Genomic DNA, 56751 nt, shown 5'->3' with positions numbered 1-56751 from the left:
TCGGCGGAGAGCGGCGCCCCGGGTGCGCCCATCGTCGAGACCGCCACGACACGGGTGATCTGCTGGGGGCGCGCGGCCGCCAACGCCAGCGCCACGGCACCGCCCATGGAGTGACCCACCACGGCGTAGTGCTCGATACCGAGGGCAACCATCAGGCTTGCGGCCTGCTCCGTCCACAGCCGGAGCCCACCCCTGGTGCCTGCCGGGAGGGGTGTGCGGCCGAACCCCGCCTGGTCAGGAGCTATCACGTGCCAGGACGTGCCCAGCGCCTGCGCCGTCGCTGCCCAGGCGCCGGACCCGGTCGTGCCGGGTCCGGAGCCGTGCAGCATCAGCACCGCGGGCCCCGTGCCGCTGTCCAGGACGTGGACGGGGGAACCGTCGACTGTGACGGTCCGACGTGCGGTCACCAGGGCAGGTCGAATGTGCTCATGCCGACGCGGGGTCGACGGACTTCGAGAAGAGCTCCATCATCGCCCTGCCGAACTGCGGCATGTCGGGCCAACCCCGGCAGGAGACGAGGTTGCCGTCCACGACGTCGGGAGCATCGATGACCGTCGCGCCCGCGTTCTCCATGTCGCCGGTGATGGGGGGAAAACACGCGGTCTTTCGACCCTTCAGCAGCCCGTACACCGCCGGCACCTGCGCGCCGTGGCAGACCAGCGCGATGGGGAGGTTGCGCGCGAAGAAGTGCTCGGTGATGCGCCTGACGTCGGCGTCGACCCGGATCCACTCGGGGGCTCGTCCCCCGGGGATGATGAGGGCGTCATAGCGCTCGACGTCGACGTCGGCCCAGGGTACGTCGACCGGCAGCTTGCGGCCGTTCTTCTCCACATAGGCGTCGGAGTTCGGGTCGAACTCGTGGATGACCAGTTGCACGTCGCGCATCGTCCGTGACGAGACGTCGACGTCCCAGCCGCCCTCCTGCACGCGGTAGTAGGGGTACATGGTGTCGAGCTCCTCGGCGGCGTCGCCGGTCAGAAGCAGCGCTCTGGGCACCTACTTCTCCTCGCATTTAGGGACGGGTGAGGTGGATCCAATCCGATCCGATCTGGATTGAGTCAGCATTCCTGGGCCCAGCGCGCCCGTCAAGCCTCCACCGTCATTCCGTCCGCGTGCTCGATCTCGTTGAACAATCGTCGGAAACGCTCACCGGATCGAAGGATGTGCCGACGCATCGCGTAGGCGGCGGCGTCGGGGTCACGCGCGGCGATCGCGGCCACGACGTCCTCGTGCTCGGCCATGGCCAGGTGCGTGACCTGGGTGTCGTGGTGAAGCCGGAAAAGGTGCACGTGGCTGTGCAGGCGACCGAGCGTCTCACGGATGACCAGGTTCTCCGCGCTCAGGGCGACGAGGTCGTGGAAGGCCGCGTCGCGTAGCCCGAAGGCGCCGTAGGCCATGGGTCCACTGCCCCCCTCCAGCTCCGCCATCTCCTCCAGCATTCGTCGCAGACCCGCCACCTGCTCCGCGGAGGCGCGTTCGGCGGATCGGCGCGCTGCCGCCGGCTCGAGGAGCAGGCGGACCTCGAGCATGTCCTCGAACCGGTGACGGGTTATCTGGGGAGGAATGCGGTAGCCGGCATGGGGCACCCGCACGACCAGGCCCTCGGCCTCCATCCGGTTCAGAGCGTCTCGGATCGGCGTCTGCGAGACCCCCAGTTCCCGGGCCAGGACGTCGATCGTGACGCGGGAGCCAGGCTCGATCCGTAGCGACATCAGCTGTCCGAGCAGCGTGTCGTACACCTCGTCGGCGAGCCGGCCGCCCGATCTTCCCGCCGGCGTCCCGCCCGTCACGGCCCTGCGGCCCCGCGCGATCATCGCTTCGTCGTCCATAGTGACGTGAGGTCCCTTCCTGCGCCTTCGCGAAACTATTGACATCAGTCACAACGCTGCGGCATGCTGACGCCCCCACGCGATCGTATAGGAAAAGCGGCGCACATCCGCCATCCCGCACATCGCGGCACCACCGCCACCGCTTCACTTCGATCACCTGAAACTCCCACGAGCATGCTCGACGTCCCGCTCGGGTCGTCACCGGGTCGCAGCTGAACCGAAGGACCTCTCGACGGCAGGCAGACCCGGCACATGCGGCGTACTCGTGACGCCGGTCCGCGGGTCGGTCCCCGCGGCAGCCCGGCAACGCGCCTGAACAACCCAGCAACTGCTCGGCGAAGCACATAGCGAGGCCTTAGAAGTTCCCACCCAGAAAGCAGGCAATAAGATGCGGTATCTGAAGCGAACAGGACGATTGTCCGATCCCGGCCGAAAGGTGCAGCTGGCAACCCTGGCCATGCTGCTGGTGGCCACGACCGCGACGGCGTGCGGCGATGGCAAGGACGACGGCGAGAAGGCGAGCGCCCCCAAGGCGCCGGCGACCATCCCGGAGCTCACCAAGGATCCGCTGACGCTCAGCTTCATCTGGTTCGACTGGCCGCCCGCCAAGGCACTGGAAGCCTTCGCGAACGCGGAGTACAAGAAGGAACGGCCGAACGCGACCATCAAGGTCAACACCGTGCCGAACGCGAACTGGCACGACGCCATGTTCACCCAGTTCGCGGCGCGAAAGACCGACTTCGACATCGCGATCCTGGACTCGCAACACATCGGCGAGGCCGTGACGAACGGCAACATCCTCGACATCACCGACTTCGTCAAGAAGAACATCGACGTCACCGCCTACGACCCGTACCTCCTGGCGGCCTACGGCCAGTACCCCCAGGCGGAGACCGGCAAGCGCGACGAGAACGCCAGCCTGTACGGACTACCGCTGCTCGGCGACACCTGGACGATGATCTACCGCAAGGACCTGATCGGTGACAAGCCACCGCAGACCTGGGACGAGATGATCGCAGCCGCCGCGAAATGCCAGGCGGACAACCCTGGCGTCAGCGGGCTGGCCTTCCACCAGGCCAACGGCTCCGACGCCGCGGCCGTCACCTACAACACGGTGAACGGCGTCTACGGCGGCAACCTCTGGGACTCCAAGGCGCGCAAGATCGAGGGTGTCCTCAACGACACCGCGGGCCAGGAGGCGATGGACGTCCTGGTCAACAAGATGAAGCCGCTGACCGCCAAGGGTTCCGGCAACTGGTTCATCGACGAGGTGAACGCGGCGGTCGCCCAGGGTAAGGCCTGCATCGCGTTCAACTGGATCGCCGCGAGCGGTGGCCTGCTCGATCCGAAGCAGTCGACGCTTGGTACCAGCAGGGAGAAGATTCTCGACAAGCTGGGTTTTGCCACCCTGCCGAGCCAGAAGACGAACCTGGTCCCCCTCGGCGGCATGGGGATGCACGTGTCGGCCTACTCCGCCAAGGACAACCAGGCCGAGGCCCTGAACTTCATGGAGTGGTTCGAACGGGCTGACATCCAGAAGAAGTGGGCCGCGGCTGGTGGCGTGCCATCGCGTACGGACGCAATCCAGTCACCCGAGTTCCTCAACGCCGGGCCGTTCAACAAGGTGTACGCCGACTCGGTGCCGCGGATGCGGGACATGTGGAACGTGCCCGAGTACGCGCGCCTCGTCGACATCGAGAACACCAACGTGAACGCGGCACTCAACGGCGCCAAGAAGCCCAAGGATGCGCTCGACGACATCGCCAAGGAGCAGCAGGGCGTGCTCGACTCCGGCAACCGCAAGGGTGGCGGCGGACTGTGAGTGACCCCGCCCCTCTGACTACCGACGATCCCGGGCAGGTGGCGTCCGCAAGGCCGCCTGCCCGGGGTCGGGCCCCTCGGCTGAGCGACCGCGGGCTCGCCGTTGCCTTCATCTCCCCCGCGATGCTGCTGCTGCTCGCCATGTCGGTGTTCCCGTTGCTGTGGGCGTTGTACCTGTCGTTCACCGACTACTCCGCCACCCGCGGAGGGCCCGCCGATTTCATCGGATTCGGGAACTACACCGCCATCCTGACGTCGGCGCAGGTTCACACGAGGGCCCTGACAACGTTGATCTACGTGGTCGGCGCGGTCGGCCTGCAGACCGTGCTCGGATTCGGCATCGCCTACCTGATCTCACGGCGCACTCATGGGCGAGGAGTGCTCACCACCCTGTTCCTGGTGCCGATGATGCTGTCGCCGGTCGTGGTCGGGCTGTTCTGGCGATTCATGCTGGACGCGCAGTTCGGCGTGGTCAACAGCATGCTCGGCTCGCTCGGTCTGGGGCAGGTGGAGTGGCTCACCCGCCAGCGAACGGCACTGCTGTCCCTGATCGTGGTCGACACCTGGCAATGGACGCCGTTCATCATGCTCATCGCACTCGCGGGCCTCACCGCGGTTCCCAAGTACCTCTATGAGGCCGCCTCGATCGACCGGGCATCCGAATGGTTCCGGTTCCGCACCATCACGCTTCCGCTGGTGTGGCCGCTGCTCCTCATCGCCGTGATGTTCAGGGCCATCGAGGCATTCCGGCTGTTCGACCTCGTCTACATCCTCACCAACGGAGGACCGGGCGTCTCTACCGAGACCTTGTCGTTCCACATCTACAAGGTCGCGTTCCTGGGCTTCAACACCGGAACCGCTTCGGCGTACGGAATCCTCATGGTCCTCGTCGTCATCGTCCTCACGCAGTTCTACCTGCGCTATTTGAACAAGCTCAAGGAGGGCTGATGGCCGTCTCCGTCGACGAGGCAGTGGCCACGGGTCCTGCCCGGGATCACACGCCCCCCGCGCGCCGCCTCGGCAGCCGAGGCCGCTCCGTGCTGGAGGTCGCGCTGCTGACCGCGCTGGCCGTCGTGATGCTCTTTCCGGTGCTGTGGATGATCGAGACGTCCATCAAGGAGAACCGAGACGTCTACGCCATCCCGGCCAAGTTCTTCGACTTCAAGATCACTCTGAGTCACTACAAAGACGTGTTCGTCTCCCCCGGCGGCGGTCGCTCGGCCCTGTCCGTCTCGTTCCTCAACTCTGTCGTGGTGGCCGGAGCTTCCACGGTGCTGGCCACCGTGCTGGGGGTCCCGGCGGCCTGGGCGTACTCACGCTTCGCCGTGAAGGCCAAGAAGGACCAACTGTTCTTCATCCTGTCCACGCGCTTCATGCCGCCCGTGGTGGTCGTGATCCCGATCTTCCTCATGTACCGACAGGTCGGACTCATCGACAACAAGCTCGGCCTGATCCTCATCTACACCGCGTTCAACGTCCCGTTCACGATCTGGATGATGAAGGGGTTCGTCGACGAGGTGCCCGCGGAGTACGAGGATGCCGCCATGCTCGACGGCTACACCCGTCTGCAGGCGTTCCGGCGCTTCACCCTTCCCCTGCTCGTGCCCGGCATCGCCGCGACGGCGGTCTTCGCGCTCATCTTCTCGTGGAACGAGTTCGTGTTCGCCACCTTCCTCACCTCCAGCGACGACGTCCGGACGGCCCCACCCGCCATCGCCGGCCTGATCGGCGGCACCACTACGGACTGGGGCCTCGTGGCCGCCGCCTCCGTGGTGTTCGCCCTACCGGTGCTGGTCTTCGCGTACCTGGTGCGCAAGCACCTCATCGCCGGCGTGACGCTCGGGGCGGTGCGACGCTGATGGCGGGCATCGAGGTGACAGCGCTGCACAAGCGCTACCCGGACGGGACGGTCGCGGTCGAACACGTGGACCTGTCCATCGGCCACGGCGAGCTGTTCGTGATGCTCGGCCCTTCGGGTTGCGGCAAGACGACCACGCTGCGGGCCATAGCCGGCCTGGAGAGGCAGACGACGGGTGACATCCGCATCGGCGACACGCTGGTCAACGACCTGCCGCCCGCCGAGCGCGACATCGCCATGGTGTTCCAGTTCTACGCCCTCTACCCGCACCTGAAGACCCGCGACAACCTGGCGTTCCCGCTGCGGGCCGAGGGACTGCCCAAGCAGGAGGTGCACGAGCGGGTCAACGAGGCCGCCCGGCTGATGCAGCTCGGTCCGCTCCTGGACCGGCGACCCCGCCAGCTGTCCGGCGGCGAGCAGCAGCGCGTCGCGCTCGCTCGCGCCCTGGTACGGCGGCCGCGCGCGTTCCTCATGGACGAACCTCTCACCAACCTGGACGCGGAGCTGAGGGCGGACATGCGCACGGAGATCAAGCACCTGCAGGGCGAGCTGGGCGCCACGATGGTCTACGTCACCCACGACCAGGTCGAGGCGATGTCGCTCGGTCACCGGATCGCCATCCTCAACAAGGGCCGCGTCGAGCAGATCGGCACGCCACTGGAGGTCTACGACCGTCCGGCGAGTCTCTTCTGTGCCTCATTCATCGGCTCCCCGCCGATGAACCTCATCGAGGTGGAGGTTGCCGACGGGAAGCTGCGCGGTGAGGGCGGTCTGGTCCTCACGCCACCGCCGGGCCTGCCGCGCGACCGTCGCCTGATCGCTGGCGTCCGGCCGGAAGCGCTGGAAGTCACCGAAGCAGGGGCGGAACGGTCGGTCCCGGCCCGCGTGGTCTCGGCGGAGTGGCTGGGCGACGAAATCATCTACGTGGTCGACCACGGCGGCCAGCGCGACGTACGGGTTCGGATGCCACCGACCGTCCGTTTCGCCGCTGACGCAACCGTCGGGTTGCGGCACACCGGCGGCACCCCGGCGGTCTACGACGTGAGCACGGAAGAGTTGGTGGCCTGATGGGAACCGTGGCAGCGCACGGGCTGCGCAAGTCCTTCGGAAAAGTCCAGGCCCTCGACGGGGTGACGCTGGACGTGCCGGACGGCTCGTTCTTCGTCGTGCTGGGACCCTCCGGGGCAGGCAAGACGACGACCCTGCGAGCGATCGCCGGCCTTGACAAGCTTGACGCCGGGTCGGTGCATCTGGACGGCAGGGACGCGACCGGTGACACCCCTGCCGCACGCGACCTGGCCATGGTCTTCCAGAGTTACGCCCTCTACCCGCGACACACTGTGTACGAGAACATCGCTTCGCCGCTGAGGGCACGTCGCTGTTCGTCGAGCGAGATCGCCGCTGCCGTCGAGCAGATGTCGAACCTGCTGCACATCGAGCGGTTGCTGCAGCGTCGTCCGGCGCAGTTGTCGGGTGGTGAGATGCAGCGCGTCGCCCTGGCCCGGGCGCTGGTCCGTAGTCCGCGCGCGTTCCTCATGGACGAGCCGCTGACGAATCTCGACCTCAAGCTCCGCGTCGAGATGCGCACCGAGCTCACCCGCATCCACCGCAGCCTCGGAGCGACCTTCGTCTATGTGACCAACGACCAGGTCGAGGCTCTGTCCATGGCCGACCAGGTCGCGGTCCTGAAGGAGGGGACTGTGCAACAGGTCGGATCACCGACCGAGGTGTACGAGCGCCCAGCCAACCAGTGGGTCGCGGGATTCGTCGGGAGCCCGCCGATCAGCCTGCTCGCCTGCCGTGCCGAGGGGGATCGTCTGGTCGGTGCCGAAGGCTGGACGCTGCCGCGGCCCCGCTGGACCACGGCTGAGGACGGTCGTGAGCTGATGCTGGGCCTGCGGTCGGAGGACCTGTCGGTCGAGCAGCGGGGGGACGCGTCGTTGTCGGGCGAGCTCTACGGACTTGAGCCGCTCGGTGACCGGACGGTGGTCGACGTCCGGGTCGGGACGGAGATCCTCAAGGTCAAGGCCCGACCCACAGTCACGGGTACGCCGGGCGAGCGGGTGGTTGTCACCGTCGACCTGGACCGTGCGCACCTGTTCGACGCGGGCACCGGGGTGTCGCTGTCCGAGGCTGGGCGGTAACGGCGCCGGGCGGCGACGGCGACATGCGCCCGTACGTGGCAGTCGAGCCCCGCCTCGCCCGCGACGAGGGCGTGTGAACCCGTCCGTCTACGCGCACAGCGCGATCGCTGCGGCACGCCGGACATCACGAGGAAGATCACAGGAGGCGACGCGATGAGTGACCCGATGAACGTGCTGGCCCCCGAGCACCGGCGGCTCCGAATCGGCGACGAGTGGCGCGACGCCGCAAGCGGAGCCACCTTTGCCGTCGAGGACCCGGCCACCGGCAAGACCATCGCCGAGGTGGCGGACGCTGACGTCGCCGACGGGCTCGCCGCCCTGGACGCGGCGAGCGGTGCAATGGCGGAGTGGGCGGCCACCCCGCCACGGAGACGGTCAGAGTTTTTGACCGCGACGTACCGGGCACTGACCGAGCGATCCGAGGAGGTCGCCCGGCTGATCACGCTGGAGATGGGAAAGCCGCTCGCCGAGGCTCGGGGAGAGGTGGCCTACGGTGCCGAGTTCTTCCGTTGGTTCGCCGAGGAGGCGGTGCGCGTCGAAGGGCGCTACAGCATCGCTCCCGCAGGTGGTTACCGCATCCTCACCGTGCCGAAGCCGGTCGGACCGTGCGTCTTCGTGACGCCCTGGAACTTTCCGTTGGCCATGGGAGCCCGCAAGATCGCTCCTGCGCTGGCTGCCGGCTGCACGACGATCACCAAGCCAGCCGGTCAGACGCCGCTCACCATGCTGCTCCTGGCCCGCATCATGGAGGAGGTCGGCGTTCCCCCGGGCGTCGTCAACGTGGTGACCACCAAGCGTTCCGGCGCGGTGGTCTCCGCACTGCTGGCCGACAGTCGGACCCGCAAGCTGTCCTTCACCGGGTCGACCGAGGTCGGGCGCGTCCTGCTACGACAGGCCTCGGACAATGTGCTGCGCACCTCCATGGAACTGGGCGGCAACGCCGCCCTGATCGTGTGCGCCGACGCTGACCTGGACGTCGCGATCGACGGTGCCATGGTGGCCAAGATGCGCAACATCGGGGAATCCTGCATCGCGGCCAACCGGATCTACGTCGAGGAGCCGGTGCGCGAGGAGTTCACGGCGCGCTTCGCCGAGCGGATGGGCGCTCTCTCGGTGGGCCATGGTCTCGACGACGGCGTGAACGTCGGGGCGTTGATCGACGAGGCCTCCGTCACCACGATCGACGGGCTCGTCGCCGATGCGGTCGATCGCGGCGCCCGGGTCCTGGTGGGCGGCGAGCGTCCCGATGGGCCGGGCCACTTCTACCCGCCCACGGTCCTCGTCGACGTGCCCGAGGATGCGCGGATGCTACAGGAGGAGATCTTCGGCCCGGTGGCGCCGATCATCTCGTTCACGTCCGACGACGAGGTGATGGCGAAGGCCAACGACACCGAGCACGGCCTGGCCGGATACGTCTTCACCCGCGACCTCCAGCGGGCGCTCCGGTTCGCCGAAGGGCTGGACACGGGGATGCTCGGCATCAACCGTGGTCTGATATCGGATCCGTCAGCTCCGTTCGGCGGCGTGAAGCAGTCCGGGATCGGCAAGGAGGGGTCGCACGAGGGCGTCCTCGAGTACCTCGACCTCACCTACGTGGCGATCGACCTACCGTGACCGGCCTGCTGCCCCGGGCGCCCGCCGCGCGCGTCTGCACCACCCGGGCGGCCAACCTCGCCGACGCCGTCCCGGTCCCGCAGGTGACCTGGACGTCCACCCAGCACATCGCCGCCGACGCTCCGGAGAGGCACTGCCATGCTTGAGACCGTCCGCGGACCACGCCAGCTGATAGTGGGCGAAGGGGTCGCACAGAACATCCCCCGAGTGGTGGCCGAGAGTGGCTCGCGAGTCCTCATCGTGACCGACCAGGTCCTCCTGCGGCAGCCAGGCGTGGCCGAGATCGTGGCCGCCGTACGGGAGAAGGTCGAGGCCGTCGAGGTGTTCTCCGACGCGACCTCGGACGTGCCTCTCTCCGATGTCGCCCTGGCCGTCTCGGCCGCAGCCGAGGTGAACGCCGACGTGATCCTCGCCATCGGCGGTGGCACGGTGATCGACCTCGCCAAGATCGTCGGCGTCATCCGGCGCCACGGTGGGACGCCGCGTGACTTCTACGGCGAGTCGAGGGTGCCGGGGCCGACGATCCCTCTCGTCGCGGTCCCCACGACGTCCGGCACCGGCTCCGAGCTCACACCCGTCTCGGTGTTGACCGACCCGGACCGCGAGCTGAAGGTGGGGGTTTCCAGCGTCCACATCGTCCCCGACTTCGCCATCGTCGACCCCGAACTCACCTACACCTGCCCGGCGACCGTCACCGCCCACTCCGGTATCGACGCGTTCTGTCACGCCGTGGAGAGCTACACCGCCCGGCCCCGGGCCCACGGACCGCGCGACCCGGTGGAGCAGGTGTTCCTCGGCCGCAACCCGATCACCGACCACTACGCGCTCCGCGCCGCGGAACGCATCGCCCGCAGCTTGCGCCGTGTCGTCAGGGACGGAAGCGACACGGCCGCGCGCGCGGACATGTCCTATGGATCCATGCTCGCCGGGATCGCCTTTTCCCACGCGGGCAACGCCGCCCCACACGCTCTCCAGTACCCCATCGGCGCAGCCACGCACACGCCGCACGGCCTGGGCGTCGGACTGCTACTGCCCTACGCGCTGGACGCGGCCAGGGATGCCATCACAGACCGGTTGGCCATCCTCGCCCGGGTGTGCGGGCTCGACGTCACCGACGCCTCCGACGCCGAAGCCGCAGATACGTTCCTCACCTGGCTCGACGGGCTCCTTGCCGACATCGGTATCCCTGCCACCTTGGCGGACATCGGCGTGGCACGCGCCGACCTCCCGCGCTTCGCGGAGATGGCCAGTGGTGTCACCCGCCTGATTCAGAACCACCCGGGCCCGAGCGACACCGCCAGCCTGACCGCGATCCTCGAAGCGGCCTGGACCGGGGACCGGACCCGACACGCCCTGACTCCGAGCAGAGAGTGACAGGCCTTTCCCGAGACGACGACCACCCTGCTCCACCCAGGGTGTCGGAATGCTCGGCTACGCCATCGCGCCCGACGGCGTAGCCGTCCTCCGGTAGGGGCGTATCCGGCAGGAGCCGGGGTGTCCGCCTGACAACCACCAGGTCACGGCTGTTTGTCTGGCCGGCCATCAACGACGTTGGGCAGGCCGCCGACCTCTGCGGGCATGCCGGCACGACCGTGACCGACGTCGTGCCGCGCACCATCGCGCGGGCCGTGTGGTCCCCACCTCTTGGCATTGGGTGGACGGCAACCGTCCCCGAGGATCATGTCCATCGGGAGACCAGTTGGATGACGTGCGAAGCAGGTTCTGGGTCTTCTCGACCGCCCGAACCTACACAGTCGAGCCATTTGTCCGCGTGCAGACTGCTGGAGTCACTTCCAATCTCGCCCTTGCCTCATGACGATTGGTCGCCATGATGAGACGGTGAGTATTGGGGGAGGCCGCGAGCTCCAACACCGTCCTCGGATCGGTATTCGAGGTCAACTGACCGGCATACTCATCGGTGCGGCCGGAGGGCTGAGCGTCAATATTCTCAGCAGCGACTACCGCTATCGGGCCGTCCTCGCGGCTCTTGCCCTGGCCGCGATCCTGTCCGGCACGGGCTGGATACGACGGCTGCCGCCCCGAGCGCCACTCGCCCGCCACAGCACCTCAGTCCTGCTCGGCCTGGCCTTGGCCGCCGTGATCGCTACTCTGGTCGCCCCCCGCTCGTGGACCGGCCCCGCAGCCTTTACCGTCGTCGGGCTGGTTACGGCTGCTGTCCTGATCGCCACTGACCTGATAACCGTCGTCCTTCTCCTGTCCGGGACAGGGTGCGTCGGCCTCGGGGTGCAATGTATGGGCCTCGGGATCGCCGGACTCGCGGACGGTCTCATTGTGCAGGGCGCGCTGGTCTTCGGCACTGGGGCTGCAGTGACCACATGGGGACTGGCCGCACTACGTCGCAGCTTGCCCCTTGCCCTCTTGGGGTTGACAGGAGGCGGATTATTGACGGCCGCCTTCGGGATCGACGTGATGATCCACTTCAGTCACGTTGAGGGCCTGGTGTTGATCGCCCTCGGCATAGGGCTGATCGCCGCGGAGGTGGCCGTGCTGAAGGGTGCCCGCAGGGCGGTTGGCCTTGTGGGGGCCAGCCTCGCAATAGCGCAACTCGTCGCCGGGGTTGCAGGCTTGCACCGTGGTGATGTCGCACTTGGCGCGTTGGATATCGCACTAGGGACGGCGCTCATGGTCGCGGGGGTGGGTGTGTTTTTCAACAGTCGGGCCACGGCCGGCGCGGCGGTGGTCGGAACCGGCTTGGGGATGGGCGGCCTCGGTCTGATCAGCCTCCTCCACAACCAGATCCTGAGCGCCGCGACATATACCATTGTCGCGGCGGCCGGCGTCAGCGCCGGGGTGATGCTGCTGCATCGCAGCGAGTTGATCGAGCGGATGAGGCGAGGGGCGGCGGCGTTGACAAGGGAGCCAAACCCACCCCGCCGTGGACGACGGGCGTCGCGGGTCACTCTTAGCGACATGGACGAGAGCGACGAGACTGGACAGTAGGGCATCGCGCAGGCAACGGCGTCACAGTCCCGGCGGTGGTCCACTCTCTGATGTTGAAGGCCTGGCAATGGCCTGACCGCCGATGTACCGCCGGAACGACGGATTCCATGCCTCCTCAATCCCCCTCCCACATGCCAAGGACTGCCACGCCCGGCCGGGTCAGGGACGGGCCGTAGGCCATCACCGTGCCGACATGCGGCGCCCTTGACACACTCCGTACCGCTGCTTATGGGTTCTCGGTCACCTGGTCCGTTCGATGACGCCGGCGATGCCGAGGCCGTTGCGCGAAGCGGCGCCGCTACCCCAGAAGGACGAGCTGCCCGGGACGTTCGCCAGGGCATCAAGGTGCGGGTCACCGCCGCCGACCTTCGGCCCGTACTCCACACTCCACCGGCCGCCGGTGAAGCGCAGCAACAGCGTGCCCGGGTACTCGATGTACGGAGGGATGGGATTCGTGCCACTGATCCAAACATTGCCGTTCGCATCACCGGCAACGGCGTACGCCCGGCCAGCAGACGCCGGTCCGGCCAACCGCTGCCACGTTCGACCATCCCAGTGCAGGATGACGGGCTTGGGAGCGGTGTCGTAGTCCTGCGTGCCGACGGCCCAGGCGTCGGTCGACGAGCGGGCCCACACACCCGTCAGTTGGGTGCTGGGAGTCGACGGCAGTGCCGCCACCTGCCACGCACCGCCGATGCGCTGCACAATCATGGGCTGCGGGTAGGGGGCGTCGGCGAGGTAGCGATCGCCGGCGGCGAACAGGCTGCCGTCCTGAGTGCTGGAAACCGCCCGCAGGACACCGTTGTGCTGCTCCGTCCCCGGCACCGCCACCCGGTTGAACTGACGGGTGTCGCCTTCGAGGACGAGCGGCCCGGAGCCGTCGTGGCCGACGAACACCGCCCGCCCACCGCCGGTGGCCGCCACGTCCAGCAGCGTGGAAGGCCCCGTAGAGGCGCCCAACGGCGTGTGTCCCGTCCAGGTCTGGCCGTTGAAATGTCCGGCGTACGGCTCGCCGTGGACTCCGAGGCCCACCGTCCAGACGTCCCCCTCGCTCGCCGCAGCCGCCCTGTACAGCAGGAACGCCTCGTGCACCCAGATCGCCGCCCGTAACGAAGCCGTAAGAACAACCGTTCCGCGTACTGGGCGATGACCAGCCGTCCTCGACGAGATCCCACCCGCTGGCATCAGGATGGATCACCACCACCGGACCAGCGCGACGCCGTAGCCGCACCCTGGCGGTCCCCGGCGCCGCCGCCGGCGGCTGCCGGTTGACCTCCGCGCGCTACCTGGCGACGATCATTCGTACCACCATCTCGTACGCCGGCAGACCGCACCGCATCCCGACACCGAGAGGGCTACCCGTCAGCCCGGCATGCGAGGCTCAAGCTCCACGACCAACGAGCCACGCCGATGTGGCCCCCGGACACCGCCATCGCCGCACAAGTCCTGGCAGGACAGCCCCCAATCCCACACCCCTTGTGCCCGGAGGAACGCAGACCATGGACCACGCTTCTCAGCTCATTCAGGAGCGGAGTGCCCCGCCGGCCACGCTGGTGATCTTCGGTGCCTCCGGTGACCTGACCCGGCGTAAGCTGCTGCCCGCAATCGAGAGCCTGGCTCGGCATGAGCGGCTCCCGGACCAGTTCGCGCTGGTCGGCGTCGCGCGTACGTCGATGACCGACGAGCAGTTCGCCGAGAGCGCCCTCGGTGCACGCACCCTCGCCAGCAAGCGCCAGCTCCAGAGCGGCGTGCGGTACGTGGCCGGCGGCTACGACGACCCGGAGACCTACAAGCGGCTCGTGGAGACCCTCGACGAGCTGGACGCACAGCGGGGCACGTCCGGCAACCGGCTCTTCTACCTGTCCACCCCCGCCGGGGCCTTCGAGCCGGTGATCAACGGACTGGCCGGTGTCGGGCTCAACCAGCCACGCGAAGGCTCCTTCTCCCGCCTGGTCATCGAGAAGCCGTACGGACGCGACCTGGCCACCGCCCGCGAGCTCGACGGCGTCGTGCACAGCGCGTTCGACGAGCACCAGGTCTTTCGTATCGATCACTATCTGGGCAAGGACACCGTCCAGAACGTGCTGGCGCTGCGCTTCGCGAACTCGATCTTTCAGCCCATCTGGGATCGCTCCTGGGTCGACCACGTGCAGATCACCGTCGCCGAGACCCTCGGCGTCGGCAGCCGCGGCGGCTTCTACGAGGACGCCGGCGCGATGCGGGACATCGTCCAGAACCACGTGCTCCAGGTCCTCGCGCTGGCGCTGATGGAGCCGCCGGCCTCATTCGAGGCTGAGGGCCTGCGCAACGAGAAGGTGAAGCTGCTGCAGGCGATCCGGCTCCCCACCGACCGGGACATCGCCGAGGCCGCGGTCCGGGGACAGTACACCCGGGGCGGCACACGCGAGGAGCTGATGGCCGGCTACCGCGAGGAGACCGGCGTCGACCCTCTGTCGCGGACCGAGACCTACGCCGCGATGCGGCTCAACGTGGACAACTGGCGCTGGGCCGGGGTGCCGTTCTACGTACGCACCGGCAAGCGCCTGCCGGCCCGGCTCACCGAGGTGGCACTGCAGTTCCAGCGACCGCCCCACCTACCGATCCCGACCGATCAGCTCACCGGCCTCGATGCCGACGCGCTGATCCTGCGGATCCAGCCGAACGAGGGCATCTCGCTGCGCTTCGGCGCCAAAGTGCCGGGCCACTCCTTCCGGGTCCGCACCGCCACCATGGAGTTCTCCTACGACCAGACGTTCGTCGAGGAGTCCCCGGAGGCGTACGAGCGGCTGCTCCTGGACGCGCTGATCGGCGACGCGTCGCTCTTCATCCGCAGCGACGAGGTGCAGCAGTGCTGGCGGATCGTCGACCCGATCATCGACCACTGGGAAAAGGACAACTCGCCGATCCCCACCTACGAGGCCGCCTCCTGGGGGCCGACCGACGCCGACCGACTCATCGGCCGGCACGGCCGCAAGTGGCGCAACTCCGCGTGACCCTGCCACACCGAGTGTGACCGCGCTGCCGGGCCGATTGCTTGGTCTCACCATCGATGCGCAGCGCGGTCCTCTCAGTGCCCGGCCGGCATCGTGCTTCCCCAGGGCTGGAGGATCTGACCGACGAATCGCCGCCGACCGTGACCGGCTCACCGCACGGACGCACCGTCGCCGAGGCGGAGCTGACGCGAGGCATTGGCCGCCGCGGTCCGTGCTGCCTCCGGGCTGGGAGCGGCAAGGGCCGCCTCGGCGATCTGGCGGCACTCGTCCAGGGTGTGCGCGGCCAGGGACTCGCGCACCGTCGGGATGCTGCGGGGCGCCATGGACAAGCTGGTGATGCCCAGGCCAGCCAGCACCAGGGCGAACTGCGGATCCGCTGCGGACTCTCCGCACACGCCGACTGGCTTGCCCGCCTCGACGCCCGCTGCCGCGCAGGAGGCGAGGAGCGCGATCAGCGCGGGCTGCCACGGGTCGAGCAGGTCAGCGAGGTCGCCGCACATGCGGTCAGCGGCGAACGTGTACTGGCTGAGGTCGTTGGTGCCGACGCTGAGAAAGTCCGCGTGGCACAGCACCTGGTCGGCGCGTAGGGCCGCGGCCGGCACCTCGATCATCACGCCGGCGGTCGCCAGGCCGTACTCGCGGCAGGATTCGGTGAACGCTGCCGCCTCCGTCGCCGTGGCGACCATCGGCGCCATCACCCACACGTCGGCGTCCGTCGCCGCAGCCGCCGCCGCGATCGCGGCCAACTGCGCGGTGAGTACGGACGGTGCCTGCCGCGCGACCCGCAGACCACGGATGCCCAGCGCGGGGTTGGGTTCCTCGGCCAGCCGCAGGAACGGCAGCGGCTTGTCGGCGCCGGCGTCCAGGGTACGCACAACGATCTTGCGACCGGGCAGCGCGGCGAAGACGTCGCGGTACGCGGCGACCTGTTCCTCGTACGACGGCGGGTCGCTGCGGTCGAGGTAGAGCATCTCGGTGCGGAACAGGCCGACCCCTTCCACCTCGCCGGTGAGGTCGCGGACGGAGCCGATGTTGGCCAGTAGCGCGACGGGATGACCGTCCGCGGTCCGCCCGGGGCCCTGAGAGCGGGCGCGGCGTTCGATCTCGGCGAGCCGCTCCGCGTTGACGGCGGTCACCGTCTCTGCGGAGACGCCGGCCACCACGACACCGCTCGCGCCGTCGAGACTGGCCAACGCGCCGTCGGTCACGTCCAGGATGCCCGCGCAGCGGACCACGGCCGGGATACCGAGTGTCCGGGCCAGGATCGCGGTGTGGCTGGTCGGCCCGCCCTCGGCAGTGATCAGTCCCAGCACCAGGCCCGGTTCGAGGCCGGCGGTGTCGGCGGGCGCCAGGTCGCGGGCGATGAGCAGGTACGGATGGCCAAGGTCCGGCACGCCCGGCATCGGCTGCCCCAGGCACGCCGCGACGAGGCGGTCCCGCAGGTCGTCGAGATCGCTGATCCGCTCGGCGAGGTACCCGCCCGCGGCTTCGAAGGCGGCCCGGTGCCCGGCGAGCACGTCGGTGATCGCGTGCGGGGCGTCGGCGCCGTCGTCGATGGCGATGTCGGCCGCGTCGATGAGCGTCTCGTCCTGCGCCATCATGACCTGCGCGCGCAGGATCTCGGCGGCGGCCGCGTCCACGGTGGTGTCGGCGCGACGGGTCAGGTCAGCGGCGACGGCGACGACCGCGGCCCGGACGGTGATCTTCTCGGCTTCGGGATCAACGGTCTGCGCCAACGGCGGCAGGGCCGGAGGCGGGGCCAGCCGGTAGACCGGCCCCGCCGCACCACCGGGGCTGGCCCCGATCCCTCGGAGTTCACGCATCGAGGTCGCGTTCGAGGAGGTCGGCCAGGGTGTCGACAGCGGCCTGGGCGTCGTCGCCGTCCGCCTCCAGGGTGACCTCGGTGCCCTTCTTGGCGCCGAGCGACAGCACGCCGAGCATGCTGCGGGCCGGCACGGCTTTCTTGTCGCCGATGCGGATGGTGACCAGCACCGGCTGCTTCGCCGCCTCGGCGACGAACAGCGCCGCCGGGCGGGCGTGCAGCCCGCTGGCGGAGCCGACGAGGACTGTTCTGCTGGGCAACGGATCCCCCTAGGGTTCGATCGTCACCTTGATCGCTTCGCCGCGCGCCACGATGCCGAAGGCGTCGAGAGTGCGGTCGAGCGGCAGGCGGTGGGTGATGAGGTCGGCGACCGGCACGGCGCCGCCAGCGATGAGTCGGAGCGCTTCCTTGTTGTGCTCCGGGCTGGAGCCGTTGGCGCCGACGATGGTCAGCTCGCGGTAGTGCACGAGGTTGGAGTCCAGGGAGATGACGGGCTTGTCCTTCGGCAGGCCGCCGAAGAAGCTGATCCGCCCCTGGCGCGCGGACATCTGCACCGCCTGCTCCTGGGCGACGCCGGCGGCCGTGGCGGTGATGACGACGTCGGCACCCCGGCCTTCGGTGAGTTTGAGCACCGCGTCGACGACGTCGGTCTCGGCGCCGCAGATCGCCGCGTCCGGCTGGACCAGGTTGGCGGCCAGGTCGAGGCGTTCGCGGTTGAGGTCCACGAGGAACACCCGGGCCGCGCCGCGTGAACGGGCCAGTCGCACATGCAGACAGCCGATCGGCCCGGAGCCGACGACGACCACGTCGTCGCCCTCCCCCACACCCGCGAGGTCCTGGCCGTTGAGGACGCAGGCGAGGGGCTCGGCGACGGACGCCTCGGCGAAGCTGAGCCCCTCGGGGATGCGGTTGAGTCCGTCGACGGCGAGGACGTTCTGCGGCACGACCAGGTATTCGGCGAACCCGCCGTCGAAGTGGTATCCCATCGACACCTGGTTGGGGCACACGGTCATCCGGCCGCGCCGGCACTCGGCGCACGTACCGCACGGGATGGCGGCGATGACCTGAACCCGGTCCCCCGGCCGCCAGCCCGTGACGTCGCCACCGACTTCGCTGATCTCACCGGCGATCTCGTGGCCCATGACGCGCGGCGGGGCGATGTGGTGATGGCCGAAGCGGGAGATCTTCACGTCGGTGCCGCAGGTGGAGCAGGCGCGGACGCGGATCTTCACCTCGGCGGGGCCCGGCGTGGGCTCGGGCGCGTCCTCAATGCGGACGTCACCAGGCGCGTGGAATCGAACGACCTTCACGAGGGCTTCCCTTCGAGGATGGTGATGACGTCATCGACGCACGTCGACTCGCGTAGCCGCTGCGCCTGGGCGGGGTCCATCAGCACCGAGGCGAGCTGGGCGAGGATGTCCACGTGCCCGTCGCCGGCAGCGGCAATGGCGACGCAGACCCGTACGTCGAAGCCGTCCCAGTCGACGCCGTCGGGGAAGCGCAGCACCGCGAGGGCATCGCGCTGGACGGACTCCTTGCTGTTCAGCGTGCCGTGCGGGATGGCGACGCCCTCTCCGATGTACGTGGAGACGCTCTGCTCGCGGGTGAGCATCGCGTCGACGTACGCCGGGGCGACCGCGCCGATCTCGACGAGTACCGCGCCGCAGCGGCTGATCGCCTCGTCCCGCGATCCGGCCCGCTCGTCGAGCCGGATCGCGTCACGGGCCAGCAGTTCAGCCACTCAGCTCACCGCCGCGCTGTACCGCGTTCACGACCCTGCTGACGGCCGGGTCGCCGATGAACACCTGGATCGGCACGATGACCGTGTCGGGTGCGCTGACCCGGGCCCGCGCGGCGAGCCCCTGGTGGCAGACGACCACGTCCGCGTCCGCCGGGATCGAGTTGACCGGCGTGTGCTCGACGGTCACCGCGTTCTTCGCCAGTTGCCGCCGAAGTTGGCTGGCCAGCATCACGCTGCTGCCCATGCCGGCGTCGCAGGCGACGACGACCTTCTTGATCTCGGTGCCGTTGATGGTGGGCATGGATTCAGACCTCCTGCTTTGCCGACTTGTGGAGGGTCTCGTCAGGGTCGACAGCCCTCTCCTCGTCTGGACGGACAGCCGTCTCCTCGTCCGGGCCGACGGCGTCCGCGGCGGGCTCGCCGCGGCCGAAGCCGAGCAGGGCTGAGGCGACCGCGAAGGTGACGGCGGCGGCGATCACGACGCCGAGGATGACCCCGAAGTGGCCGCCCTTGGGGGTGACGGCGAGGTAGGCGAAGATACTGCCCGGCGAGGGGGTGGCGACCAGGCCGGCACCGGTGATCACGAAGGTGCCGACGCCGGCCGCACCCCCGGCGATCATGGCGAGGATCAGCTTCGGCTTCATCAACACGTACGGGAAGTAAATCTCGTGGATGCCGCCGAGGAACTGCACGATGATCGCGGCCGGGGCGCTGGGGCGCAGCGCGCGGGGGCCGAAGACCATGAAGGCGAGCAGCAGACCGAGGCCGGGGCCGGGGTTCGACTCGATCATGAACAGGATCGACTTGCCCTTGTCGGCCGCCTCGGCGATGCCCAGCGGGCCGAAGACGCCGTGGTTGATGGCGTTGTTGAGGAAGAGCACCTTGGCGGGTTCGACGAGTACCGAGGTCAGCGGCAGCAGGTCCTTGCCGACGAGCCAGTCGACGCCCGAGCCGGCTTGCTTGGTGAGCCATTCGACCACGGGGCCGATGCCGTAGACACCGCCGATGGCCATCCCGGCACCGATGATGCCGGCGCTGAAGTTGTCGACCAGCATCTCGAAGCCGGGACGGATTTTGTTTTCGATCAGACCGTCGAAGAGCCTGAGGACATACGCCGTGAGCGGCCCGATGATCATCGCGCCGAGGATCATCGGCACATCCGCGCCGACGACGAGGCCCATGGTCGCCACCGCGCCGACGACGGCGCCGCGTTGGCCGTGGACCAGCCGGCCGCCGCTGTAGCCGATGAGCACCGGTAGCAGGATGCTGATCATCGGGCCGACCAGTTCGGCCAGGGTTTTGTTGGGGATCCAGCCGGTGGGGATGAACAGTGCGGTGATCAGGCCCCAGGCGATGAACGCGCCGATGTTGGGCATGACCATCGCGGCCAGGTAGCCGCCGAGGCGTTGCACGGTGGCTTTGAGGCCCTGACCTTTCACCTCTGGTGTGTAGGAAGAGGAGGTCACGGGGGTATCTCCTTCATCGAGGGGCGGTCCAGACGGCTGCGGGGGAGAAAGCTCGTCCGGCTAGGGGTGGATGGTGACGTCGTGGCGGAGCAGGTCCGCTGGACCGGGCATCCGGCTGCCGGGCAGGCTCACCGCGGCGGCGCCCCAGGCCAGGCCTTCGGCGAGGGCCGCGGCACCCTGTGCGCCCGCGGCGAGGAACCCGGCGAGCAGCGCGTCGCCTGCACCGACGGTGCTACGGGGCCGGGCTACCGGGCAGGTGCCGGTGCGGATCCCTTCGGCGTCGACCAGGACGGCGCCGTCGGCGCCGAGGCTGGCTACGACGGTGCCGGCGCCCCATGCCCGCAGGCACTGAGCGGCATCAACCACATCGCCGAGGTCCTTCAGTGGGCTGCCGACCACCTCGGCCAGTTCGTCGCGGTTGGGCTTGAGCACTGTCGCTCCGGCAAGGGCGGCCTCGCGTAGGGCAGGACCGCTGGTGTCGACGGCGACCCTGACATCGGCGGCGCGCAGCTTCCGGCATAACTGCGCGTAGGCGTCGGCGGGCAGGCCGGGCGGGACGCTGCCGCACAGCACGACCCAGTCGGCGCCCCTGGCACGGGCGAGCACACTTTTGATCACCTCGTCGAACTCGGCGCGGCGCAGGGTCGGGCCCGGCTCATTGATCTTGGTGACCGTGCCGTCGGGCTCGGCCAGGGTGATGTTGGAACGGGTCCTTCCGGCGATGGAGACCGCGAGAACCTCCACACCCTCTGCCTTGAGGAGGCGGATGAGCTGGTTTCCCTCGTCACCGCCGGACGGCAGCACCGCCACCGACGGCACGCCGTTGGCCAGCAGGGCACGGGATACGTTGACCCCCTTGCCGCCGGGGTCGAGGTGAGCGGTGGCAGCCCGGATGACCTCGCCCCGGGTGAGTGAGCCGACCTCCACGGCTCGGTCGAGGCTGGGGTTGAGGGTGACGGTGACGATCATGCCCGGCCCGCTCTCATGCGCGGGCCACCCGAACGCCCGTGGACTCCAGGTCACCGACCAGGTCGAGGTCGGCACGGTTGTCGGTGATGAGCAGGTCGACGTCGGCCAGCTCAGCGAACCGGGCCAGATAGTCGTTGCCGAGCTTGGTGTGGTCGGCGACCACCACCGTGCGCCGGGCGGCACGGACCATCGCTCGCTTCACCGCCGCCTCGGACGGGTCCGGGGTGGTCAGCCCGCGCTCGACAGAGATGCCGTTGGTGCCGATGAACGCGACGTCAACGTAGAGGTCCGCCAACGGTGACAGCGCCCAGTCGTCGACGGTCGCCAGGGTCTTCCCGCGGACCCGTCCGCCCAACAGCAGGACGTTGAGGTTGGCATAGGTACCGAGGGTCGTGGCGATGACCGGCGAGTTGACCACGACGGTCAGCTCACGGTCGACCGGCAGCAGTTGGGCCAGCCGGGCGGTCGTGGTGCCGGCGTCGAGGATGATCGCGCCCTCCTCCGGCACCTCATTCAGGGCGAGTTTGGCGATGCGCTCCTTCTCCTCGATGAGCACCGCGTCACGCGCCGCCAGCGCGGGCTCGAACCCGAGCCGTTCGACGGGAATCGCTCCACCGTGGACTCTGCGCAGCACCCCGGCCCGCTCCAGGATGGTGAGATCGCGGCGGATGGTCTCCGACGTCACGTTTAGCCCATCGGCCAGGCCGGTCACCTCGACCCGGCCCACGTCCCGGGCGATGCGAAGGATCTCCTGCTGTCGTTCCTCGGCGTACATGTTGTTTCACCGCCGTTTCTTTTTGCTTGTGCTTTGTTTACGCCCGACTGTGAGGGAAGTCAAGAGATCGACCACAGGGACCCACACCCGGCGCGACGGTGATGAGGTTGGTGTCCCTACGACTTCGGCGTCCGGTTACGGCGGTGGTGGACGATCAGCGCGACCGCGCTGAGCATCGCCACCAGGCCGAACGCCGAGCTGACCCACTGGTTGTCCGCTGCGGTCGAGAGCACCACGTTGGCCGCCGCGCTGACGAAGAGCACCAGCCACAGCAGCGGGCGCAGCAGGCCACCCGGCCTTTTCGGTGCGGCGACCGGGGCCTCGGTGATGCGGTACGGATCGGTCATGACTGCCTCCTTCGGCGAATGTTTCCTGACGCCGTCAACGCTAGGGACGCGGCGCGGCGGAGACGATCCCGCCAGCTCGACGACAGTGGTACAGCAGGCTGTACCTTCCGCCCCGACGTCGCCGGGGGGGGCCTACGGTGGCCTATGTTGGCGGTGGAGGTGGGTCGATGGCGTACGTGCGGGGCCGGGTTCGCGCCTCGGTCGACGCCTTGGAGCACATCGTCGGAGGGCTGGGCACCGCCACGCTGGCGCTGGGCGCGCTGCTCTGGGCGGCGATCGTGGCGGTGACCTGCCTGGGCGGGGTGGGGCTGCTGGCGGCGCCGGGCGCGTTGCGGGCGGTGCGCTGGGTGAGCGACCGCGAGCGGAGCCGGCTGTCCCGCTGGGGCGAGCCGATCCCCACGCCGGGTCCGGTGCCGGCCGGGTTGCGGACGGCGACGCGCGATCCCTTCGTACGCCGGGAGCTGGGCTGGGTCGCGCTGTACTCGCTCGTCGGCCTGGTGACCGGGCTGGTCGGCATCGCGCTGCCGCTCTATGCGGTGCAGGACGGCACCTTCCCGCTGTGGTACCGGCTGGTCCCCCCCGACGCCGCGCCGGGGATCGTCTGGTGGCACATCGATGGCCTGTCCGACGCGCTCTGGGTCGGGGTGCTCGGGGTGGGCTGCCTGGCCGCCGCGATCTGGTTCAGCCCGGTCCTGGCCCGCCTCCAGGCATGGCCGGGCCGGTGGCTGCTGCCTCCACCGCCGGGTGTCGACCTGTCACTGCGGGTGGCAGAGCTGACCGCCACCCGCGCCGCGGCGCTGGACGCCCACGCGGTCGAACTGCGCCGGATCGAGCGGTCGCTGCACGACGGCACCCAGAACCGGTTGGTAGCGGTCAACGTGTTGCTCGGCGCTGCGCGGCGGGCCGTGCGCCGCAATCCGGACCGCGCCGACGAGATCCTCGGGCAGGCGCAGGACGCCGCGGAACAGGCACTCGGCGAGCTGCGTACGGTGGTGCGCGGGATCCTGCCGCCGGTGCTGGACGACAGGGGTCTCGCCGGTGCGCTGACGGGCCTGGCCAGCAGCTGCGCGGTGCCCTGCCGACTGGAGGTGGACGTGGCTGTGCGGTGCGCGGCCTCGGTCGAGGCCACCGCGTACTTCGTGGTGGCCGAGGCGCTGACGAACGTCGTCCGGCACAGCGGTGCGAGCCAGGTGGACGTGGCCGTGCGCCGCGAGCGCGGCCGGCTGCTGGTGAGCATCGAGGACGACGGGCACGGCGGCGCGAACGAGACACGTGGCTCCGGGCTCACCGGTATCCGCCGGCGGGTCGAGGCGTACGACGGCCGGATGACGCTGACGAGCCCGCCGGGAGGGCCGACGAGAATGGACGTGGAGCTGCCATGCGGATCGTGATCGCCGAGGACGACCCGCTGCTGCGTGAGGGGTTGGCGCTGCTGCTGCGGGCGGAGGATCTGGACGTCGTCGCCACCGCCGGCACTCCGGGCGAGTTCCTGGTCGCCGTCGACGAGCACGCGCCGGACGTCGCGATCGTGGACGTACGGATGCCGCCGACCCACACCGACGAGGGCATCGTCGCCGCCGTGGAGGCCCGGCGGCGCCGTCCCGGCCTCGCGGTACTGGTCCTGTCGGCGTACGTCGAGCAGGCGTTCGCCACCGACCTGTTCTCGGTCGGCGCCGTCGGGCTCGGTTACCTGCTGAAGGAGCGGGTGGGCCGGGTCGAGGAGTTCCTCACCGCGCTGCACCGCGTCGCGGACGGCGGCAGTGTGATCGACCCGGAGGTGGTGGCGCAGTTGCTCGCCCGCAACCGCCGGACGGACACGGCACTGAGCGAGCTGTCACCGCGTGAGCGTGAGGTGCTGGGGCTGATGGCCGAGGGGCTCGGCAACAGCGCTATCGCCGAGCGGCTGTTCGTCACCGACGGCGCGGTGCACAAGCACATCCGCAGCATCTTCTCGAAGCTTCAGCTTCCACCGGACGACAGTGCCGACCGCCGGGTCACCGCCGTGCTGCGCTACCTGGACGGCGATCGGCGGTAGCGCCTGCTGTACCCGGACCTGGCAGCCCGCGGGATGGTTGCCGTTCTCCCACGTCAATAGCGTTTCTGGTGCGCGCAGTTCTTGCCGATGACACGGAGAGAGGCCACCAGAATGCCGGATTATCCGGAACAGACAATCGCACCGGCGGTACGCGTCGAACACCTCACCCGCGTGTACGACGCCGGCGTTGACCAGGTGACTGCGCTTGCCGGCGTCGATGTCAGCTTCGAACGGGGCACCTTCACGGCGGTGATGGGCCCCTCGGGCTCCGGCAAGAGCACGCTGCTGCAGACCGCGGCCGGGCTCGACCGGCCCACCTCCGGTCGGGTGGTCATCGGAGGCACCGACCTGTCCGGGCTGTCCGAGACCCGCCTGACCGAGCTGCGTCGTACCCGGATCGGGTTCGTCTTCCAGGCGTTCAACCTGATCGGCGCGCTCACCGTCGAGGAGAACATCGTGCTGCCCCTGCGCCTGGCCGGCGTCCGGCCGGACCGGGCCTGGCTGACCCGGGTGGTCGAGCGGGTCGGCCTCACCGACCGACTGCACCACCGGCCGGCCGCGCTCTCCGGCGGCCAGCAGCAGCGGGTGGCGATCGCCCGGGCGCTGGCCACCCGCCCGGAGGTGATCTTCTCGGACGAGCCCACCGGCGCCCTCGACTCGCGGACCGCGGCGGAGGTGCTGACGCTGCTGCGCGCGGTCGTGGACGAACACCGGCTGACCGTGGTGATGGTGACCCACGATCCGATCGCCGCCTCGTACGCGGACCGGGTGCTCGTATTGGCCGACGGTGCGATCGTCGCCGACCTTCCGCAGCTGGGAGCCGCCCGTATCGCCGAGCACCTGGCGTCGCTGGATCGGCGGGTACTGCGATGATCGGTCTCGCCGCCCGCCTGCTGCGCCACCGCGCCGGACCCGCCGCCGCGACACTGCTGGCCCTGATCGCCGGCGTGCTGATCCTGGTGGCGATGGGCACCCTCGTCGAGTCCGGGCTGCGTTTCCGCGCGGAGCCACGGCTCTGGGCCTCGGCCGACGTGGTCGTCGCCAACCGCACGGTCAGCCACACGTTCAAGGAGTTCGGCGGCGACACCACCACGAGCACCGTCACGCTGCCAGAGGGCGGCACTGTGGACGCGGCAGTGGTGGACCGGATCCGCCAGGTGCCGGGCGTCACGGCCGTCACCGGCGACAAGAAGGTGGTCATCGGCTCACCCGCTGCCGTGGGACACGGCTGGGACACGTACGCCTTCACCGGTCGTCCCATCACCGCGGGTGCCGCGCCACGGGCCGACGACGAGGTGCTTGTCGACACCCGGTTCGGCGGGGCACCCGGCAACCGCATCGACCTGGTCGTCGGCGGGGTCAGCCGGTCGTACCGGGTGAGCGGAACCGCCGAGACCGGTTCGGCGGCGGTGTTCTTCACCGACGCGCAGGCCGCCCGGTTGTCCGCCCACCCGGGCCGGGTGGATGCGATCGGCGTGCGGATGGCGCCCGGCGCCGACCTCGGCGCCCTACGCGAGATCGCGTCGGAGGCCGGCGCCACGACATACGCCGGGAAAGACCGTGGCAACGTCGAGCAGTCGGAGAACCAGGCCGCCCAGACGTTGCTGGTCACGGCCGGATCGGCTTTCGGGGGGTACGTCGTCCTGCTGATCGTCTTCGTGGTGGCCGGCACCATCGGGCTGTCCGTCCGGCACCGTCGACGTGACCTGGCGTTACTACGCGCGGTCGCGGCCACGCCGGGCCAGGTGCGCCGCATGCTGGTCGCCGAAGCCGCGCTGCTCGCCCTGGTCGGCTCTGCGATCGGCGGCCCGGCCGGCCTGCTGGCGGCCCGCTGGGTGCACGGCGAACTGGTCGGGCGGGGGTTCGTGCCGGCCAGCTTCCCGATGGCCGGCGGCCTGTTCGCGGTGCCGGCCGCGGTCGGTACGGCGGTCCTCGTGGCCGTGCTCGCCGCGGTGGTCGCCGGACGCCGGGTCACCGCGATCAAGCCGATCGAGGCGCTCGGCGAGATCGCTGTCGAGCCTCGGCGTAGCGGCCGGGTGCGGCTGATCGCCGGCGTGCTGACGCTGGCGGCTGCCGGCACCTCGGGGGCGTTCACGCTCGGCGCCGCCGGGTCGACCGGAGCGCTGGCCGGCGCGGTCGGCATGCTGTACCTGTTCGTCATCGCGGTGGCGCTGCTCGCACCGAGGATCAACGTGTACGCGGCACGCCTGCTCACACCGTTGTTGCCGAGGGTGTGGAGGGTCAGCGGCTACCTGGCTGCGGCCAATCTGCGAGCCAACGCGCAGGGCATGGCGACCGTCCTGACCGCCCTCGTGCTGTCCGTGGGGTTCGGCGGCTCGGTCTGGTTCCTACAGACCAACCTGGAACGGCAGACCACCACGCAGAGCAGCGCGGGAACCCTCGCCGAGCGGGTAGTTGTCGCACCCGGTGGGCTGCCGGCGGACGCGGCGCGCGAGATCCGCGAGTTGGCCGGGGTTCAGGCGGCCACTGGTGTGCACGGTACGCAGGTGGTGATGCGGGTGCTCGGCGGAATCGAGCCGGTCAACGCGCAGTCGGTCGACCCGGCGGGCATCACGTCGACGATGGACCTCGACGTCCGCGAGGGCAACCTGGCCGACCTGCGCGAGGGCACTGTCGCCCTGTCTGCGACGCAGGCGTCCTCGTCCGGCTGGGACGTCGGCGATCAGGCGGAACTCTGGCTGGGCGACGGCACGCCGGTTACGTTGGACGTCATCGCGATCTACGGCCGTGGCCTCGGCTTCGGCGACGTCACGCTGGCCGCCGAGACGGTCGCCGGGCACACGGCCGGGGACACCAACGACGAGGTCCTCGTCAGCGCCGGCCCGGACGCCGACACCGCGTTGGTCACATGGTCGGCTGAGCATCCAGGTGCCGAGATTCTCGACGCCGCCACCCGTACCCGCCTGATCAGCACCGATCTGGCGCTCGGCGCCTGGCTGAACCGGCTGCTGATCGGCGTGATGGTGGGGTACGCGGCCCTGGCCGCGGCCACCACGATGGTGATGGCCGCACTGGCCCGCCGCCGCGAGTTGGCGTTGCTCCAACTGGTCGGGGTCACCCGTCATCAGATTCGGAGGATGGTCCAGGCCGAACAGGCCGGACTGCTCGGCACCGCGGTACTGATCGGCGCGACGATCGCGGCGCTGACCCTGAGCGCGATCGTCAACGGACTGACCGGCAGCCCGATCCCGTACGTCCCGCCGCTCGGATGGGTGGCGGTGCTCGGCGGCACGACGCTGCTGGCGCTGGCGACCACCGTGTGGCCGGTTCGACGGCTGCTCAGCGCCCCTCCGATCGACAACATCGGTGTGAAGGAGTAGACGTCCGGACGCGGGAGTGACGACGCGCCGTCTGACGGCTACGTCGCGTTACCTCCGTCACTCTCCTTGGCATCCGGAACGTCGTTCCGTATGTTGATTACCGGAACACCGCTCCGGTTGCCGGGCACGCTGAACCGGGCGGGCTGCCACCAAACCGTGGACGTTGAACGTGTCTGAAGGAGTAACAGTCATGCAGTACCGCACCTTGGGTCGCACTGGTGTGCAGGTCAGCACGCTCGTACTCGGCGCAATGAACTTCGGCAAGATCGGCAACACCACCCAGGAGGACGTCGCCGCCATCGTCAACGGCGCGCTCGATGCGGGGATCAACCTCATCGACACCGCCGACGCCTACAGCGGTGGCCAGTCCGAGGAGATGGTCGGCAGGGCCATCGCCGGCCGCCGCGACGACGTCATCCTGGCCACCAAGGCGACGCTGCCGATGGGCGACGAGCGCAACCAGCGGGGCGGCTCGCGCCGCTGGTTGGTCACCGCGCTGGAACACAGCCTGCGCCGCCTCGGCGTCGACCACGTCGACCTCTACCAGATGCACCGGTGGGATCCGACGACCAGCGACGACGAGACGCTGTCGGCGCTGACGGACCTGCAACGCGCGGGCAAGATCCGCTACTTCGGCTCCTCGACCTTCCCTGCCTACCGCATCGTGCAGGCGCAGTGGGCCGCCCGCGAGGGGCGTCTGAGCCGTTACGTGACCGAGCAGCCGAACTACTCGATCCTGCAGCGCGGCATCGAGACCCACGTGCTGCCCGCGACCCAGGAGTACGGCATGGGCGTGCTGGCCTGGAGTCCGCTGGCGTCGGGCTGGCTGTCCGGGGCGATCCGCGCCGACCAGGAGATCAGCACGAACCGCTCGGGCTTCATGCAGCATCGCTTCGACGTCAGCATCCCCGCCAACCGCGCCAAGCTCGACGCCGTCGAGCAGCTCGCGAAGGTTGCCGACGAGGCCGGCCTCAGCATGATCCAACTCGCGCTCGGCTTCGTCACCGCGCATCCGGGCGTCACCAGCGCGATCATCGGTCCCCGCACGATGGGCCACCTCAGCTCGCAGCTCGCCGCCGCGGACACGGTGCTCTCGGCCGACGTGCTCGACACGATCGACGCGATCGTGGCTCCCGGCGTCGACCTCGCGGCCCACGAGAAGAACGACACTCCGCCCGCTCTGCTCGAGCCGGCGCTGCGCCGCCGCTGATCACTCGGCACGCCGGCGACCAGACGGCAGGCGGACGTACGCCTACGCGTCCGCCTGCCGCTGACCCGCCGCACCGTCGCCGACGACGCCGTCAGCCGCGGCGCCCTGCTGGAACGCTACTGCGCCGCCATCGGCCGCGACCCGGCGTCGATCACCCGCTCGATCAACCTGCCCGTCTCCTACGACCAACCCCGGCTCACCCGCGTCGCCATCGGCAGGGCGATCGGCGCGGGCATCGGGCACATCGTGCTCACACTGCCGGCGCCCTACCCGGCTGACGTCGCGCGTTGGGTCGCCGACGAACTCATCATCCCGTCGACCGCCTGACCGCCTGACCGGCCGGTCCCGGTCGATCTCCGAACCGGGCGGCCTGGGTCAGATGGTGGAGTGACTGATTTCAAGGCTCCCGCTGCCGGAGTCGCACTGAGACCAGTGCCAACCCGGTCAGCGGGAGCCTCCCGATCGCGCTGCCGGGGCCGGTCGCCACCCGTGCCGGCCGTGATCCACCTCGCAGTACTTGCCTCTCACGTTAGCGTGAGGTTTTAGCGTGGTGGCATGCAGATCAACGGCTCAACAGCTCTCGTGACCGGTGCCAACCGCGGGCTCGGCAAGGCCTTCGCCGAGGCACTCCTCGCCCGCGGCGCCACCGTCTACGCGACCGCCCGTCGCGTGGAAAGCATCGACATCCCCGGTGCCGTCGCCCTCCAGATGGACATCACGGATCCAGCGTCCATCGAGGCCGCGGCAGGCAAGGTGGGCGACCTCAACATCCTCATCAACAATGCCGGCACCTCCACGCAAGCCCCGCTGCTCGGCCCCTCCCTGGAGAACATCCGCCACGACTTCGACACCAACTTCTGGGGCACCCTCAACGTCACCCGCACCTTCGCGCCGAGGCTGGCCGGTGGTGCCATTCTCAACGTCATCTCGGCGCTGAGCTGGTACAGCTTCGCCCCGAGCAGCAACGGCTACGCCGCCTCCAAGGCCGCGGAGTGGTCCCTGACGAACGGCATCCGACTCGAGTTGGCCGGCCAGAAGACTCTGGTCACCGCCCTGGCGCTGGCGATCGCCGACACGGACATGATGGCCGGCATCGACATCCCCAAGCTCGCGCCCCACGAGGTGGTCAGCCAGGCTCTCGACGGACTGGAAGCGGGCAAGATCGAAGTCATCGCCGACAAGCCCACCGCCAACGTCAAGGCCTCCCTCTCAGGCGACCCCGCCCTCTTCTACGCCGACATCACCGGCAACCTCTTCGGGTGATGTCGCCAGCACAACGCCTCCAGGCGTAATCGGCTTGGTCAGAGGGCGCACGCCCCACGCGGCGGCCGGCTTCCGGTGCAGCCCATGCGTTCAGCGCGAGTTGTCCGGCGCACATAAAGCACCGTGAGCACCATCAACACATGAGAGCGCGTTTCGCATTTTGTGGCAGTCGGGTGTGGTGACCCACCGGACCGGTGGGTCACACGCCGGTTCGCCCGTCGATGCACTCGCGCAGGAGGTCGGCGTGGCCAGCGTGCCGCGCATACTCCTCGATCACGTGGAGGAGCACGTCGCGCGTGGCGTGGCTGCCACCCTCGACCGGCACCTCGCGGCCCAGGTCGGCCTCCTCAAGGGCATCGAGCCACTTGTCGGACCTGGCGATCTCGGCCTTCCAGATCGCGAAGGCTTCCTTCACCACCGCTGGATCGGCTACCGCGCCCCCGAAGTCCCAGTCCGGGTCGTCCTCGTGCTGGTAAAGGCACGGTGCGTCGGTCCCCTGCAGTACACGCTGGAACCATTGGTGCTCCATCTGGGCCAGATGGCGGACCAGGCCGAGCAAGCTCAGGGTGCTGGGCGGCACCGAGCGTCGGCCGAGCTGCTCGGCGTCCAGTCCGTCGCACTTCATCTCTATGGTCAGACGGTAGTTGCCGAGGTACTCCCGGTAGGTCGCCTTTTCGCCGACGGGCTGGCCGAAGGTCCTGGGGTCGTCCTCAGGGGTGGTCCACAGTTTGCTCACGGCGCCACCCAAGCGCGGGCGAACCGCACCAGTCAAGCGAGTTGCGGTGCCCCGAATTCGAGGGCCGCCAAGAGGAATTGAGGGCGTCTATGCGGTGAGTCCGCGACCAGTATCGAGGAGGATCGCGATGATCACTGCGGAAATCACCTGAGCGCAGAGACCACAGAGGTCCACACCTGGGCTGGGCTCAACACCCTGGATTCAGGCCAGTCCCAGTGGAGAGTTGGTCGCCGTCCCGTCGCCCTCGACCCGCCCGGCGTGCCGAGCTCGGACGGCCGAACCAGCGTCGCCGCCCGCCTGGTGGACTCCTGTCGGATGTCGAACACTTCCCGCATGTCGGGCCACGGGTGCGCATCCGGCGCGGGGACCGGCATCCTGGCACCGGACGAATCTCCCCTGCGGCCGGGTCGTCGCCAGAGCCCGTTGCGGGCCGGCCATGGGGCTGTGACACGGATCCCGGACAGGGCACCCGCGGTCGGCCGACCAGGGACGGTGTCGCCCACCGACGGGGCATACCTGATCGGCCCCCTTCTCACAACCGGCCTTCCCGCCGATCCGACCAGCCGCCCTGACATGTACCGCGAATCGCGCCACAGTGGACGCGTGTGTCTCACGGGCGAGGCCACTGCCCTTGCCATCGCCGACCTACCGTGAGCACGCCACCGCTCACAACGATGCCGCCCGGTGGCCGGCAGAACGATCACGGACGCCAACGCGTGACGGTCCGTGGTGCGCAAATCGGGGGAAAAACAACATATGGACATAAATATCCTAGGGCCAGTGCGAGCGCGCGTCGACGACCGGTCCGGCGGCCAGACCACGACCATGCGGGAGAGCGACCTGGGGGGCACCAAGCCCCGCACTGTGCTCGCCGTCCTCCTGCTCGCCAGAGACGGCGCGGTTGGCGACGACCGGCTCAGTGAGCTGCTGTGGGGCAGCCGGCCGCCCACCACCGCCATCGGACAACTGCACACCTACGCCTCCCGGCTGCGCCGCGAGCTGGGCCGCGAGGTGCCGCTGCTGCGGGTCGGGCGGGGCTACCGGTTGATCAGTGAGCACCTGCGGGTCGACTACGCCGAATTCCTGCGCCTCACGACCGCAGGCCGGCAGGCGCTGGCCCAGGGGCATCCCGAACGGGCCGCGCCGCAACTGCGCCGCGCCCTGCTCCTCTGGCGCGGAGACGCCCTCACCGACGTCACCTCCCACTTGGCGGCAGCCGAACGGCCACGACTGGAGGAGCTGCAGCTCGAGGCCCTGGAGGGCCGCGCGGAGGCAGACCTCCTGCTCGGGGAGCACGGCCGGCTGGTCTGCGAGCTGACCGGCCTGGTCGCCCGGTATCCGCTGCGGGAGCGGCTTCGGGCCCAGCTGATGATCGCGCTGTGTCGCTCGGGTCGCCAGGCCGACTCGCTCGACGTCTACCAGGCTGGGCGGCGGATCCTCACCGAGGAACTCGGTGTCGACCCGGGCCCCCTGCTGCAGGCAGCCCAGTGCGCGGTGCTCGCTGGCGGGACGATGGCCAACGACGGCGCGGTGCTGGCCGGCGTCCGATAGGGACGCCGGTCAGGTGGCCACGCCGTGGCTTCGGAAGAGCTCGTCGATGGCGACCTTGTCGAAGGTCTGACCCTCGGCGAGTCGGCGCAGCACCAGCAGGCACGGCATGCCGAACTCACCACCGGGAAACGACCTGGACCGGGTCGCGCCGACGCAGACCGACCACGCGGGTGCCTGCCCGCGCGGCAGTTCCACCCCGGTCTCCGCGTCGAAGACCCGGGTGCTGGCCGTCAGGATGACGCCGGCACCGAGCTTGGCGCCGCGACGCACCCGGCCCCCCTCCACCACGATCGACCGGGACCCGACGAATGCCTCGTCCTCCACCACGACCGGTACCGCGGAGGCCGGCTCCAACACCCCGCCGATGCCCACCCCACCGGAGAGGTGGACGTTGCGGCCGATCTGCGCGCACGAGCCCACCGTGGCCCAGGTGTCCACCATGGTGCCGGCTCCCACCCAGGCGCCGATGTTGGTGTACGAGGGCATCAGCACCACCCCGGGCGCATGGTGGCTGCCCCACCGGGCGATAGCGCCGGGCACCACCCGCACCCCGTCGAAGGTGCGCTTGAGTGGCAGCCGGTCGTGGTAACGGAACGGCCCGGCCTCGGACGGCTCCAGCCCGAGGACCCGGAACGCCAGCAGGATGGCGCGTTTCGCCCGCTGGTCCACGACCACCTCGTCGGTGACCGGATCGACGGCGGCGACCCGGCTCACCCCGCTGTCCAGTTGGTCCACGGCGGCGGTGACGACGGCGTGGCCGGTCGGATCGTCGGTGGTCACCGTGTCCCGGCGGTCCCACAGCTCGTCGATCTCGGCTGGCAGGGGCGCCCCGGTCGGGGCGTTCGGCACGACGGTGGCGTCAGACATGCGCCGCCCTTCTCTGGTCGGATTCAAGCGGCCCCAGGGCACCCGCCCTGGGGGTGATCTCGGCGATGTCGCGGACGGCGGCGAAGCGGACATGTCCCCGACCCGCCGGCCCGTATGCGCCGCCGGGCATCACCACGATGCCGGCGCGACTGGCAAGGCTCCTCGCCCAGGTGTCGCCGTCCCCACCCGGCGCGGCGGTCCACACGAAGAAGCCACCGTCGGGACTCCGTGCTGCCGCCCCGTTGACGGTGAGCAGTCGCACCAGGTCGGCCACCCGGGTGGCGCCCCGCTCGTACTGGATCCGGGCGTGCTCGTCGTCGCCGAGCAGGTACGCGGCCGACCGCTGGGCGGCCGCGCCCGCCATCAGCCCGGCAGCGCGGCGGCACGGCACCAACCGCTCGACCACGGCGGGATCGCCGGCGTAGAAGCCGACGCGCAGCCCCGGGCTGTTCGACCGCTTCGACAGGCTGTGCACGGCGAGGACCCCGGCGGTGCCGTGCGCCAACGCGGTCCGTGGCGACCCGGACCAGGTCGACTCGGTGTACGCCTCGTCGGAGATCACGAGCACGCCGTACCGTCGGCCCCAGGCGACCAGGGTGTCCAACGGCTCGAGCGCACCGGTCGGGTTGCTCGGGCTGTTCACCCACAGGCACAGCGCGCGGTCGCGTACCGCGGCAGGCAGCAGGTCGGGCCGCATGCGGTGGTCGGCGTCGGCCGGTACCCGGTGGGTGGCGAAGCCGGCGAGACGCGCGCCGTTCTCGTACGCGGGGTAACAGAGCTGCGGGACGAGCACCGTGTCACGCCCCGGCGGGACGAGTCCGGCGTCGCGCAGGAACAGCGGCAGGGTGGAGATGAACTCCTTGGCGCCGGCGCAGGCCGCGACGGCGTCCGGCGCGAGCGCGACCCCGAACCGGCGGCGCAGGTAGCCGGCGGCCGCCAGCCGCAGCTCTTCGGTCCCGGCACTGGGTGGATAGCCGGCCGGTTCCTGCCCGGGTGGCTCGCCGGGTGTCACCGGCGGCGGATCGGCGGGTACCCCCAGCGACAGGTCGAGCAGTGCCGACCCCGACCCGCGCGCCAGGTCGAGCAGCTCCTCGCGCGACGGCGGGGCGCTCAGCACGGCACCGCAACGCCGGACATGGCCACCAGCGCGGGGGCGGGCACCACGGCGGGCGGGAATTCGAGGGTGGCGAAGTGGTCGTGTTCACCCTCGGCCCGGCGGATCATCTCGATGCTGCCGTCGCGGCGCAGAAGCAGCTCCTGCGGACGCAGGCGACCGTTGTAGGTGAAGCCCATCGAATGGCCGTGCGCACCGGTGTCGTGGATCAGCAGCAGATCACCCTCCCGCAGCGCCGGCAACGGGCGGTCCCTGCCGAACCGGTCGTTGTTCTCGCACAGCGGCCCGGTCACGTCCACCGACTCCGTGGGCCCGGCCGCCCGCGCGAAGGGCACCGTGATGTGGTGGTACGCGTCGCGGTAGAGCGCCGGACGCATCAGCGCCGTCATGCTGGCGTCCACCCCGGCGTACTCGCGCCACTTGGACATCCGGTTCACCACCCGGGTGGCGAGCACCCCGTGCGGTCCCGTGATGAAACGGCCGCTTTCGAAACACAGACGCGGCGCGGGCAGGCCGTACTCCTGCTGCCACCGGTCGAGACGCTCGCGGAGCGCCCGGCCGAGCGCGTCGATGTCGGCGGTCGGTTCGCCCGGCCGGTAAGGGATACCGATGCCGCCGCCCAGGTTCAGCGTCCGCACCGCGACGCCCGTGTCGCGGTGCAGGGCGACGACCTGCTCCAGCAGCAGTTCGAGGGTGAGCAGCACCGGCGCCGCGGTGAGCGAGTTGGAGGCCAGCATCATGTGCAGGCCCACGGTCCGAACGCCGAGCGTCACGGCGCGCGCCACCACGTCGGTGAGCCGGTCGGCGGGGACGCCGAACTTGGCGTCGGCCGGGTCGCCGAGGAAGGTGTCCGCGTGCCGGCGGGAACCCCGGTGCGCGTCGTCGCCCGGGTTGACCCGGAACGCCAGGGTGTCCGGCACGGCGCCCAGTTCGGCGATCTTCTCGAGGACCGTTGCGTCGTCGACGGTGATCAGCGCGTCCGCGCGCAGTGCCGCGGTCAGCTCCGCCCGGCTGGTGTTGTTCGAGTTGTAGCAGATCTGCCGACCCCGCGCGCCGGCCCGCAGCGCCAGTGTCAGCTCGGGACCCGAACTGACGTCGAAGCCGAAGCCGTGCCGGGCCAGGATGCGCAGGATCGCCGGATTGGGCAGCGCCTTGACCGCGAAGTACTCGGTGTAGCCCAGCGACCGGAACGCCCGGTCGAAGGCCGTGCAGGTGTCGTCGATGCCCTGCTCGTCGTAGAGGTGGAACGGTGTGCCGAAACGCTCGACGGCGCGCGGTAGGGCGTCGTCCAGACGTGCCTGGAACGCGGGACTCACGGGCATCTGTCGGGCTCGCTTTCTGCCAGGGGCGGGTGGTTCGGGGTCAGTAGCCGAACCGCGCGATGATCACTGAGCGGACACGGTCGCCAGAGAGGGGGCGTCGGTAGACGTAGCTGTCCACGCTGACGTCGTCGAAGCCGGCCAGCTGAGCCTGCTCCCGCAGGTAGTCGACGGCGAGCCAGTGGAAGCCGGTCACCCCCGGCGCCGCCTGCACCCGGCTGCCGTCGCGGGTGGCGTCGTTGGAGGCCACGAGGATGCCGCGGCCGTCCACGCCGAGCCAGCTCCGGACGTGCGCCATGATCGGCAAGGTTGCGGTACGGGCGTCGTAGAGGTGGCCGAGCAACCCGTCGAGATAGGCCACCGGCCACGGGTCGGTCGGCGTCCAGGTCGTCACGTCGGCTTCGATCGACCGGACGCCCTTGGCCGTTGACATGGTGACGGCCTCGGCCATCGCGTCCACTGCCAGCACCTCGACCCCGGCCGCGGCCAGGTGACCCTCCACCACCGCGTTGCCGCTGCCCAGGCTGACCAGCCGGCGGCTGCCGGCCCGCGTCAGCTCGCCGTTGAGCAGCTCCAGCATCCAGGTCCGATAGGCCGGCGAGTGGGTGGAGGGGGTGACAGAGTCGCCGCGCGCGCCCCCGGTCTCCCAGATGTCGAAGAGGCTGACGTCGTCGCCGGACCGCGAGCGGTAGAAGTCGGCGAGGTCGGCGAGTTGGTCGGGTCGGGTGTCGGTGGTCTCGATGGTCACAGCGGTCACCTTCGTTCGGCAGTAGCCGGCAGGGTCGGTGCGGACAGGACGTCCGCGAGCAACGGCACCAGGTCCTCCATGCCGCAGCGGTAGAAGTGGCCTCCGGGCAGGACCCGGAAGGTGAATGCGGCGGTCGTGAGGGCCGACCAGGCGGTCGTCAGCTCGTCGGTGACAAGCGGGTCGTCGGCGCCGCGAACCGCCAGGACGGGGCAGCCGACCGGCGCCGGCCCGGCCGGCCGGTAGCGGGCCGATGCCCGCACGTCGCCGACGAGGGCCCGCTCGACCAGCCGCCGGCCCAGCGGCGTCGCCCGGATCTGCGCCGGCAGACCGCCGAGGGCACCCACCCGGTCCCAGATCTCGTCGTCGGTGCCGTCGAGGAGGGCTGCCGTGCTGTGCCGCCACGGCGCCGCGGCGCCGCTGACCACCACCAGGGCGGGGCCCCTGCCCGCCTGGTGGGCGACCGCCGCCCACGACGCGGCGAGCAGGGCGCCGAAGCTGTGGCCGACGACGGCCCAGCGTTCGCCGGGGGCGGGCGCGTACCGCTGGTCCAGGTCCCGCACGTAGCCGTCGACCTCGGGCGGCGGCCGCTCGGCGATCCGCGCGCCGCGGCCCGGCAGCTCCGGTGCGACGACCGACAGGGCGTCGCCCAGCAGCTCACCGAGTCGGTCGTCCCAACCGCGGAAGACGCCGGCCGAGCCACCCGCGGGGGGCAGCAGGAACAGCCGGCCCGCCGCGACGGTCACGGTGTCGCGGTCGCCGGGACGGCGAGCTCGGCGGCGTACATCCGGTCGAAGGCGGCGACCAGGGTACGGTCGGCCACGGTCCCCCCGCTGAGCGCCGTGCGGCACAGCATTTTCAGCGCGCGCCAACTCTTCGTGGCGGCGGCGAGCCCTTCGATGAACGGCTCGCCGTCACCGACCAGCCCCGTCCACGGTTCGCCGGTTCGCCGGTACGCCTCCGCCACCGCCAGGTATGCCCGCTCGATCATCAGCGCCGAGTGGTACGTGTTGGTCAGTTGCGCGTGCCGGCGCTGGCCGGGTGCGGTGAGCGCTGGCACGAACGCGTCGCGGTACCGGGACAGCTGCTGGGGCAGCGTCCGCCGGTCGGCGAGGAGGGCGTCGACGGCGGCGCGTTCACGGCGGTGAACCGTCCCGTCGGCCAGGGCGGTCTGGGTCCGCTCGCCCAGGTGCAGCCGGTAGAGCGAGTCGTGCTTGTCGTAGACGTGGAACAGGTTGGAGCGGATCGCCTCGACGAACAGGGCCCGATCGAAGCGCAGCACCAGGGTACGGACGCCGACGTTGTCGATGCCGAGGTACGAGTTCTCGTCGAAGTCGACGACCGTCACCTTGTGCCCGTTGGTGCGGTGCTCGCGCAGGTAGTACTCGTCGAAGTGCTCGTGGTAGTAACTGTCGACGCGGGCGACGCAGTGCCCGTGGTCGCGCACGGCGCCGCGCAACGTCACCTCGATGTCACCGTCGACGGGCAGGTGGTGTTTCTCCACGCCCCACTCCCCCAGCAACAGGGCGTCGCGGGCCGCCTCGCCGTCGAGAAGATTCCGGCAGGACAGGCCACCCCACTCGGCGCGCAGCGTCGGGGCGCCGGCGACCAAAAGGAACGCCGCGAGCAGGCGAGGCGGCAGAAGCTGGGTCAGGCTGACGATGTGGCAGTCGTAGTAGACGCTCTCCACGGCGTTCCAGTGCCGGCCGGTGACCTCCGACTGGTGGGCGGTCACCCCGGGGACGTCGCGGGTCGGGTATGCGACGGCGACGGGCTCGGGCTCGGGCACGAAGGCCACTGTCACGGCGTCGCTCGTCGGGCTGCCGGTCCTGGGACCGTCGACGGTGGTGGTCACGGGCGTCTCCCGAAGGCGAGGCGGAGGGTGGCGGGTGAGCGGAAGCTGAGCCCCTGCACGGGGCTCGGCGTGACGTCGGCGAAGCGCAGGCCGGGCCGGCGTTCGAGCAGCAGGCGCAGCGCGGTGGTCACCTCTGCCAGGGCCATCCGGCGGCCCATGCACTGGTGACGCCCGGCGCCGAAGGAGAGCAGGCGCTGGTGTCCCGGCCGGCCCGGGTCGAACGTGTCCGGGTCCGGGAACACCGCCGGGTCACGGTTGGCCGAGCCGAGCAGGACGGTCAGCAACGAACCCTTCGGGATGTCCTGGCCGAGAAGCTCCCCGCCACCCCAGATCCGGATGGTGCTGTGGATCGGCGCCTCGTACCGCAGGGTCTCGTCCACCACCGCCTCGACGAGGTTGCCGTCCGCGGCGACCTGCGCCATCAGCTCCGGGCGCGAGCACAGGGTGTGCAGGACGTTCGCGATCAGCCGGTTGCTCGTGTCGATGGCGGCGGGGATGAGCAGCCCGACCTGGCGGACGATCTCGTCGTCGTCGACGTCGGCGCCCTCCGCGGCGGAGGACAGCAGCTGCCCGATGACGCTGTCGTCCGGTGCGGGTCGCAGCTCCGCGACCCGGCTGTGCAACAGGGCGCTCATGCGTGCCCACGCCGCGACGGCGGCCCGTCGGCGCACCGGATCGGCCGAGTCGATGAAGGCGATCACCGCGTCGCTGCAGGTCTGGAACTGCGGCACGTCCGCCGGTCGCAGGCCGATGATGCGCGACATCACCCGGATCGGTACGGCGTTCGCGAAGCCCGTCACGTAGTCGGCCGGGCCATCACCGGCCGCCGCGTCGAGGTCGTCGAGCACGCCGTGCACCGCCGCCGGGACGAGTTCGTCGAGGTACCCGGGGATGGCCGACGCGGAGAAGCTCCGGTTGGTCAACGCCCGCAGCCGGACGTGCTCCTCCCCCTCGACGTCGGTCACTGTGCGACCGAACAGCACCCGGGTCGCCCGGAACGGGCTCTCCACACTGGAGCGTCGGTCCCGCAGCACCGCCCCGGCGGCGGCGTGGTCGGTGGCGAACCAGGTGCGGCGCGACGTCGAGTGGACGAGCTGGCCCTGCGCCCGCAGCGCCGCGTACACGGGATAGGGGTCGAGCTGGAACGCGGGCGTCCCGAAGTCGCGGTCGGCGCCGTTGCGCGCGGGCGCGGTCACCGCATCACCGCCGCGTCCGGCGCTCCGGCCGGCTCCCACACGGCGGCGAAGCGCAGCCGGTGGTAGTCGGCGTACCAGCGGCCGTCGCGCAGCAACGTCGGCGCGGCCAGCTCGTTGATCCGCGCCAGGACGGCGTCGCGCCGCTCCGGCGGCACATGGCCGATCAGGGCCGCGCCGAACATGGCGACCCAGTCGGCGACGCCACCCGGGCAGTCGGTCAACTCGGTGGGCCGGGCGAAGTAGTCCATCCGCAGCACCTGGAAGCCGTGCGCCTCCAGCAGGGTGGCGTACTCCCCGGGGCTCGGGAAGTACCAGGGCATCCGCGCGCCCTCGGTCAGACCCTGCTCGGCCAGCGCGGCGCGGACGGCGGCGAGGATCCCGGCCACGTTGTGGGCACCGCCGAGTTCGGCGACGAAACGCCCACCCGGGCGCAGCGCGCGACGGACGGCGACGACGACCTCCGCCGGACGGGTCATCCAGTGCAGCGCGGCGTTGGAGAACACCGCGTCGACCTGCTCGTCGATCTGGAAGTCGTGGCCGTCCGCGAGCAGCACGTCCGATCCCAGCCGGGCGGTGGCCGAGGCGACCATGGCGGGGTCGCCGTCGACCGCGATCACCCGCGCCCCGCTCGCCGCGATCGTGGCGGCCAGCTCACCGGTGCCGCACCCCAGGTCCAGGACTGTCTCGCCGGGCACCGGGGCGAGCAGCTCGACGACACCGCCGGCCAGCGCGGACACGTAGCCGAACTGACGGTCGTAGCGGTCGGCGTCCCACCCGGGGTCGGGCCGGAACTGGTGGACGGAGTGCTGTGTCATCGTGTCACCCTCGATCAATCTGTTGGAGCATGAGTTCGGTGGTGCCGCCGGCGAGCGCCAGGCCGCTCGCGTCACGCAGGGCCCGTTCCGCCGGATGGCCGCGCCGGTAGCCGTCAGCACCGGAGAGTTGCAGCGCCTCGTCGGCCACCTCGGCCAGCACCGCGGCGGCCCGGTGTTTGCCGGCGGCCGCCCAGCCGCCCGGGCAGGCGCCCGCGGCGAGCAGCCGAAGGCTCTGCCCGGCCATCGCCTGCACCTCCTGGACTGCGGCGTCGAGCCGGGCGAGCGTGAATCGGACGTGCTGGTTGGTGATCAGCGGAACCCCGAAGGTGATCCGCCGGCCGGCGTCGGCGACCGCGTGGTCCAGGACCGACTCGGCCAGTTCGGCCATCCGGACGGCGAGCATCACGCGTTCGTGGATCCAGTGGCGCATCAGCACCAGCAGTCCGTGCCCGCCGACGGCGAGCACGGCGGCGACCGGGGCCGCGTCGAGCACCACCGCACCGGTCAGGCCGGTGTGTCCCAGGCCGTCCTGGGTGGTCACCCCGACGCGCGGCCCGGCGGGCACCAGCAGGAGCGCCGGTCCACGCCGACCGGTGCGCCCGTCGCGGTCGTCGGCCAGTACGAGCAGGTGGTCGGCGTACGGGGCGTTGCTGATGAACCACTTCGTTCCGGTCACGGTCAACCCACCGGCCGCTCCGGCGCCCACAGTGGTCTTCAGGGCGGTCAGGTCGCTGCCGCCGTCCGGTTCGGTGGCGGCCAGCGCACTGGTCGCCGAGCCGGCCAGGGCGTCCGTCACCAGCCCCACCGGTGTCGTCGGCAGGACGCCGAGCAGGCGTGTCGCCACCTCCAGGTGGGTGAGCAGCGCCGCGCCCGGCGCGCCGTTACCGACCCGGGCGAACGCGCGGTGCAACGCGGCGGCACGCCACAGGGCTGCGGCGCGGTCGCCGCCACGCTCGGCCCACGCGGCGCGCAGCAGGCCGGCCTCGCCGACGGCGCGCAGCAGCTCCCGTACGGGCGGGCCGGCCGACTCCCAGACGCCCGCAGCGAGCAGGCCGTCGCGGTGCCGGTCGGTGAAGGCGTCGAGCCGCGTCGCGAATTCGACGTCGGCGGCACCCTGCGGACAACGCGACCCGACCGTCGAGGCGAGCACCGACGCGGCGGTCACTGGGGCCACCCGCGCAGGCGGGCGAGGGCGGTGAGCATCATCTCGTCCGATCCGGTGGAGATGGACAACAGCCGGGTGTCGCGGAACGCGCGGTTGACCGGGTGGGTGCTGAGCTGTCCCTCGGCGCCGTGCAGGTGCAGGCAGGCGCGGGCTACCTCACGGGTGAGACGGCTGGAGCGCAGCTTGACCGCTGCGGACAGGGTGTTCACCGCACCGCCGGTCACCCACCGGTCGATGCCGGTGTACGCGAGCTGGCGCACCGCCTCCACCTCGGCGCGCAGGCGTGCCAGCTGCGCGGCGGGCTGCTGACGGTCGGCGATCGGTACGCCGAAGGTCCGCCGCTCCCGCAGCCGCTCGGCGGTCCGCAGCAGCAGGGTGTCCGCCATGGCGATCGCGCGGCAGGCGGACAGGATGCGCTCCGGTTCGAACTGGCGCAGCTGGGTGACCAGTCCGAGGCCGTGCCCGCCGAGGCGGTGCCCGTCGGGCACGAACACGCCGTCGAAGCGGAGTTGCCCGGCGACGCCGGCGGTCCGCAGCCCGAGCGTGGCGTCCGCCGGTTCCCTGCTCACGCCCGGGGCGTCGGCCGGCACCATCAGCAGGACGTGACCGAAGGTTCCACGAGCCTCGGGCAGCCGGGCCAGCACCGCGAAGGCGTCCGCGGTGAGCCCGGCCACGACCCACCGCTTGGCGCCGGTCAGCCGGTACCCGCCCGGCTCGGGGGTGGCCGTGGTGGCGACGGCGGCCACGTCGGCGCCGGCGCCGGGCTCGGAGACCGCGTGCCCGAGCAGGCAGCGCCCCGCCAGGGCCGGGCGCAGGAAACGCTCGACGGCCTCCGGCCCGCCGGCATCGGCCAGCATGGGCGCGACCATGTCGTTGTGGACCGTCACCCCCATGCCCACGCTGTCGAACAACAGCGCGCCGAGGCATTCGGCGAGGACCACGTGCTCCCAGGCGGTGCCGCCGGCGCCGCCCTGGTCGACGGCGAACCGCATGCCGAGCCAGCCTCGCGCGGCCAAGCCGGTCAGGACCTCGCGCAGGGGGACCGCGCCGTGCCGCTCCCAGGCGTCGACCATGGGTACGACGGTGGCCGCGAGGTGCTCGGTGAGGCGGGCCCGCAGCTCGTCCTCGGCGGGCGTGAACCAGCCGGTGCGGGCCGCGACGGTGAGGGCCGCGGTTTTCACGGTGCCTCGTCGAGCAGCAGCGCGGCGATGCGGGCGCGGTCCGGTTTGCCGGTGGACAGCACCGGTACGGACGGCAGCCGGTACAGCTCCCGCGGCACCATGTATCGGGGCAGGAGGTTGCCCACGTGCCTGAGCAGGGCCTCCACCGTGTCTCCGGGCAGTGGCAGCAGGGCGGCGGCCGGGCCGGGATCCGGCTGGTCGACGGTCGCGGGGGCGCGCAGTACCACGGCGCACGCCAGCGACAGCCCGTCGCGCGGATCCGGGACGGCCGCCACGAACGCGCTGCCGACGGCCGGGTGCGTCTCCACGGCGCGGCGCACCTCGTTGAGGTTGATTCGGTAGCCCTTGATCTTCACCTCGTCGTCGCGCCTGCCCGCGAAGCGCAGCGCCCCGTCCGCGCCGCGTTCCCCGATGTCGCCGGTGAGGTAGAAGCGCGTTCCCTCGTGGTCGAGGAGGACCGCCGCCTCCTCCGTCGGGCGGTCCAGGTACCCGCTCATCAGCTGCGCCCCGGCGATGGCGATCTCACCCGGGCCGTCCGTGGTGAGCCGGCCGTCGGCGTCCCGGAAACGGATCGTCACCCCCGGCAGCGGCGGCCCGATGGGGTACGCCTCGGTGCGGCCCGGTTCCCGCTCGGCGATCGGGTGGAAGGTCACCCCGCACGTCGCCTCGGTCGGCCCGTAGCCGTTGACCACCACGAGATTCGGGGCCGCGTGCAGCCAGTCCTGGACGGTGGCCGGGTTCAGCACCTCCGCGCCGGTGAGGATCCGGCGCAGCGCGCTCAGGTCACGCCCGGACAACCCGGGCTCCGTCCGGGCCAGCAGCGTCAACGTGGAGACCACCGCGGTGAAGTGGGTGATCCGGTCGCGTTCGATGAGGTCCAGCACCCGAGCCGGCACGACGAACGCCGGGCCGAGCCGCACGTGCGCCCCCTTGAGCAGCGGCAGGAGCAGGTCCGCCACCGAACCGTCGAAGTGCAGGGCTGTCGTGTTCAGGCAGCGTGCCCGATCGGTGATGCCGAGCACCGGGTCGACCGCGGCGAAGAACGCCTCGAGCGCGCTGTGCGGGATCCGGACGCCCTTCGGTTGGCCGGTGCTGCCGGAGGTGTACAGCACATACACCCCGTCATCCGGCGCGGTGGCCACCGGCAGGTCGTCGAGGCGCGCGTCCGCCTCGGTGCCGAGTTCCTCCACCGCCACCACCGGCACGGGCAGCGCCTGGTCTACCAGCCGGGCCACCGCCGCGCGGCGGGCCAGCAGGCGTGGGCTGCCGCAGTCCAGCAGCAGCGCGCGTCGCCGGTCAGCGGGCGCCGAGGGGTCGATCGGCAGGTAGGCGGCGCCGGCGGCGACCGCACCCAGCAGCGCCGTCACCGTGGCGGCGGTCTTCTCGCCGTGGACGGCGACCAGGTCACCGCGGCGCACCCCACGGCTGCGCAGACCCGCGGCGACCCGCAGCACCCGCTGCCACAGCTCGGCGCGGGTGAGTGTCGCGTCCGGTCCGGTGAGCGCGGGCAGGTCCGGCCCGGTGGCGGCGTGCGCGGCGAGCGCCGCCATGAGGGACCAGCCGACCGGCGTCGGCGCGCCGGCCTGCGGCGTCGAGGCCTCGACGAGCATGGTCATCGGGTCGCACGCCGCTCGACGAGGGCGACCAACGTCGACAGGCTCTCCAACGCGTCGAGGTCCTCGATCTCCTCCCCGAACTCGATGCCGTACTCGCTGCCGAGCCGGACGGTGAGCTCCACAGCGTCGAGTGAGTCCAGGTTGAGCGCGCGCATGAAGTTGTCGTCGGCGGCCAGCTCGGCCGAGACGTCGCGCTTCTTGATGGTGGCGAGGGTGTCGGCGAGGCGGTCACGGACGCTCTCGGCGGTGGGACGGGTCATCGGCTGACTCCTGAACGGTCTCGGGTGACACGGGTACGTCCGGGCGCGGCCGTACCGGTGCGGCGGGTGCGGTTACCGGCTGGCCGGGACGGCCGGCGCGGTCGGGACATCGGAGGTGCGCGAGGCGGCCGGCCGGGCGGCGGACCGCACCGTCCAGGCCACCGCCGCCACCAGGCAGGCGGTGCCCACCACGGTGGCCGAGGTCAGGTCCTCACCGAGGACCAGCGCTCCCAGCGCCACCGCCACGAGCGGGTTGACGTACGAGTAGGTGCTGGCCAGCCGCTGGTCCACCCGGGTGACGAGCCACGTGTACGCGAGGAAGCCCACCAGCGAACCGAGCAGCACGAGGTGCAGCTGCGCCAACCACACGGTGGGGTGTAGGTGACCGACGTCCAGCCGGCCCCACTCTCCGGCGAACCCGGAGACGACCAGCAGCGCCAGGCCGCCGCCGAGCATCTGCACCGCGCTGGACAGTGCGGCGCCCGGCACGAGGTCGCCGGGGGTGCCGCGCCCCGCCGAGGCGGCGGCGATCCGCCCCGCCACGGCCCACGTCAGCGCCGCGGCCAGCACGAGCAGCGAGGGCAGCAGCGGGCCCGGCTGGAAACCGAGAAGGATCGCCACGCCGGCCAGTCCGACCGTGGCAGCGCCCAGGTCCCGCCCTCTCGGCCGGCCCCCCATCACCAGCACCCAGATGGGTACGGTGGCGAAGTAGGTGCCGGCCGCCGCCGACGGCAGATCCTCGGAGGCGACACTGACCAGCCCGTTCGCGCCGAGGAAGTGCATGAGCCCGAGCAGGGTCAGCCGCCCGGTGTGCCCCCGCAACCGCACCGCCAGTCCCGGCTGGCCGCGCCGGCGCCAGTGCCAGCACAGCCCGCCGAGCAGCAGCGCCCCCGCCACGGAGAAGCGGACCCCGGCAGCGAACAGGGGCGGCACCTCCTGGACGACCACCCGGATGCCGAGGAAGGTCGAACCCCAGAGCAGCCACACCGCGAGCAGCGCCGCGGCGATGCGCCACCGGTCTGCAGTCGGCCGGTCCATCGTCAGGGCGGGTGTCGACGTCCTCGGTCGCGCCGAGGCGGAGTCCAGGGGGCGGTCCGGCCAGGGGCGTCGACGCACGCGCTAGGCCGGGTTCTGGGCGAGGATGCGGTCGAGGTACCGGCAGGAGGAGTTCAGCCTCCACAGGGCACCGCGTGCCATGGCCCGGCGGGTCTGCGGCTCGGCCGCCATCGGCTTGACGACGTGGGCGAACCACGCGCTCGCGTGGTGGGCGTCGATGCCGATGTGCAACCGGTGGTACGTGATGCCGTCGGCGGGGAGCCCGAGGCGCTCCCAGCCGTGCAGCACCTGGGAGAACCGGTCCGGCGCCAGCCACTCCGCAACGGCGAGGTGGCCGACGGCCTCGCCGAACAGGTTCCGGTACCGGCAGATCAGCACCGGTAGGTTCCCGCCGAGCAGCGCCTCCGTCGACAGGCTCTCCTTCAGCTCGTCGTCGGTGATGCCGAAGTGGGCGATGATCCGGCCGAACAGCGTGGTGTGGACCATCGCGGGGTCGCCGTTGCCCATCTCGTCCCAGAAGTTCTTGGCGATCTCCATCTTGGTCTCACCGTCCGAACCGACCTGCATCATGGCCAGCAGGTCGTCGAACCGGGCGTCCACCGACGACTCCTGCAACACGAAGCTGCGGAAGTCCGCCGGGGTGGCCCGCTCGCGCAGGAAGGAGTGGTAATAGGGGTGCTTGAACACCCGGTGCTCCCGCGTCATGTTCTTGAGCCACGGCACGAACCGTTCCGGGTCGTCCGGGATCGAGGCGTAGATGCTCTCGTCGATCCAGCTGTCCTCGTCCCGCGCGGTGTCCCGCTCCAGTTGCCGCGTCACCGCGTGCAGGACGGTGGACGCCTCGGCTGTCGATTCCGCCCCCAACTGGGTGTGCAGAGCGTAGATCTTCGCCAGCAGGTACTGCTGCGCGAACTGGGCGTCGGCGTCCCCGGCGGACGCCGCGGTACCCAGCCGGGTGACGTTCTCGAGCAGTTCGGCGTAGGCGTCCTGATCGGCGTACGAACGGTCGAAGTCTTCCTCGGACAGAGCGAAGCGACTCACCAGATCGGTGACGAACGCCGTAGGAGTGGTGCTCAGCGTGGCGGGCATCCGGGTGCGCTCCTTGCAGTCGGTATAACCCGAAGCATTCCCCCGCCGTCTGCACGGCTTCGCTGATTTTTCTGTATTCGCAGGTCGGAGCACACGCGACGCGCCGCGTGGGCGGTCAGCCCCCTGCGGTAGACGCCGCGCAGGTGACGTGCGACGGCGCGGTCGACCCGCTGCACCTGGATGCGGGACACCTCGTTGTCGGTGTGACGATCTGCTGGGCACACCCCGTGCCGCGTTCCCCCCGGCCGCCCGGAACTGGCCACCCCTGCCCGCACCGGGCGGCGACGTCATCGGGACGTGTTCGAGAAGTAGACCCCGAGACCAGCCAGCAGCAGGCTGATCAGGCTGGCACCGGCGCGTACCGAGTTCCACCACGTCCAGGCGGACGAGTAGGCGGCCCACACCCGTACCGCCTCCGCAGGATCGGTTGGCACGCCTGCGGCGTCGAGCTTCTCGTTCATCGGCACGTTGACGACCACCGTCGGGAGGAACGCGCCCACCAGGTACACCCCGGCGGCCACCAGGAACAGCACACCCGCTGACCGTTTCCCGAGGATCAACAGGAACACGCCGGTCACCGTGGCGGCGACGAGCGGGCCGAAGAACGTGACGAAGAACAGCGGATTCTGGATCCTCTGGTTGATGCTCGTCATGGCCCGGATCGCGGTGCCAGCGTCGGCGGCGTTCAGACCGGGCATCACCGCCACCGAGAAGGCGTAGTAGACACCGGTGATCGCACCCGTCACCACCAGGGTCACCGCCGCCGACCAGGCGGCCAGGGTGGCGTTCATGCCCAGTCTCCACCGGGTGACGTGTCCCATGCACCAGCGGCGGCGGCGTCCCGGGCATAGTCGGCGAAGTCGCGCGGCCTGCGGCCCAGCGCCCGTTGCACACCATCAGCGAGCTGTGCGTTGCGGCCGTCCAACACCTTGCCGAACAGCTCGATCAGCACCGCCGTGAGCTCCGCCGGCACGTCGTACCCGGCCATCACGGCGCCGTACTCCTCTGGCGAAACCGATCGGTAGCGGATCTCCCGCCCGAGCGCGTTGCCGATCTCCGAGGTCGCCTCGGCGAAGGTGAGAAGTCGCGGCCCGGTCACCTCGTAGAGCTGCCCCGCGTGCCCGTCGTCGGTCAGCGCAGCGACCACGATGTCGGCGATGTCGAGGGCGTCGACGAACGGCTCCGGCACGTTCCCGGCCGGGAGGACGACCTCGCCGCCGCGTATCGAGTCGGTCAGGAAGTCCTCGCTGAAGTTCTGGCTGAACCAGCTCGCCCGCACGATCGTCCAGGCCACTCCGGAGTCCTGGACCACCCGCTCGCTGAGTGTGGCCTCCTCCTCGCCCCGGCCGGAAAGCAGAACCAACCGTTCGATCCCGCCGGACACCGCCTGTTCCGTGAACGAACGGATCGTCGCGAGGGCGTCCGGCGCGACCAGGTCCGGGTAGTACACCAGGTAGACCGACGAAACCCCGTCCAGTACGGGCGCCCAGGTGCGCTGGTCGGTCCAGTCGAACGGCGGCTCGCCGCAGCGGGAGCCGACCCGTACCGGCCGGTCGAGTCTGGTGAGCCGGTCAACCACCCGGCGGCCCGTCTTGCCGGTGCCGCCCAGTACGAGGATTGGCTGCTCATCAACGGTCTTCGTCATGGCAACCAGTCAAGTCGAGGGTGAGCGCACCGGGAATGGGCGAGACTCTCGATCGCATGTCCCGACGTCTCGACAGCCCACCTCACAGGGCTAACCTGAGCGCATGGATGCGCTCGCGGGGCTGCTGGACGGGCCGAGGGCGCGCGGCGCGTTCCTGATGCGGTCGGTGTTCGACCCGCCCTGGTCGGTACGGATCCAGGATCGTGCGCCCCTCACCCTGGTCACCATGCTGCGCGGCACGGCGTGGGTGGTGCCGGATCAGGGCGCTCCGGTGCCGCTACGCCCGGGCGATGTCGCGATCATCCGTGGCCCGGAGCCATACACGATCGCCGACGACCCGGCCACGGCGCCGCAGGCAGTGATCCATCCCGGCGAGCACAGCACCACGCCCACCGGGGACGAGTTGTGCGAGGTGATGGACCTGGGTGTCCGGACCTGGGGCGAACGCGCTGACGGGATGGCGGTGCTGCTCAGTGGCACGTACCAGTTGCAGGGCGAGGTCAGCCAACGGCTGCTGAGGGTCCTGCCTCATCTCCTGGTGCTGCCGGCCGGAGCGCTGGACAGCCCGCTCATCCCCTTGCTCGGCGACGAGATGACCAAGGACGAGCCGGGGCAGGATGTGGTCCTGGACCGGCTGCTCGACCTACTGCTCATCGCCGTACTTCGGGCCTGGTTCTCCCGGCCCGAGGCGGCGGCACCCTCCTGGTACCGAGCGCACGGCGATCCGGTGGTCGGCAGGGCGTTGCGACTGCTGCATGACCACCCGGCAAAGCCCTGGACGGTGGCCACCCTCGCGGCCGGCACCGGTATCTCGCGGGCGGTGCTGGCCCGCCGGTTCACCGAACTGGTCGGCGAGCCTCCGATGGCGTACCTCACCAACTGGCGGCTCGCGCTGGCCGCCGACCTGCTGCGCGAACCGGACGCCACCGTCGGCGCGGTGGCCCGCCAGGTCGGCTACGGCAGTTCATTCGCACTCAGCGCGGCCTTCAAACGGGTACGCGGTCTCAGCCCGGCCGAACACCGGCAGGCCATCGGGTCGCCTGACGTCACTCCAGTGGGATGAATGTGCCGAGGCTGGCCGTGGGCATCCGTTCCTCATCGTCCGCCACCACCGACTCAGCGAACGAGAACCTGCCCAAGTAGACCGGCGACGCCGCGAGTGCCCACCACGCCGAGAGGCACCGGCCGCCGCAGACACGTCGCGAACATACCGGCTGCGAAGCTGGCAGACTGCCCGAGCGACAAGCCACTATGGTGCCGGGTATGACCACCGCAGAGACTCCGGAGCACATCACCCGGACCCGCATGGTCACCGCCCAGGCGGTCCTGCAGGGCGAAGCCGATCTTCGTGCGTACCCCTATCGCCTGCTGGCCGTGGTCTCCCATCACGGCATCGGCGGCACCAAGGTCAGCGAGGCGGTTGCTGCCGCCGAGGTCCTGGGCCAGTTCGGCTGGGACCTCGTCAACATCTCGGAATTCGCCTCCAACAAGGTCGTCTACGCCTTCCTGCGGAGACGGTGACGGTGAGGCGGACGCTACCCCTGCGGACGGGCGTTGATTTGCTCGACGGGCGGGGGCCGCCGAACGGGTTCGTCACCGATGGAGTGGACCTCCAGGCAGCACAGATAGCCCTCACCATCGACGAGTAGCACGACGCCGACGTAGAACTCGTCGTCGATGATGTCAGCCGACACTGGTGCACCGGACAGCACCGTGGCCGGCGCTGCGGCGCGGTCCACAGCAAGGTTGACGGTCACGCAGCCACACCCGCAGCGGCCCTCGACTGTGGCGAACGGCAACTGCGCCCGCAACTCGTCGCGCCCAGGGAACGGCACGAACAGCAGCCGCGCGATGACGTCCCGCTCGATGTCGCTGAGCGGGCGAGGTATGTCGTCGCCGGTCATACCGCCGCCTGATCGACATCGTCGGCGTCAAGGGTCTCGGGATCGCGGTCCTGAATGCTCGCACAAACATTCCTCAGAACCACGCCGCGACGCTCTTGCCTGAGAACGGGTTGTGAAAGCGGATCTGGCCCGACGGACCGGCTTCCGGATCTCTACTCAGAATGGACCGTTCTGCGAAGGATGCTGCGCTGATCGTTCTCCAGCATCGCGGTTCTGCGGTGAAGGCGAATCGACGAGGTCGGCAGCGGGTTTACGTGAGAGCAGGGTGTGCCGCCTGCCGGAGCCTGGCGTGAGTGGGGAGGCAGTTCTGCTGCTCAATGGGACGTGCCTGATTGTGGTGTGGCGCGTACGTGTGCGCGTTCGCCTCGTCTGCCGATGAGGCTGAGGAACTCGACAGGCCCGGCGCTGGTGGCACCGAACCAGTGGGGGGTGCGGGTGTCGAACTCGGCGGCTTCTCCGGGTTGCAGGATGAGGTTCTCGTCGCCGAGGGCCAGGCGCAAGGTGCCGTTGAGGACGTAGACCCAGTCGTAGCCCTCATGGGTGCGCAGGTCGGGTACGCGGTTGTCGTCGCCGGCGGGCAGGACGAACTTGTAGGCCTGGATGCCTCCCGGCCTGCGGGTCAGGGGCAGGATGGTGGATCCGTCGCCAGCGGCGATGGGGCGCAAGTTGATCCGGGGATCACCGGTCAGCGGCGCGTCGACGAGTTCGTCGATGGTGACGCTGTGGGCGCGGGCGAGCGGGAGCAGCTGTTCGAGCGTCGGACGCCGCAGGCCCGCTTCGAGCCGCGACAGCGTGCTGACGGAGATGCCGGTCTCCTCGGCCAGGTCGGTGAGGGTGATGTTGCGGCGCTGCCGCAGCTGCCTCAGCCGCGGGCCGACCGCGTCGAGGGTGCGGTCCAGATTGTCGTCCACAACCCCATTTTGCCATTCGGCAAAGATCTTTGCACATATTCGCCGGGCGGCTCAGGATCAAGTCACCGGCGAAGGTGGTGAAGGGAGCAGGGCAGATGGTGGAGCAGGCAGAGATCGAGAGGGACGTGGTCGTGGTCGGTGGCGGCGCGGCCGGGTTGAGCGCGGCGTTGATCCTGGGGCGTTCGCGGCGGCGAGTGACGGTCCTGGACGCCGGCGCACCGCGCAACGCGCCGGCGCAGGCCGTGCACGGCCTGCTGGCCCTCGGACTGAGCCCGCTGGAGTTCCTCAGGCGCGGCCGCGATGAGGTCACCGGCTACGGCGGCGAGATCATCGTCGACGACCGGCTGACCGGGGTCCGTCTCGACGACGACAAGGTCATACCGGTCGAGACCGTGGCGGTGGCGCCGCGGATGGTCGCCCGAGCAGAGGCGTTCGCCGGTATCGGCATCACCGCGACGCAGCACCCGGTGGGTTCCTTCGCCGCTGATGAGACCGGTCGGACCTCGGTGCCCGGGGTATGGGCGGCCGGTAACTCCACCGATCTGTCCGCCCAGGTCGGTGCGGCCGCCGCGGGCGGCGCCCGCGCCGCAGCCCATCTCAACGCCGACCTCGTCGCCGAGGACACCGACCGGGCGGTCGCCCGGCTGACGGACGAGGAGAACCTCCGATGACGCACAGCTTCGACAAGGACTACTGGCAACAGCACTGGCAGCAGACCCACGGCGACAAGCCCGGCTCCATGGCCTGCAGCCCACCCAACCCCTACCTCGCCCAGGAGACCGCCGGCCTGGCACCGGGCACCGCCCTGGACGCCGGGTGCGGCGCCGGCGCCGAGGCGATCTGGCTCGCCTCCCACGGCTGGCAGCTCACCGCCGCCGACATCTCCGCCGACGCCCTCGCCCGCGCCGCCGACCGCGCCACCGCCAGCGGGCAGACGGAGTCCATCCGGTGGGTGGAGGCGGACCTGACCGTCTGGGAACCGGGCATGCGCTTCGACCTGGTCACCACCCACTACGCGCACCCCGCGATGCCCCAACTGGCCTTCTACCAGCGCATCTCCGACTGGGTGGCGCCCGGCGGCACCCTGCTGATCGTCGGGCACCTGCACACCGGCCACGGGCACGGGCATCAGCATCCCGCCGAGGCGACGGTCACCCTCGCCGACATCACCGCCGTCCTGAATGCGGCCGACTGGGAGATCGTCACCGCCGAGGAGCACCGGCGCCCGGCGACCGGGCCCGGCGGCCATGCGGTCTCGCTGCACGACGTCGTCGTGCGCGCCACCCGCCGCCCCTGAACCACTTTCTCTGCGACGCCGGGACCGAGGTCCACCCCGGCGCCGTACCCCATCGCGCCCTTGTGGAAGGAACCCCGCGCATGCCTGCCCTCGACAGTTCGCCAAGCGTGAGCGTCCCCGACGCGACGATTCGCGACCCGCGCCAGCGTCGCGCGATCCTGATCGCGGTGTGTATCGCTCTGATGGCGGTCATCGCCTCGGTCTCCGGGCTCAATGTCGTCCAGCCGCAGGTCGCCGTCGCGTTCGACGCCTCGCAGAGCACCGTCCTGTGGATGATCAACATCTACACCCTCAGCCTGGCCGCGCTGCTGCTCCCGCTCGGCGCCCTCGGCGACCGGGTGGGCCGCAAACCGATCCTGCTCGCCGGCCTCGCCCTGTTCGGCGTCGCCAGCGCGGCGGCGGGCCTGGCCACCTCATCCGAGATGATGATCGCCGCCCGGCTGTTCGCCGGCGTCGGCGCCGCCATGATCATGCCGGTCACCCTGGCCGTCATCACCTCGACGTTCCCCGACGAGGAACGCTCCAAAGCCATCGGTGTGTGGACCGGCGTCGCCGGCGGCGGCGGCATTCTCGGCATGTACCTGTCCGCGGTCCTCGTCGACTGGGCGAACTGGCGGTGGCTGTTCCTGCTGCCGGTCGTGCTCGTGGCCGCGGCCACCGTCACGGCCCTGCGAGCCGTCCCGAATTCCCGCGAGACGTCGCAGCACAGCTTCGACATGGTCGGGTCCCTGACGTCGGTGATCGCCGTGGTCGCGCTCATCTACGTCCTGCACGAAGGCCCGGTCCACGGCTGGACCTCGCCCGTCACCGTGGCCAGCCTGCTCGTCGGCGTCGTCGCCGCCATCGGGTTCGTGGCCTGGGAACTACGCCGGGCGGCGCCCCTGCTCGACGTGCGCCTGTTCCGTGACCGGCGCCTCGCCAGCGGCTCGCTGGCACTGCTGGCACTGTTCGGCGTCCAAGCCGGGATCTTTGTCGTGCTGTTCCCCTACTTCCAGGCCGTTCTCGGCTGGTCCGGACTGCGCTCCACCCTCGCGCTCATGCCCATGGCAGCGATGATGATGCTCGCCTCCGGACTCGCCCCCCGAGTGGCCGCCCGAGCCGGAGCTCGCGCAACGATGGCAGCCGGAATCCTGCTCGGCGGCGCCGGCCTGGCGCTCATCGCCACCCTCGTCTCCGTCGACGGCGGCTACCTCGCCATCCTGCCCGGCATGCTCGCCATGGGACTCGGCATGGGCCTGACCCAGACCCCCTCCACCGAGGCCATCACCTCCGCCCTGCCCCGCGAACGTCAAGGCGTCGCGTCCGCCCTCAACGACGTCACCCGAGAATTCGGCACCGCCCTTGGCGTCGCCCTGCTCGGAGCCGTCCTGACCGCCGGCTACCGCAACGCCATCAACGGTCGCCTCGACACCATCCCGGCCGACACCGCTGACACCGCCCGCGAAGGCATCGCCAACGCCATCGCCACCGCCGACACCGCCGGCACCCAGGCACCCGCACTCATCCGCGCCGCCCAGGAAGCGTTCGTCGACGGCTGGCAACAAGCCATGTGGGCGGGAGTCGCCGTCATGACGATCCTGTTCGTCTACGTCCTGGCCCGAGGCCCTCAAGGAACCGCGCCGATCACACCGGCAACCGCCGCATCGAACTCGGCCAGCGACGCCACCATCGCCGGGTAGCACCGGCCTGGCACACGCCGCGATCCTGCAGCCAGACGTGGTCCCGCTCGTCATGCTCCTCAAGGGCCCACCCCCCGGTCAGCTGCTTACCGCGCTGGCCGGGGGCCAGTCGCAGCGGCCGGTAGCCGTCGGTGTCGAGCTGGGCGAGCTCGCCGTCGATGTCGACGAAGTGGGTGCCGTAGAAGTGCACGATCCCCGAACCACCGCCGCGATCGCGATCGCGAGCAGTCCCGGCAGCGGATGGATCCGGCCGCCGGCGTCCCGTGGGTCCGGAACCCGGGCGAGGGCCTGCAGCAACCCTGGCGTGTGTCCTGTCTCGACAGCGGCAAGATGCGCTGCTGCGCAGCTCGCGACTCCTGCGTGACAACACGCCTTTGAAAAACAGCCTAAGGCCCGGCTACCTGATCGGCATTGATCGAGGTCTTGACTCTATGCGCCGCCCTGCTCATGATTTACTTCGGCGGTCCAACAGTGAGGGTCAATGTGATGACGCAGGTAGAGCCACCGGTAGGAGGCCAACCATCAGTCGTCACTCTCAGCGATCTTGGACAAAATGGCCGACTCGCGCGTGCCAGTTCAGGCACGAGGGATTGGCTGAAACGTGGGGCCCATCGGCGGGAACTGAGCATCGCGGGCCTCGGTTCGGTGCTCCTCGCTGTCGCGATGATCTGGCTGATTCCGCCGTACGCGGTTCGCGTGATGACTTCCGGCGCCAAGACTGTGCCGATCGCCAACCCGGCCCACACCATCGTCGGTGACGCGGGTGACCCGACGGCCCAAGCATGGCTGGTGGGATGGGGTGGCCACGCTCTCACCCACGGTCTGCGTGGCCTGTGGGATACCAACGCCTTTTATCCCGACAAGTACGGCCTAGCCCTGAACGACAGCCTGCTCGGCTATGCCCCGGCAGGGCTGATAGGCAGCGGTGTAGTCGGCGCCGTGCTGCGCTACAACATCCTGTTCGTGCTGGCTTTCGCGCTCGCCTTCCTCGGCGGCTACGCGCTCCTGCGCCAGCTTGGCGCGAATAAGGTCGCCGCCGCGGTAGCCGGGGCCGCCCTCGCCTACGCGCCCTGGCGCTACGGCCACGACGGCCATTTGAATATCCTCTCCACCGGTGGCATCACCCTGGCCCTGGCGATGCTGGCGCGCGGCCACGGACTCTCGTTCACCCGCGGCTACCTTGCCGAACGAGTCCGACCGGGCTGGGCGTTCGCTGGCTGGCTGGTCGCGGCCTGGCAGGTCAGCCTTGGCTTCGGCGTGGGGCTGGGATTCGTATACGTCCTCGCCGCCCTCTGCCTGATCACACTGACAGCCTGGCTGATCCACCGCCCACGCCTTAGCCCCCGGCTGATCGTCAGTGATCTGATCGGCGGGTTGGTCTTCACCGCGGTGACCGGATACTTCGCGTACGCGTACCAACACGTGCGCGAGCTCAACCCACATGTCACCCGGGACTGGGACTACGTCGCGTTCTTCTCCCCGACACTGCGCGGACTTCTCGTGGCTCCGCAGTCCTCGCTGCCCTGGGGCACCCTACACAACGACGACCGCATCGCTCTTGGTGGCGCAGCGACTGAGAAAGTGCTGCTATGCGGGTATGCACTGTATTTACTGGCCTTCGCCGGCCTGTTCCTATCCCGCTGGTCACCGGTGCAACGACTTCTGCTGTTGTTTGGAGCGGTCGTCGGAGTGTTGTTCGCGCTAGGCACGAACGGGCCGATCTACCGTCTGCTCTATCTTTACGTGCCCGGGTTCGATGGATCCCGTACACCAGGACGGTTGATCTTGTGGCCCACTATCTGCCTGGCCATTCTCGCGGCCGGCCTGGTTACCCAACTAGCCGAGGTGGCTCGCAGGGGCGCCAAGCCGAAATGGTCGGTGGAAGAGGCACGGCTACTGACCGTTCCGTTGCTGGTCCTCGTGCTAGCTGAGGGCCTGCCTGACCTGCAGCACCCCCAAACCCCAGCCAAACCGGCCGCGATGGCGCTAGCCTCCGCGCACGCTCCGATCATGGTATTGCCGTCCGACGACGGCATCGACCTCCACGTCCTACTTTGGTCGACCGACGGTTTTCCCGCGGTGGTCAACGGTGCGGCCAGCTACACCACACCCAACCGTCAGTCGATCCGCGACGTTATGACGACCTTCCCCAGCCAGCAGGCCTTGGATCGGTTGCACCAACTCGGCATCCGCAGCGTCGTCCTGCTGCGCGACCGGGTCCATGGCACCCCATACGAACCGCTGCTTAACATCCCCGACGTACCCGGCATCACCCGCCACGACGTCGGGTCAGACGTGGTTTACACCATCGACACCAACACGAAGTGATGGTGGGCGTGTCCTCGGGATACCGCGGCGACTAGCTGACCTGAACCCAAAAGGGGAGCCCTTTGAGCTGCGTCGGGACGGCCGGATTCGAACCGACGACCCCTTGTTACCAACAGTAACCGAACCAGCTTGTCACCCCTTGCCACCGCGTTCGGGGCTGGCTGCACCAGGCGAGCCAAGTTGTTACCGGTCTGTCAGGTTCGCGTCAGGCTTATCTGATGCCGTTGCATCGA

56 protein-coding genes (1 of these 56 cut by a window edge) are annotated in these 56751 nt (G+C 70.2%); 23 read left to right on the top strand and 33 right to left on the bottom strand.

The window, feature by feature from the left end; all coding sequences use genetic code 11:
- From ACLQ3F_RS29945 to ACLQ3F_RS29935, 3 genes are all read right to left on the bottom strand, one after another.
- A protein-coding gene (locus tag ACLQ3F_RS29945) for an alpha/beta fold hydrolase (protein WP_425852911.1) crosses the window boundary here: on the bottom strand, positions 1–407 show its beginning. Its footprint begins 415 nt before the window's first position; only the first 407 of its 822 coding nucleotides appear in the window; the start codon lies at positions 405–407; the stop codon falls past the left edge of the window.
- 19 nt (positions 408–426) lie between these two features.
- Entirely contained in the window at positions 427–996 is a 570-nt protein-coding gene (locus tag ACLQ3F_RS29940; RefSeq protein WP_355008528.1) for a DJ-1/PfpI family protein, read from the bottom strand.
- 89 nt (positions 997–1085) lie between these two features.
- Positions 1086–1829, bottom strand: coding sequence for a GntR family transcriptional regulator (locus ACLQ3F_RS29935; protein ID WP_357202513.1), 744 nt, complete (start codon positions 1827–1829; stop codon positions 1086–1088).
- Positions 1830–2265: 436 nt separating this feature from the next.
- Between ACLQ3F_RS29935 and ACLQ3F_RS29930 the strand changes: the two genes are divergently transcribed.
- The 9 genes from ACLQ3F_RS29930 (at position 2266) to ACLQ3F_RS29890 (ending at position 12227) form a co-directional block, all read left to right on the top strand.
- Positions 2266–3651 carry an extracellular solute-binding protein gene (locus tag ACLQ3F_RS29930; RefSeq protein WP_357202516.1) on the top strand — a complete coding sequence of 462 codons (1386 nt, stop codon included), beginning with the start codon at positions 2266–2268 and terminating at the stop codon, positions 3649–3651.
- Positions 3652–3773: 122 nt separating this feature from the next.
- Positions 3774–4598, top strand: coding sequence for a carbohydrate ABC transporter permease (locus ACLQ3F_RS29925; protein WP_355008525.1), 825 nt, complete (start codon positions 3774–3776; stop codon positions 4596–4598).
- A complete protein-coding gene (locus ACLQ3F_RS29920) occupies positions 4598–5509 on the top strand; it encodes a carbohydrate ABC transporter permease (RefSeq protein ID WP_355008524.1) in 912 nt (303 codons plus the stop codon). The genes ACLQ3F_RS29925 and ACLQ3F_RS29920 overlap by 1 nt, the downstream gene beginning before the upstream one ends.
- Entirely contained in the window at positions 5509–6576 is a 1068-nt protein-coding gene (locus ACLQ3F_RS29915) for an ABC transporter ATP-binding protein (protein ID WP_357260674.1), read from the top strand. The genes ACLQ3F_RS29920 and ACLQ3F_RS29915 overlap by 1 nt, the downstream gene beginning before the upstream one ends.
- Positions 6576–7652, top strand: a complete 1077-nt coding sequence (locus ACLQ3F_RS29910; protein ID WP_357260671.1) for an ABC transporter ATP-binding protein — start codon at positions 6576–6578, stop codon at positions 7650–7652. Before ACLQ3F_RS29915 ends, ACLQ3F_RS29910 begins: the two co-directional genes overlap by 1 nt.
- Before the next feature lie 153 nt (positions 7653–7805).
- On the top strand, positions 7806–9266 hold the full coding sequence (locus tag ACLQ3F_RS29905) for an NAD-dependent succinate-semialdehyde dehydrogenase (RefSeq protein WP_425852907.1): 1461 nt from the start codon (positions 7806–7808) through the stop codon (positions 9264–9266).
- Complete coding sequence (locus ACLQ3F_RS29900) at positions 9263–9412, top strand: hypothetical protein (RefSeq protein ID WP_425852905.1); 150 nt, start codon at positions 9263–9265, stop codon at positions 9410–9412. Before ACLQ3F_RS29905 ends, ACLQ3F_RS29900 begins: the two co-directional genes overlap by 4 nt.
- Entirely contained in the window at positions 9405–10640 is a 1236-nt protein-coding gene (locus ACLQ3F_RS29895) for an iron-containing alcohol dehydrogenase (protein ID WP_357203547.1), read from the top strand. The genes ACLQ3F_RS29900 and ACLQ3F_RS29895 overlap by 8 nt, the downstream gene beginning before the upstream one ends.
- A 438-nt stretch (positions 10641–11078) precedes the next feature.
- Entirely contained in the window at positions 11079–12227 is a 1149-nt protein-coding gene (locus ACLQ3F_RS29890; RefSeq protein ID WP_425852904.1) for a hypothetical protein, read from the top strand.
- A gap of 240 nt (positions 12228–12467) precedes the next feature.
- Here the strand turns inward: ACLQ3F_RS29890 and ACLQ3F_RS29885 are convergent, their stop codons facing one another.
- Positions 12468–13319 (bottom strand): hypothetical protein, encoded by an 852-nt coding sequence (locus tag ACLQ3F_RS29885; protein ID WP_425852902.1) that lies wholly within the window; start codon positions 13317–13319, stop codon positions 12468–12470.
- 407 nt (positions 13320–13726) lie between these two features.
- On the opposite strand from ACLQ3F_RS29885, the gene zwf reads away from it, so the two are divergent.
- Complete coding sequence (gene zwf, locus ACLQ3F_RS29880) at positions 13727–15220, top strand: glucose-6-phosphate dehydrogenase (RefSeq protein WP_357203553.1); 1494 nt, start codon at positions 13727–13729, stop codon at positions 15218–15220.
- A gap of 149 nt (positions 15221–15369) precedes the next feature.
- Here the strand turns inward: zwf and ptsP are convergent, their stop codons facing one another.
- The 9 genes from ptsP to ACLQ3F_RS29835 all read right to left on the bottom strand — a co-directional run bounded on the left by ptsP (position 15370) and on the right by ACLQ3F_RS29835 (position 22340).
- Positions 15370–17043, bottom strand: coding sequence for a phosphoenolpyruvate--protein phosphotransferase (gene ptsP / locus ACLQ3F_RS29875; RefSeq protein WP_425852900.1), 1674 nt, complete (start codon positions 17041–17043; stop codon positions 15370–15372).
- A complete protein-coding gene (locus ACLQ3F_RS29870) occupies positions 17036–17302 on the bottom strand; it encodes an HPr family phosphocarrier protein (RefSeq protein WP_425852899.1) in 267 nt (88 codons plus the stop codon). The genes ptsP and ACLQ3F_RS29870 overlap by 8 nt, the downstream gene beginning before the upstream one ends.
- 9 nt (positions 17303–17311) lie before the next feature.
- Positions 17312–18352 carry a zinc-dependent dehydrogenase gene (locus tag ACLQ3F_RS29865; protein WP_425852898.1) on the bottom strand — a complete coding sequence of 347 codons (1041 nt, stop codon included), beginning with the start codon at positions 18350–18352 and terminating at the stop codon, positions 17312–17314.
- On the bottom strand, positions 18349–18783 hold the full coding sequence (locus tag ACLQ3F_RS29860; RefSeq protein ID WP_425852896.1) for a PTS sugar transporter subunit IIA: 435 nt from the start codon (positions 18781–18783) through the stop codon (positions 18349–18351). The genes ACLQ3F_RS29865 and ACLQ3F_RS29860 overlap by 4 nt, the downstream gene beginning before the upstream one ends.
- Complete coding sequence (locus ACLQ3F_RS29855; RefSeq protein WP_366609744.1) at positions 18776–19084, bottom strand: PTS lactose transporter subunit IIB; 309 nt, start codon at positions 19082–19084, stop codon at positions 18776–18778. Before ACLQ3F_RS29855 ends, ACLQ3F_RS29860 begins: the two co-directional genes overlap by 8 nt.
- A gap of 4 nt (positions 19085–19088) precedes the next feature.
- On the bottom strand, positions 19089–20249 hold the full coding sequence (gene mtlA / locus ACLQ3F_RS29850; protein WP_425852894.1) for a mannitol-specific PTS transporter subunit IIC: 1161 nt from the start codon (positions 20247–20249) through the stop codon (positions 19089–19091).
- 60 nt (positions 20250–20309) lie between these two features.
- Entirely contained in the window at positions 20310–21218 is a 909-nt protein-coding gene (gene pfkB / locus ACLQ3F_RS29845) for a 1-phosphofructokinase (protein ID WP_425852892.1), read from the bottom strand.
- Positions 21219–21231: 13 nt separating this feature from the next.
- Positions 21232–21993 carry a DeoR/GlpR family DNA-binding transcription regulator gene (locus ACLQ3F_RS29840; protein WP_425852890.1) on the bottom strand — a complete coding sequence of 254 codons (762 nt, stop codon included), beginning with the start codon at positions 21991–21993 and terminating at the stop codon, positions 21232–21234.
- Between the two features lie 116 nt (positions 21994–22109).
- Positions 22110–22340: a hypothetical protein gene (locus tag ACLQ3F_RS29835; RefSeq protein ID WP_425852888.1), complete on the bottom strand. Its 231-nt coding sequence runs from the start codon at positions 22338–22340 to the stop codon at positions 22110–22112.
- A gap of 167 nt (positions 22341–22507) precedes the next feature.
- On the opposite strand from ACLQ3F_RS29835, the gene ACLQ3F_RS29830 reads away from it, so the two are divergent.
- The 6 genes from ACLQ3F_RS29830 (at position 22508) to ACLQ3F_RS29805 (ending at position 30189) form a co-directional block, all read left to right on the top strand.
- Entirely contained in the window at positions 22508–23731 is a 1224-nt protein-coding gene (locus ACLQ3F_RS29830) for a sensor histidine kinase (RefSeq protein WP_387353872.1), read from the top strand.
- Entirely contained in the window at positions 23719–24375 is a 657-nt protein-coding gene (locus ACLQ3F_RS29825; RefSeq protein ID WP_355008515.1) for a response regulator transcription factor, read from the top strand. The genes ACLQ3F_RS29830 and ACLQ3F_RS29825 overlap by 13 nt, the downstream gene beginning before the upstream one ends.
- A 111-nt stretch (positions 24376–24486) precedes the next feature.
- Entirely contained in the window at positions 24487–25248 is a 762-nt protein-coding gene (locus ACLQ3F_RS29820; RefSeq protein ID WP_425852886.1) for an ABC transporter ATP-binding protein, read from the top strand.
- On the top strand, positions 25245–27716 hold the full coding sequence (locus ACLQ3F_RS29815; protein WP_425852884.1) for an FtsX-like permease family protein: 2472 nt from the start codon (positions 25245–25247) through the stop codon (positions 27714–27716). The genes ACLQ3F_RS29820 and ACLQ3F_RS29815 overlap by 4 nt, the downstream gene beginning before the upstream one ends.
- 190 nt (positions 27717–27906) lie before the next feature.
- Positions 27907–28926 carry an aldo/keto reductase gene (locus ACLQ3F_RS29810; protein ID WP_425852939.1) on the top strand — a complete coding sequence of 340 codons (1020 nt, stop codon included), beginning with the start codon at positions 27907–27909 and terminating at the stop codon, positions 28924–28926.
- Positions 28927–29481: 555 nt separating this feature from the next.
- A complete protein-coding gene (locus ACLQ3F_RS29805) occupies positions 29482–30189 on the top strand; it encodes an SDR family oxidoreductase (RefSeq protein ID WP_425852882.1) in 708 nt (235 codons plus the stop codon).
- Between the two features lie 199 nt (positions 30190–30388).
- Here the strand turns inward: ACLQ3F_RS29805 and ACLQ3F_RS29800 are convergent, their stop codons facing one another.
- Positions 30389–30925 carry a DinB family protein gene (locus ACLQ3F_RS29800; protein WP_425852881.1) on the bottom strand — a complete coding sequence of 179 codons (537 nt, stop codon included), beginning with the start codon at positions 30923–30925 and terminating at the stop codon, positions 30389–30391.
- Between the two features lie 780 nt (positions 30926–31705).
- On the opposite strand from ACLQ3F_RS29800, the gene ACLQ3F_RS29795 reads away from it, so the two are divergent.
- A complete protein-coding gene (locus tag ACLQ3F_RS29795; RefSeq protein ID WP_425852879.1) occupies positions 31706–32476 on the top strand; it encodes an AfsR/SARP family transcriptional regulator in 771 nt (256 codons plus the stop codon).
- 9 nt (positions 32477–32485) lie between these two features.
- On the opposite strand, the gene ACLQ3F_RS29790 is transcribed toward ACLQ3F_RS29795, so the two are convergent.
- The 16 genes from ACLQ3F_RS29790 to ACLQ3F_RS29715 form a co-directional block, all read right to left on the bottom strand.
- Entirely contained in the window at positions 32486–33343 is an 858-nt protein-coding gene (locus ACLQ3F_RS29790; protein ID WP_387353882.1) for a 2,3,4,5-tetrahydropyridine-2,6-dicarboxylate N-succinyltransferase, read from the bottom strand.
- Positions 33336–34460: a pyridoxal phosphate-dependent aminotransferase gene (locus ACLQ3F_RS29785; protein WP_425852877.1), complete on the bottom strand. Its 1125-nt coding sequence runs from the start codon at positions 34458–34460 to the stop codon at positions 33336–33338. The genes ACLQ3F_RS29790 and ACLQ3F_RS29785 overlap by 8 nt, the downstream gene beginning before the upstream one ends.
- Entirely contained in the window at positions 34454–35779 is a 1326-nt protein-coding gene (gene lysA, locus ACLQ3F_RS29780) for a diaminopimelate decarboxylase (protein ID WP_425852875.1), read from the bottom strand. The genes ACLQ3F_RS29785 and lysA overlap by 7 nt, the downstream gene beginning before the upstream one ends.
- A 40-nt stretch (positions 35780–35819) precedes the next feature.
- Positions 35820–36524: a class I SAM-dependent methyltransferase gene (locus ACLQ3F_RS29775; RefSeq protein ID WP_355008497.1), complete on the bottom strand. Its 705-nt coding sequence runs from the start codon at positions 36522–36524 to the stop codon at positions 35820–35822.
- Positions 36525–36529: 5 nt separating this feature from the next.
- Complete coding sequence (locus ACLQ3F_RS29770; protein ID WP_425852874.1) at positions 36530–37267, bottom strand: thioesterase II family protein; 738 nt, start codon at positions 37265–37267, stop codon at positions 36530–36532.
- A complete protein-coding gene (locus tag ACLQ3F_RS29765) occupies positions 37264–38376 on the bottom strand; it encodes a hypothetical protein (protein ID WP_425852872.1) in 1113 nt (370 codons plus the stop codon). Before ACLQ3F_RS29765 ends, ACLQ3F_RS29770 begins: the two co-directional genes overlap by 4 nt.
- Positions 38373–39572, bottom strand: coding sequence for a cytochrome P450 (locus tag ACLQ3F_RS29760; RefSeq protein WP_425852871.1), 1200 nt, complete (start codon positions 39570–39572; stop codon positions 38373–38375). Before ACLQ3F_RS29760 ends, ACLQ3F_RS29765 begins: the two co-directional genes overlap by 4 nt.
- On the bottom strand, positions 39569–40387 hold the full coding sequence (locus ACLQ3F_RS29755; RefSeq protein WP_425852869.1) for a class I SAM-dependent methyltransferase: 819 nt from the start codon (positions 40385–40387) through the stop codon (positions 39569–39571). Before ACLQ3F_RS29755 ends, ACLQ3F_RS29760 begins: the two co-directional genes overlap by 4 nt.
- A gap of 4 nt (positions 40388–40391) precedes the next feature.
- The gene (locus ACLQ3F_RS29750) at positions 40392–41561 is read right to left on the bottom strand and encodes an acyl-CoA dehydrogenase family protein (protein WP_425852868.1); all 1170 of its coding nucleotides are present in this window, start codon (positions 41559–41561) and stop codon (positions 40392–40394) included.
- Entirely contained in the window at positions 41549–42733 is a 1185-nt protein-coding gene (locus ACLQ3F_RS29745; RefSeq protein ID WP_425852867.1) for an acyl-CoA dehydrogenase family protein, read from the bottom strand. The genes ACLQ3F_RS29750 and ACLQ3F_RS29745 overlap by 13 nt, the downstream gene beginning before the upstream one ends.
- Complete coding sequence (locus ACLQ3F_RS29740) at positions 42730–44349, bottom strand: amino acid adenylation domain-containing protein (RefSeq protein WP_425852865.1); 1620 nt, start codon at positions 44347–44349, stop codon at positions 42730–42732. The genes ACLQ3F_RS29745 and ACLQ3F_RS29740 overlap by 4 nt, the downstream gene beginning before the upstream one ends.
- Complete coding sequence (locus ACLQ3F_RS29735; protein ID WP_355008489.1) at positions 44346–44609, bottom strand: acyl carrier protein; 264 nt, start codon at positions 44607–44609, stop codon at positions 44346–44348. The genes ACLQ3F_RS29740 and ACLQ3F_RS29735 overlap by 4 nt, the downstream gene beginning before the upstream one ends.
- A gap of 72 nt (positions 44610–44681) precedes the next feature.
- Entirely contained in the window at positions 44682–45647 is a 966-nt protein-coding gene (locus tag ACLQ3F_RS29730) for an EamA family transporter (protein ID WP_425852863.1), read from the bottom strand.
- Positions 45648–45728: 81 nt separating this feature from the next.
- Positions 45729–46754: an iron-containing redox enzyme family protein gene (locus tag ACLQ3F_RS29725; protein ID WP_425852862.1), complete on the bottom strand. Its 1026-nt coding sequence runs from the start codon at positions 46752–46754 to the stop codon at positions 45729–45731.
- A gap of 287 nt (positions 46755–47041) precedes the next feature.
- Complete coding sequence (locus ACLQ3F_RS29720; protein ID WP_425852861.1) at positions 47042–47545, bottom strand: DUF1772 domain-containing protein; 504 nt, start codon at positions 47543–47545, stop codon at positions 47042–47044.
- A complete protein-coding gene (locus tag ACLQ3F_RS29715; protein ID WP_425852860.1) occupies positions 47542–48399 on the bottom strand; it encodes an NmrA family transcriptional regulator in 858 nt (285 codons plus the stop codon). Before ACLQ3F_RS29715 ends, ACLQ3F_RS29720 begins: the two co-directional genes overlap by 4 nt.
- A gap of 103 nt (positions 48400–48502) precedes the next feature.
- Between ACLQ3F_RS29715 and ACLQ3F_RS29710 the strand changes: the two genes are divergently transcribed.
- Together ACLQ3F_RS29710 and ACLQ3F_RS29705 are read left to right on the top strand one after the other, a co-directional pair.
- Complete coding sequence (locus ACLQ3F_RS29710) at positions 48503–49462, top strand: AraC family transcriptional regulator (RefSeq protein WP_425852858.1); 960 nt, start codon at positions 48503–48505, stop codon at positions 49460–49462.
- A 200-nt stretch (positions 49463–49662) separates the two neighbouring features.
- Positions 49663–49920, top strand: coding sequence for a transcriptional regulator (locus ACLQ3F_RS29705; protein WP_425852857.1), 258 nt, complete (start codon positions 49663–49665; stop codon positions 49918–49920).
- A 14-nt stretch (positions 49921–49934) separates the two neighbouring features.
- On the opposite strand, the gene ACLQ3F_RS29700 is transcribed toward ACLQ3F_RS29705, so the two are convergent.
- Positions 49935–50303: a hypothetical protein gene (locus ACLQ3F_RS29700; protein WP_425852856.1), complete on the bottom strand. Its 369-nt coding sequence runs from the start codon at positions 50301–50303 to the stop codon at positions 49935–49937.
- A 314-nt stretch (positions 50304–50617) separates the two neighbouring features.
- A complete protein-coding gene (locus tag ACLQ3F_RS29695) occupies positions 50618–51214 on the bottom strand; it encodes a helix-turn-helix domain-containing protein (protein ID WP_425852854.1) in 597 nt (198 codons plus the stop codon).
- Between the two features lie 95 nt (positions 51215–51309).
- On the opposite strand from ACLQ3F_RS29695, the gene ACLQ3F_RS29690 reads away from it, so the two are divergent.
- The 3 genes from ACLQ3F_RS29690 to ACLQ3F_RS29680 all read left to right on the top strand — a co-directional run bounded on the left by ACLQ3F_RS29690 (position 51310) and on the right by ACLQ3F_RS29680 (position 54190).
- Entirely contained in the window at positions 51310–51885 is a 576-nt protein-coding gene (locus ACLQ3F_RS29690; protein WP_425852853.1) for an FAD-dependent oxidoreductase, read from the top strand.
- Positions 51882–52511 carry a class I SAM-dependent methyltransferase gene (locus tag ACLQ3F_RS29685; RefSeq protein ID WP_425852851.1) on the top strand — a complete coding sequence of 210 codons (630 nt, stop codon included), beginning with the start codon at positions 51882–51884 and terminating at the stop codon, positions 52509–52511. Before ACLQ3F_RS29690 ends, ACLQ3F_RS29685 begins: the two co-directional genes overlap by 4 nt.
- A gap of 107 nt (positions 52512–52618) precedes the next feature.
- Positions 52619–54190 carry an MFS transporter gene (locus tag ACLQ3F_RS29680; protein ID WP_425852849.1) on the top strand — a complete coding sequence of 524 codons (1572 nt, stop codon included), beginning with the start codon at positions 52619–52621 and terminating at the stop codon, positions 54188–54190.
- Here the strand turns inward: ACLQ3F_RS29680 and ACLQ3F_RS29675 are convergent.
- Positions 54135–54380, bottom strand: a complete 246-nt coding sequence (locus ACLQ3F_RS29675) for a hypothetical protein (RefSeq protein ID WP_425852941.1) — start codon at positions 54378–54380, stop codon at positions 54135–54137. The genes ACLQ3F_RS29680 and ACLQ3F_RS29675 overlap by 56 nt on opposite strands.
- Positions 54381–54853: 473 nt before the next feature.
- On the opposite strand from ACLQ3F_RS29675, the gene ACLQ3F_RS29670 reads away from it, so the two are divergent.
- A complete protein-coding gene (locus ACLQ3F_RS29670) occupies positions 54854–56518 on the top strand; it encodes a hypothetical protein (protein ID WP_425852847.1) in 1665 nt (554 codons plus the stop codon).
- Positions 56519–56751: the final 233 nt, after the last annotated feature.

It is taken from the genome of Micromonospora sp. DT15, from assembly GCF_049841475.1.
Classification (GTDB): domain Bacteria; phylum Actinomycetota; class Actinomycetes; order Mycobacteriales; family Micromonosporaceae; genus Micromonospora.
The sequence above is the reverse complement of the archived record's forward strand: the minus strand, read 5'-3'. Positions and strand labels throughout refer to the sequence as shown.

Bases quoted from the DNA above. Each gene is read 5' to 3' on its own strand.
- ACLQ3F_RS29740 (WP_425852865.1), bottom strand. From the start codon at position 44,349: ATGACCATGCTCGTCGAGGCCTCGACGCCGCAGGCCGGCGCGCCGACG.
- ACLQ3F_RS29810 (WP_425852939.1), top strand. From the start codon at position 27,907: ATGCAGTACCGCACCTTGGGTCGCACTGGTGTGCAGGTCAGCACGCTC.
- ACLQ3F_RS29905 (WP_425852907.1), top strand. From the start codon at position 7,806: ATGAGTGACCCGATGAACGTGCTGGCCCCCGAGCACCGGCGGCTCCGA.
- ACLQ3F_RS29710 (WP_425852858.1), top strand. From the start codon at position 48,503: ATGGATGCGCTCGCGGGGCTGCTGGACGGGCCGAGGGCGCGCGGCGCG.
- ACLQ3F_RS29805 (WP_425852882.1), top strand. From the start codon at position 29,482: ATGCAGATCAACGGCTCAACAGCTCTCGTGACCGGTGCCAACCGCGGG.
- ACLQ3F_RS29910 (WP_357260671.1), top strand. From the start codon at position 6,576: ATGGGAACCGTGGCAGCGCACGGGCTGCGCAAGTCCTTCGGAAAAGTC.
- ACLQ3F_RS29685 (WP_425852851.1), top strand. From the start codon at position 51,882: ATGACGCACAGCTTCGACAAGGACTACTGGCAACAGCACTGGCAGCAG.
- ACLQ3F_RS29790 (WP_387353882.1), bottom strand. From the start codon at position 33,343: ATGTCTGACGCCACCGTCGTGCCGAACGCCCCGACCGGGGCGCCCCTG.
- pfkB (WP_425852892.1), bottom strand. From the start codon at position 21,218: ATGATCGTCACCGTCACCCTCAACCCCAGCCTCGACCGAGCCGTGGAG.
- ACLQ3F_RS29855 (WP_366609744.1), bottom strand. From the start codon at position 19,084: ATGCCCACCATCAACGGCACCGAGATCAAGAAGGTCGTCGTCGCCTGC.
- ACLQ3F_RS29820 (WP_425852886.1), top strand. From the start codon at position 24,487: ATGCCGGATTATCCGGAACAGACAATCGCACCGGCGGTACGCGTCGAA.
- ACLQ3F_RS29815 (WP_425852884.1), top strand. From the start codon at position 25,245: ATGATCGGTCTCGCCGCCCGCCTGCTGCGCCACCGCGCCGGACCCGCC.
- ACLQ3F_RS29730 (WP_425852863.1), bottom strand. From the start codon at position 45,647: ATGGACCGGCCGACTGCAGACCGGTGGCGCATCGCCGCGGCGCTGCTC.
- lysA (WP_425852875.1), bottom strand. From the start codon at position 35,779: ATGCCCGTGAGTCCCGCGTTCCAGGCACGTCTGGACGACGCCCTACCG.
- ACLQ3F_RS29915 (WP_357260674.1), top strand. From the start codon at position 5,509: ATGGCGGGCATCGAGGTGACAGCGCTGCACAAGCGCTACCCGGACGGG.
- ACLQ3F_RS29830 (WP_387353872.1), top strand. From the start codon at position 22,508: ATGGCGTACGTGCGGGGCCGGGTTCGCGCCTCGGTCGACGCCTTGGAG.
- ACLQ3F_RS29735 (WP_355008489.1), bottom strand. From the start codon at position 44,609: ATGACCCGTCCCACCGCCGAGAGCGTCCGTGACCGCCTCGCCGACACC.
- ACLQ3F_RS29720 (WP_425852861.1), bottom strand. From the start codon at position 47,545: ATGAACGCCACCCTGGCCGCCTGGTCGGCGGCGGTGACCCTGGTGGTG.
- ACLQ3F_RS29890 (WP_425852904.1), top strand. From the start codon at position 11,079: ATGACGATTGGTCGCCATGATGAGACGGTGAGTATTGGGGGAGGCCGC.
- ACLQ3F_RS29920 (WP_355008524.1), top strand. From the start codon at position 4,598: ATGGCCGTCTCCGTCGACGAGGCAGTGGCCACGGGTCCTGCCCGGGAT.
- ACLQ3F_RS29835 (WP_425852888.1), bottom strand. From the start codon at position 22,340: ATGACCGATCCGTACCGCATCACCGAGGCCCCGGTCGCCGCACCGAAA.
- ACLQ3F_RS29670 (WP_425852847.1), top strand. From the start codon at position 54,854: ATGATCTGGCTGATTCCGCCGTACGCGGTTCGCGTGATGACTTCCGGC.
- ACLQ3F_RS29925 (WP_355008525.1), top strand. From the start codon at position 3,774: ATGCTGCTGCTGCTCGCCATGTCGGTGTTCCCGTTGCTGTGGGCGTTG.
- ACLQ3F_RS29840 (WP_425852890.1), bottom strand. From the start codon at position 21,993: ATGTACGCCGAGGAACGACAGCAGGAGATCCTTCGCATCGCCCGGGAC.
- ACLQ3F_RS29715 (WP_425852860.1), bottom strand. From the start codon at position 48,399: ATGACGAAGACCGTTGATGAGCAGCCAATCCTCGTACTGGGCGGCACC.
- ACLQ3F_RS29725 (WP_425852862.1), bottom strand. From the start codon at position 46,754: ATGCCCGCCACGCTGAGCACCACTCCTACGGCGTTCGTCACCGATCTG.
- ACLQ3F_RS29755 (WP_425852869.1), bottom strand. From the start codon at position 40,387: ATGACACAGCACTCCGTCCACCAGTTCCGGCCCGACCCCGGGTGGGAC.
- ACLQ3F_RS29935 (WP_357202513.1), bottom strand. From the start codon at position 1,829: ATGGACGACGAAGCGATGATCGCGCGGGGCCGCAGGGCCGTGACGGGC.
- ACLQ3F_RS29895 (WP_357203547.1), top strand. From the start codon at position 9,405: ATGCTTGAGACCGTCCGCGGACCACGCCAGCTGATAGTGGGCGAAGGG.
- ACLQ3F_RS29690 (WP_425852853.1), top strand. From the start codon at position 51,310: ATGGTGGAGCAGGCAGAGATCGAGAGGGACGTGGTCGTGGTCGGTGGC.
- ACLQ3F_RS29705 (WP_425852857.1), top strand. From the start codon at position 49,663: ATGACCACCGCAGAGACTCCGGAGCACATCACCCGGACCCGCATGGTC.
- ACLQ3F_RS29700 (WP_425852856.1), bottom strand. From the start codon at position 50,303: ATGACCGGCGACGACATACCTCGCCCGCTCAGCGACATCGAGCGGGAC.
- ACLQ3F_RS29825 (WP_355008515.1), top strand. From the start codon at position 23,719: ATGCGGATCGTGATCGCCGAGGACGACCCGCTGCTGCGTGAGGGGTTG.
- zwf (WP_357203553.1), top strand. From the start codon at position 13,727: ATGGACCACGCTTCTCAGCTCATTCAGGAGCGGAGTGCCCCGCCGGCC.
- ptsP (WP_425852900.1), bottom strand. From the start codon at position 17,043: ATGCGTGAACTCCGAGGGATCGGGGCCAGCCCCGGTGGTGCGGCGGGG.